We start from the raw sequence: 56,826 nt of genomic DNA, 5'->3' as shown, positions 1-56,826 counted from the left end.
CGCCGCGGACCGGCCGGGCCGGGTGGTGGCGCAGCCCCGGGTCACCACCCGTCCGCGGGCCGCCGGAAGCAGGAGATCCGCCGGGGCCCTCCGGGTGTCCGGCTCAGCGGACATACCCGAGGTCCTTCATGCCGTTCGCCAGCAGCCCGAGGGCGTGGACGGAGCGTACGGAGGGGTCCAGCTCGATGCCGGGCACCTCGAGGATCTTGTTCTCGCGGACGGCGGCCAGCTTCGAGATCACCGGGTGCTGAGCCATCGCGGCACGCTTCTCGGCGGCGCTGTCGCCGGGACGGCCGCGCTCGGACAGGTCTCCGATCACGATGAAGTCCGGGTCTCGCCGGGCGACTTCCTCCCAGGTGACCTCCGGCCAGTCCTCGCCGACGTCGTCGAAGGCGTTCTTCGCGCCGACGATCCGGCTCATCTCACTGGGCATCCCGGTCCTGCCCGCCACGTACGGCATGCCGTTGAAGACGGAGTAGAGGTGGACGACCGTCGGCCGGTCCGCGCCTTGGCCAGCCTTGGAGGCGTTCTCCCCGGCCCGGGCGACCGCCGCGCGCTGGTCGGCCGCGAGTTTCCCGGCCCGCTCCTCGGCGCCGAAGAGCTTGCCCAGGTTCTCGTAGTCGGAGAAGAGCAGCTCGAAGGGGGTCCTGCCGGCCGGGTTCTGCTGCGGGCAGTCCACGGCGCTGACGAACGTGGGGACCTTGAGGGCGTCCAGTTCCTCGCGGGTGCCGGCCCGGTCCTTGGTGTAGAGGTCGGTGGAACCGGAGACGACGAAGTCGGGTGTGGCGGCTCTCAGTTGCTCGCCGGTGGCGATCTTCGGGGCGATGACGGGGATCTTGGCGTACGCGTCCTCGTACGGCGCGGGGATCTTCGTCTTGAGGTTGGCGGTCCCCGCCATCCGGTCCTGGAGGCCGAGTTCGAGCAGGGTCTCGGTCGAGGTCTGGTCCAGGGCGACGGTCCGCTGCGGCGGCCGGGCGAAGGACACCTGTCGGCCGCAGCTGGTGACGGAAGCCGCCTTGGCGCCGTCCTGGGCCGCGGGCCCGGCGTCCGCCCGGGAACCGTCACCGGCTGCCGTGGAGCAGCCCGCGGTGGCGAGGGCGATGGTCAGGGCGATGCCGAGGCGGGCGGGATGGCGCATGGGTTCTCCGGTCTGGGAGGGAGGCGTGGGTGTTGTCGTGCACCGGGCAGGAGTGCCACGTTCGAAGAGTACTGTAATGGTATTCATTTTCATTAACGACTCCGGGGGCGGTTCGCCGAGCCGCTCCCCCACCTCCGAGGAGCACCCATACCGTGGCGACCACACCTGCGCCGACAGCGGCCAAGGCCGATGCCCCGCCCCCGCGTTCGGTCCTTCTGGACCCCGCGTTCCTGCGCCTGTGGGCGGGTACCACCGCCTCCGGCCTCGCGACCTGGGCCCTGCCCTTCGTCCTCGGGCTCGCCGTCCTGCACCGCGACCTCGGCGCCGCCGGCCTGGGCCTGGTCCTCGCCGCCCGCACCGCCGGCTTCCTCGCCGCCGTCGCCGTCGGAGGCGTACTTGCCGACCGGCACTCCCGCCGCGCGGTCGTCCTCTGGTCCGGCCTCGCGGCGGCGGTCGCCGCGCCCCTCCTCGCCGCCGGACTCGGGCGCTCGCTCGTGCTGATGACGGCCGCCGCCGCCCTCGCCGGCGCCGGACAGGGCGCCTGCCGCCCCGCGTTCCAGGCGCTCACCGCCGAGACCGTCGAACCCGCGCGCCGTCAGCAGGCCAACGCCGCCATGACCATGGCCGTACGCAGCTCCACCCTCGCCGGACCCGCCCTGACCGCCCTGCTCGCGGCCTTCCTCGACGTCGGGACGCTGCTGCTCGGCATCGGGCTGCTCTGGCTGGTCGCCGCGCTCGTCCCGGGCAAGGGCGCCGGCACCTCCGGGTCGGCCGCGGAGCCCGCCCCGCGCGCCGGTTTCCGCGCCGAATTCCTGGAGGGCATACGCGAGGCGCGGCGCCATCCCTGGTTCCTCGCCGGGCTCGGCGCCCTCGTCGCCGTCATCGCCCTCGGCTACTCCGCCACCAGCGTCGCGCTGCCCCTGATCAGCCGGGACCGCTACGGCACCGAGTGGGTGCTGGCCGCGGCCATGACCGCGTACACCCTGGGCGCGCTCGGCGGCGCCCTGGTCATCGCCCGCCGGCGGCCCCGCTCACAGGGCTGGGCCGCCTTCGCCGGGCTGGCCGTGTACGGCTTCGCGCCGCTGAGTCTGATGCTGCCCGTGCACCCGGTCGTGGTCGTCGCCGCGTACGCCGTCGCCGGGATCGGCATCGAGCTGTTCAACGTGCCCTGGTTCACGGCCACCCAGCGCGAGGTGGCCCCGGACAAGCTGGCCCGCGTCTCCTCACTGGACTTCCTCGTCTCGTACGGCCTGGCGCCCGTCGGGCTCGCGCTGATCGCACCCGCCATCGACGCCTTCGGGGTCACCGCCGTACTCGCCGCGTGCGCCGCCGCCTGCTTCCTCGTCCCGGCCGCGGCGGCGCTGGTACCCACCGCCCGCCACTTCGGGCGTACGGCCACGGCCGCGGCGGACTGACCGCCGGCGCCCACGGCGCGCCCCGCCCCGGCCGGTCCGCCCCCACCCGGCCGGGGCGCCCGTCGATGCCGGGTCTGGCAAGCTGCGCTCCATGACCGTGCAGCAACCACTCGACTTCACGCAGATCACCCGCCCCCGGGAGCTGACTGCCGAACTCCGGGAACAGCTCGTCGACTGCTGGGTACGGGTGATCAACGCCGGAGGCGCCGTCATTCCCCGGGGGCTGCCCATGCCGCCGGTGAGCGCCGGCCAGGCCGACCCGGCCCTGGGCCTGCTCGTCGGTGAGCTCGATCCGCGCCGCGCCCGGATGCTGATCGCCACGGCCGGCGGGAGGCTCGCGGGGTGGCTGATTCTGCGCCGTGACCCGCATCCCCTCGTCGCGCACTGCGGCGCTGTCAACCACGTCATGACCCACCCCGATTTCCGCGGCCGCGGCATCGGTAGCGCGCTGATGCACCGGGTCCGCGATCTCGCCCGGCAGGAGATGGGTCTGGAGCAGCTGCACATCGCCGTCCGGGCCGGGCTGGGGCTCGAGGCGTTCTACGGCCGTCTGGGCTGGCGCGAGATCGGGCGCTGGCCCGGCGGTCTGCGGGTCGCACCCGGCGACGACCGCGACGAGATCCTCATGTACCTCGCCCTCCGAGCCGCCTGAGCCGTCCGAGCCGCCTGAGTCGCCTGGGGCCGCCAAGTGCTCCGGCGCGCCTGTCGCGTTTCGGTCATCTCCCTCCATCACGCGTCCGAGCCCGATCAGCAGGGCAGGAACAGGGCCGCGAGGTAAATCGTCGTACGATCGGAGCCCGGAGGAGCAGCTGCGATGGACACCGGCCCCCTGTACCTGGAACCGCGGTTGGCACCGCGGATCGCTGCGCTGCTCGGCTCGGCCCCGTTCCTGCACATGCTCGTGGACGCCCTCGGCTCGCCCCTGAACGTCCTCGTGCCCGACCAGATGGCGCAGAACACCGAGGGCTTCCGCTCCGTCTACCGCCGCCACCGCCTCGGCGGGCACGTCTTCTTCGCCCACAAGGCCAACCGTTCCCGGTCCCTCGTCCGGCGGCTCACCACCACGGACGCCGCCGTGGACGTGGCTTCCCTCGGCGAGCTCCGCCGCGCCCTCGGCGACGGCTTCACCGCCGACCGCATCATGGCGACCGGCCCCAAGGATCCGGCGTTCCTCTGGCTCGCCGCGCGGTCGGGGGTCACCGTGAACGCCGACGGCCCCGGCGAGCTGGAGGCGCTGGCGGGCCTCGTACGACGCCATGACCTGCCTCGCCCGCGCGTCCTGCTCCGCCTCTGCGAGTTCGAGACCTCGGGACCCAGGATGCTGTCCCGAAGGAGCCGGTTCGGTACGTCCGTGAAGGCCCTCGGCCCGCTGCTGGACCTCCTCGAACGCCACCGGGACTCCCTCGATCCGGTCGGCGTCGCGTACCACCTCGACACCACGAGCCCGGACGAGAAGGCCATCGCCCTCGAAGGCTGCCTGCGCGCCATGGACGACCTGCGATTACGGGGATTCCAGCCGCGCGCCGTGGACATCGGCGGCGGCTTCGGCGTCAGCTACCTCGCGCACGCCGCCCAGTGGGACCGCTACACGAGCGAGCTCGCGGCCGCGGTGATGGGCCGCCGACCGCCCCTGACCTGGGGCGGCCACGGCTACGGCCTGCACTCCGAGGGCGGTACGCTCCGCGGCGCCCTGAGCCTGTACCCCGCCCACCGCCCGGTCGCCGGCGCCGCCTACCTCGACGCACTCCTGTCACAGCCCGCCCCCACCCTGGGCCGGCCGCTGGGCACCTTGCTGCTGGAGAGCCTCTACGACCTGTACACGGAGCCGGGCCGGGCCCTCGCCGACCAGTGCGGGCTGTCGCTGGCCCGGGTGCTGGAGGTACGGCACCGGGACACGGGCCCCGCATTCGTACGCCTCGCCATGAACGCGAACGACGTCAGCCTGGAGGACCACGGCATCCTCATGGACCCCGTGCTCGTGCCCCGCGACGGCGAGCCCGCCGGCCCGCAGGAGCCGGTCGGCGTCCACCTCATGGGCAACCTCTGCCTGGAAGCCGACCTGATCACCCGCAGAACGGTGTTCCTGCCGCGGCTGCCGAGGCCGGGAGACCTGCTCGGCTTCGCCAACACCGGCGGGTACTGCATGGACTTCAGCGGCACCCACGCACAACAGCAGCCGGTGGCCCGCAAGGTGGCCGTCCGGCAGGAAGGAGCCGCCTGGCGCTGGTGTCTGGACGAGGAGTACTGGCCGATCGAGGAGTGCCGGCCGATCACCGATTCGGGGGGACAGGCATGAGGTACGACAGCATCACCGACGCCATCGGCAACACCCCGCTGGTCCGTATCGATCCGGCCGTACACGGCCTGCGCCACATCGACCTCTACGCGAAGCTCGAAATGCTCAACCCGTTCGGCTCCGTCAAGGACCGGGCGGCCTGGAACATGGCCCGGTCCGGCCTGCCCGGCGCCCGGGAGCGCGGCGCGACGATCGTCGAGCTGTCCAGCGGAAACACGGCCAAGGCGCTGGCCGTCATCGCGGGCATGCACGGGCTGTCGTTCAAGAGCGTCACCAACCGGATGCGCATACCCGAGGTCAAGGACCTGCTCCTGCTGCTGGGCGCCGAGATCGAGGAGCTGCCGGGCCGCAGCGAATGCCTGGACCCGACGGACACCGAGGACCCGCTGACCCTCTTCCACCAGAGGCTGAACCAGTCCGGCAGTGCCCACCTGCACACCGACCAGTACTTCAACGCGCTGAACACCGAGGCCCACGAGACGGGTACGGGCCCGGAGATCGTGGCGGATCTGGACGGCCGGGCCCCGGACTGGTTCCTCGCCTGCGTCGGCACGGCGGGTTCCTCCACGGGCGTGGCCCGGGCCTTGCGCGCCCATGATCCGGCCGTACGGGTGATCGGGCTGGTGGGCGAGAAGTCGGACTTCATCCCCGGCATCCGCAACATCGACGAGGTCCACGAGGTCGGCCTCTTCGACCCGGCCACGTACGACACGATCGAGTCGGTCAGCGCCGACGACGCCATCGACGGCATGCTGACCCTGGTCCGGCGCTGCGGGATCCTCGCCGGACCCACCGGCGGCGCCGCCTACCAGGGAACGGTCCGCCATCTGAAGTCGATCGACGCAGAGTTGACGGAGACGGACCGCAGAAGCGCGGTCTTCATCGTCTGCGACCGGGTGGAGAGCTATCTCGGCTACGTCAAACAGCGCCGCCCGGAGCTGCTGGGCCGCCCGCCCGCGCGGAACTCCGTGACCTCGCTGACCGACACCGAGGTACGGGCGGCCCAGGTCATCGAGGTGGCCGACGCACAGAAGTGGCTCGCAGCCGAGCGGCCGCTGGTGATCGACCTGCGCAGCTCCTTCGCCTACGCCGCGCTGCACATCGACGGATCGGTGAACATCGTCGACGAGCTCTTCGACGAACTCGTCCGGGGTGGCATGCCGTTCAGCAAACGGCAGCCCGTCCTCCTGGCGTGCCCGGTCGGCGAGCAGTCGGCGCGCTACGCCGCCCTCCTGACCCGGATGGGCCATCCCGACGTACGCAGCCTCGCGGGAGGGATCATCGCGTGGCGGGACGCGGGCGCGCCGCTGGTGCGTGACTGACATGGCCGACGCCGACACCGACGCTCTCGAGGAGCTGCGTTCCTGGCAGCGGCCGTTGCGCGCCCAGTTCCCGATCATCGTGGCGAACCCGGGGCTGGCCTACCTGGACAGTGCGGCGACCGCGCAGAAGCCACAGGCCGTACTGGACGCCGTGCAGCACTACCTCACCACCTCCAACGCCAACGCGGGCCGCGGCTCGTACCCCTGGGCCAATGCGACGACGGCCGCGGTGGAGCGGGCCCGCGGCCGTGTCAGGGAGTTCCTGGGCGATCCCGAGCCGGACCGGTCGTCGGTGCACTTCACCAGCGGGGCCTCCGAGGGACTGCGGACCGTCGCCCTGGACTGGCTGGCGGGCCGGCTCACCGACGGGGACGAGATCGTCGTCCCGTTCGCCGACCACGAGGCGAATCTGGCGCCATGGCTGGAGGTACGGGAGCTGCTGGCCCGGCAGGGCGTACGGATCCTGGTCCGGGAGCTGCCGTACCAGGACAGCTCCGGCGACTACGACCCGGCGGCACTCGCCGCGTCGGCCGGCCCCCGCACCCGTTTCGTCGCGGCCACGCATGTGCACCACGTCTACGGCGCCGACATGAACGTGCACCGGATCCGCCAGGTGGTCGGGCCGGATGTCCCGATCTGCCTCGACGCCGCGCAGAGCGTCGGCCACCTGCCGTTCTCCGTCGCCGGACTCGACGTGGACTTCGTGGTGTTCTCCGGGCACAAGGCCCTGGCGCTGCCGGGTACCGGCGCGGTCTGGGCCCGTGGCCGGCGGGGGCCGGAGTTCCGGCCGGGCGGCTGGTCCGGCACCCCGAACACGGTCGGCATCGCAAGCCTGACGGCCGCGCTCGACTGGCTCGACGCGGCCGGCACGGACCGGATCGAGGCGTGGACGGTGGCGCTCGCGGCGCGGCTGACGGACGGCCTGAGCCGGCTGGACGCGTACGAGGTGCTCGGCTGCCGCACCAGCCTGGCGGCCGGCTCCGAGGTCCAGCGGCGCCGGAGCATCGTGGCGTTCCGGCATCGCGGGATCGCATCCCGCGATCTCGGGTTCATCCTCTACAGCCACGGGTTCATGGTCCGCTCCGACGGACACTGCCAGGCGGGCGCCGAGGTGAAGGACGGATCGGTGCGGGTGAGTCTGCACGTGTACAACACCGCTGAGGAGATCGAAGCGTTGCTCACCACCCTCGCCAATCTGCAATGATTTTCATGTGGAGTTCAGGGCCGTGAGAACGGCAGAGGCACGAGCGGACAGAAACATGAACCTGCACACGGTGGCGGCCGGCCGGTGGGTGGAACGCTGGGAGCGGCAGCAGCAGCGCTACGCGGTCGACCGCGAGGAGCGGTTCACCGTCATCTCCGACGTGGTCGAGCGCGTGACGGCGGGCTGCGCGGCTCCCCTGCTCGTCGACCTGGGATGCGGGCCGGGGTCGCTGGCCGCGCGTCTTGCGGAGCGGATGCCCGCGGCCGAGGTCGTCGGCGTCGATGCCGATCCGCTGCTGCTGGAACTGGGGCGGGCGCACCACGGAGCGGCCCTGCGCTTCGCCGAGGCCTCGATCGGGGAGCCGGGCTGGCTCGACGGGCTCGCGCTGGACCGCCCGGTGGACGCCGCCGTCTCGACGACGGCCCTGCACTACCTCGGCGAGGACACCCTGCGGCGGACGTACGAGGAGCTGGCCGAGTGCATCCGGCCCGGCGGAGTCCTCGTCAACGGCGACCATCTGGAACCGGACTCCCCCAAGGTCCACGAGCTCGCCGTCGACATCGGCCGGCGGCGCGCCGAGCGCCAGCAGGCCCTGGCGCACGAGGACTGGGAGTCGTGGTGGTCGGGAGTGCGGGCCGACCCCGAGCTGACGCCCCTCCTCGCCACCCGCGACCGGCGCGCCCACCCGCGGTGCGAGGGCAACGACCTGACCCTCACCGACCACCTCGCACTGCTGCGCGAGGCGGGCTTCGAGCACGTCGGCACGGTCTGGCAGTTCGGCAACAGCCACGTGGTGGTCGCGGTCCGCTGACCCCCGCCGGCCCCACGCGGCCGCCCCTCTCCTGCGTACGGCCCCGGGATCAGGCCACCTGACGACTCGGCCGTGGGCCCTTCGGGGCAACCGGAGCGGGGGTGCCGCGCGGCGCCGGAGCGCGCTCTGCGGGATCGGGATATCAGTGGCCGCAGGCGGCGGTCGGCGGTGATCGCCACTGTTCGGAAGGGCGGGAGCCCGGTGGCCGTCAAACCCATTCCCGAGGGATACCCGCGGGTCACGCCGTACCTCTGTATCGGCGGAGCCGCAGCCGCGATCGACTTCTACGTGTCCGTGCTCGGTGCGACCGAGCGGATGAGGATGCCGGCGCCCGACGGCAGGATCGGCCACGCCGAGCTGGGGCTGGGCAACTCGGTCATCATGCTCGCCGACGAGTACCCGGAGATCGGATTCCGCTCGCCGAAGTCGGTGGGCGGCACGCCCATCACCCTGCACGTGTACGTCGAAGACGTCGACGCCGTCTTCGCCAAGGCCCTCGCCCGCGGCGCCACGGAGGTGTCGGCGGTCAAGGACGAGTTCTACGGCGACCGCACCGGGCAGTTCGAGGACCCCTTCGGCCATCGCTGGAACATCGCCACGCACGTGGAGGACATCCCCCCGGCGGAGATGGAGAAGCGGGCCAAGGAGGCCCTGGAATCCATGCAGGACGGTGGCTGAACCGCCGGACGTGCGGACGCCGGAGAGGCTGTGGGCCTCTCCGGCGTCCGTGCGTGGGGCTGTGGGGGCTGTCGGCCCTCAGTGGGCGAGCTTCGCCTTCAGGTTCTGCAGGACCTCCTGCTTGATGTCCTGCGTGGTGACGGTGCCACCGGTGCCGGTGCCGTTCCCGCCCACGGCGGTGGCGTCGCCGGTGTTGACGGCGTCGGCGCTGGCGTTACCGCCGCGGGCGACACCGGTGGTGACCGTGCACCCGCCCTCGCAGTTGCCGACGCCGGCGTAGGCGCCGCCGCCCCGGGCGGTACCGCCGACGGTCGTGTTCTCGGCATTGGCGTTGCCGCCGACGCCGATGCCGTCGGCGCTGTCCTGGGGGAGCGTGACGGCCTGCTGCGGGGCGGCGGTCGGCGCGGCCATGGCGGTCGCCGGCAGCGCGACACCGCCGCCGATCAGCGCCACGGAAGCTCCGGCCAGGACGATACGACGGGTCCAGAAACGCTCAGACATGGGAATTCTCCATTCGGTGTCAAAAGGGTTCGCATTCCGCCCCGCGGAAAAGTCCGGGTATATCCTTCCGGCTTCGTGTTCTCCGGGGCGTTCCCCGGTGAGGGCGCACTTCAAATAAACCCTGCGGGAGCACGTGCGTCACGCCACTCGAACACGTGACTTGACGCCGAGAACCGATCTTGATAGCGGGAAGCGGCGGGAACACGCCGCGCGTCACCAGATCCTGCTCGCGGCATGATCTACACGCTAACGTCGACCTCGCATAAGCCCTGGGATCCCCGGCGTCTGCACAGCACCGGGCGTATCCGACCGGCAGCCTCAGCGCCCGCCTGCTTGGCCACAGGCGAAGACCTCGCACAAGAATCCCGGAGAATTCCGATGAACGAGCGTTCCTGGACCCGTCGTATCGTGCTGGCCGCGGCTTCCGTGGCACTGACCGGCGTCGTGGCCCTGCCGGCGACCGCGATGGCAGCACCGGCATCCCCTCAGTACGGCTACACCGGCATCACCACCGCCGCAACCGACAGTGCACCGGGCGTGTGCAGGGGGCTCTGCCACGACAGCAGCAACACCGCCGCAGGCAACGGCACCTCCGGCGTGTGCGAGGGGATCTGCCACGACAGCACCAACACGGCCGTGGGCGACGGTTCCTCCGGCGTGTGCCGGGGACTGTGCGACGGCAGCACCAATACGACCGTCGGGGCCGGCGCGTTCAACGAGTGCGTGGGCCTCTGCGACACCAGCACCAACACCGCCGTGGGCGACGGCGCCTTCAACGTGTGCAGCGGCCTGTGCCAGGACAGCGTCAACACCGCCGTGAGCGGTGAGGTCCTGAGCGGCACGTTCAACGCCACGAACTCGGTCGGGCAGGGCACGCGGGCCATGGGTGACAGCGACAAGGGCACGGGGGGTGACGCCAGCGCGGTCAGCGGCAATGCCAGTGCCGCGAACACCACGGTCGGCGGTACCGCCACCGGCGGCAACGCCAACTCCGGCGTCGGCACCTGCATCGGCAGGTGCACCATCACCACGGGTGCCGCGACGGGCGGCGCCGCCAGCGCCGACGCCCTCAACACAGGCAACGCAACGGCCGTGACCGGTGACGCGACGGCCACGGGCGGCAACGGCTGACCAGCCGGAGAAGCACGAAACAGACGCCGGAGAGGCTGTGGGCCTCTCCGGCGTCTGTGGTGTGGGGGCGATTTCCTGCCCTCAATTGCCGAGCTTCTGCTTCAGGTTCTCCTTGAGCTGCAGCTTGATGTTCTGCTTGTTCACCTGGCCGCCCGTGCCGGTGCCGTCGCCGCCGACGGCGGTGGCGTCGCCGGTGTTGACGGCGTCGGCGCTGGCGTTGCCGCCGGTGGCGTTGCCGGTCTTGATGTCGCATCCGCCCTCACAGTTGCCGACGCCGGAGTTGGCGTTGCCGCCGGTGGCCTCGCCGCCGACGGTGGTGTTCTCGGCGTTGGCGTCGCCGCCGGTACCGATGCCGTCGGCGCTGTCCTGGGGGAGGGTGATGGCCTGCTGCGGGGCCGCGGTGGGTGCGGCCATGGCGGTCGCCGGCAGTGCGATGCCACCACCGACCAGCGCCAGGGAAGCTCCGGCCAGAACGATACGACGGGTGGTGAAGAGCTCGAACATGGCAATTCTCCATTCGGAATAAGAAAAGGCTGGTAAACCGTCTCCGGGAGATCCCCGGTGAGGGCGTACTTCAAATAAACCCGACGGGAGAACATGCGTCACGCCACTCGAACACGTGGCTTGACGTCCGGAATCGATCTTGATAGAAGGCTGAGCCGCGCCCGGGTGAACTCTTCCGGCCGACTCTGTACGAAGCGGCTCCTGTCAAGTGACGAATAGCCGGGGCTATGGCCCCATCCCCTCCTCCCGGCACGGTGGAAATCGACCGTCCTGCTCAAGAGCAGGAGCGAAACCCACCATCCGGACCGGAGGCATTCATGTCCCGTCGTGCAGGGGTCTTCGTGACCCGCCGTCCACGGCTCGTCCTCTTTGCCGCGCTCGTTTTCCTCCTGCTGTCCGCCGTGTTCGGTGCAGAGGCGACCGGCCGGCTGAAGACGCAGGGGTACGACGACCCGCGATCGGAGTCGAGCCGCGCCGCCCGCGTGGCGGCCGAGCACCTGGGGGCGTCCCCCAACCTGGTCGTCGTCGCGCAGGCCCGCGGCGGTTCCGTCGACGACCCGGCAGCCCGGAGCGCGGGCGAGACCCTGACCGGACGCCTTCGTACGCAACCGCACGTGAGCGCCGTGACCTCGTACTGGACCGGCAACGCGGCGGAGCTGCGCAGCCGGGACGGCAACGCGGCCATGCTCGTCGCGCACGTGGACGGCGAGGGGGAACGGCTCGGAACGCGGGTCGAGCAGCTGAGCAAGGAGCTGACCACCCCGACGGCTGCCACCTCGGCCCTCACGGTGCACGCGGGAGGACCGGCGCTCATCGACGCCGAGCTCCAGGACCTCTCGGAGTCCGACCTGAAGCGCGCCGAGTCCGTCGTGCTGCCGGGAACCCTGATCCTGCTGGTCCTGGTGTTCGGAAGTGTGGTGGCCGCGGCTCTGCCCCTGCTGATCGGGGTGCTGGCCATCGCCGGGACGCTGCTGGTCCTGAGCGTGCTCGGCGCCGTCACCGACGTGTCCGTGTTCGCGCTGAACCTCACCACCGCGCTCGGCCTGGGGCTGGGCATCGACTACGGGCTGCTGATCGTCTCCCGGTTCCGTGAGGAGCTCGCCGACGGACACGGTCCGCGCAGCGCCGCCATACGGACCGTGCGCACCGCGGGCCACACGATCCTCTTCAGTGCCGCCACGGTCTCCGCCGCGCTCGCGACGCTGCTGGTGTTCCCGCCCTACTTCCTGCGCTCCTTCGCCTACGCGGGCATCGCCGTGGTGGCCATCGCGGCGGTGAGCGCCGTCACCGTGTTGCCGGCTCTGCTCGCGCTGCTCGGAAAGCGGGTGAACGCCTGGGCCGTGCCGTGGCGCCGCCGGGCCCACGCCGGCTCGGAGTCACGCTTCTGGCGGGGGCTGGCGCAGATCGTCGTACGCCGCCCGCTGATCGCGGCGCTGCCGGTGATCGGTCTGCTCGTGGTGCTCGCCGGGCCGTTCGCACACGCCGGTTTCGCCACCCCTGACGAGCGGGCGCTGCCCGCGAGCTCGTCCAGCCGGCAGACCGGGGACCTGGTGCGCGGTGCGTTCGACATGAACGGTCCGGGCGCGCTCACGGTCGTCATGACGGGTAAGACGTCCCCGCCCTCCCGTGAGGACTACGCCCGCCGGCTGTCCGTACTCCCCCAGGTCGCCCAGGTCGTGGGGCCCGAGGGCAGCTTCCGGCACGGTGCGAAGGCAGCGCTCTCCCGCTCCGCCGGATCCGCGGCCCGGCCCGTCGGCGACGGCCCGGCCCAGCTCTCCGTGGTACCGCAGGCGGACCCCCAGTCGCGCGCCGCCCAGCAGCTCGTGCACGCCGTCCGCGCGACTCCCGCCCCGGCGGGCACCGACGTCCTCGTCGGCGGACCGAGCGCGGTCCTGGTCGACGCCAAGGCCACCGTGGGTGACCGGCTGCCGCTGGCGCTCTCCCTGATCACCCTCACCACGTTCGTGCTCCTGCTCGGCTTCACGCGCAGCCTGCTGCTGCCGCTCAAGGCCATCGCGCTGAACGCCCTGAGCCTCGCTGCCGTCCTCGGCGCGATGGTGTGGGTCTTCCAGACGGGCCACCTCCGGCACCTGCTCCACTTCACGCCCGGACCACTCAGTACGACCATGCCGGTGCTGCTGTTCTGCATCGTCTTCGGGCTCTCGGTGGACTACGAGGTGTTCGTCCTCGCGCGCATCAAGGAGGCGCACGAGGCCGGGCAGGACAACACCGACTCGATCGTCTCGGGCATAGCCCACACGGGCGGCATCGTCACGACCGCCGGTTCCCTCCTCGCGTTCACGCTCCTGAGCTTCGGCACCTCCCAGGTCTCGCTCCTGCAGTTCTTCGGAATCGGCGCAGGCCTCGGCGTCCTCCTCGACGCCACGCTCGTGCGGGGCGTCCTCGTACCGGCGCTCATGCGCCTGGCCGGCGGCCTGAACTGGTGGGCGCCGTGGCCCATCAGGCGCAAGGTGCCGCATCCGGCGGCCCGGGCTCCCGCGGCCACGGCCGGCAGGGGTGCCCCGCGGTCCTCGCCGCCTCACCTGCCCCCACCCCCTCGCACCGCCGAATCCCACGGTGCAGACCCCGTCCCCACCGCCTTGGTCGCAGCCCGCCCGGGGCACCACGAAATGGAAGAAGACCCGTCATGACCGACATCGCCATCACCGGACTCGGCTGCCGCTTTCCCGGCGCCCCCGACATCCGCGCCTACTGGAAGCTCCTGCTGAACGGGGAACGCCAGTTCTCCGCCGTCCCGGCGGAACGCTGGAACCACGGCACCTTCCACGAGCCCGACAACCCGTCGGCCCCCCATGCCGCGTACACCGACCAGGTCGCCTTCCTGGATGCCGTGGACCGTTTCGCCGCCCCGCACTACGGGGTGCCCCCAGCCCGCGCCCGGGCGATGGACCCGCAGCACCGGCTGATGCTCGACGTCACCCGCGAGGCCCTAGACGACGCGGGGCTGGGCCGTGGCGACTTCGACCGCGAGAACACCGGCGTCTTCCTCGGCATATCGGTGTCCGACTACAAGGACCTCATGGCGGCCCCCCTCCGGGTCCTCGCCCTGGCCGACGAGTCGCCCGCAGCCGACCACCCCGGCGGCCTCGACGCTGCCAGGGAACAGGCGGAACGACTCGGCACCGTCCAGAGCTTCACGCTGCCCGGGAGCCTGCTCAACATGGCGGCGGGCACGGTCAGCCGGCAGTTCGACCTCGGCGGCCCCAGTTTCGCCGTCGACGCCGCCTGCTCCGGCTCACTGGTCGCCCTCGACCAGGCGATCGCCCACCTGGGCCGGGGCACCTGCCGCATCGCCGTCGTCGGCGGCGTGTACCTGAACCTCACCCCCGACAGCCTGGTCGGCTTCTCCAAGCTCCGCGCGCTGTCCGCGACCGGGGTGTGCCGCCCGTTCGACGAGGCGGCCGACGGCTTCGTCCTCGGCGAGGGCTCCGGCGCCGTCGTCATACGGCCGCTCGCGGACGCCCTCGCCGACGGCGACCGCGTCTACGCGGTGATCAAGGGCATAGGCTCGGCCAACGACGGCGCGTCCCCCGGACCGCTGACCCCCACCCCCGAAGGCCAGCTGCGCGCCATGCGCCGGGCCTACGACGACGCCGGGGTCGCCCCCTCGTCCGTGGGCTTCACGGAGGCCCACGGCACCGGCACCACCGTCGGAGACCGTGCCGAGGTGGAGGCGCTGCGCCGACTGCGCACCGAGTTCCCCGACGACGATCCCGCACTGTGCTACCTCGGGGCGGGCAAGGCCCTCATCGGGCACTCGCTGTCCGCGGCGGGCATCGCGGGGCTGATCAAGACGGCCCTGGTCGTCCACCACCGCACGATCGTGCCGCAGCCGGAGACCGCGCCCCATCCGGACCTGGGCATCGCCGCCGCGGGCCTGCGCTTCGCCGACACCGCGCGGCCCTTTCGGGCCACGGGCACCCCGCGGCGCGCCGCCGTCAGCTCGTTCGGTTTCGGCGGCACGAACGTCCACGTGGTTCTGGAGGAGCAGCCCGCCCCTGCCGTCGGCCACCCCGCCGAACGGACCGAAGCCGACGGACCCCAGCTCGTCCTGCTCTCGGCCGGCAACCCTGAGCTGCTGGACGAGCACATCGGCGAGTTTCTCGACGCACTCGACACGGCGGACCGCCCGCCGTTGGCGGCCGTGGCCCACACCCTGGGCGCGCGTGAGCCGCTGACCGCCCGGCTCGCGGTCGTCGCCGCCGACACCGACGCATTCGTCCGGCGGCTGCGCGACGCCCGTCGGCAGCTCGCCGACGGCGCCCGGGGCGACCTCGGCGACGGCGCCTTCGCCGCCGACGCTCCCCTGCCGCCGGCCCAGCGCCGCATCGCGTTCCTCTTCCCCGGGCAGGGCAGTCAGCGCCCGGGCATGATGCAGGACCTCTACGAGAGGTTCACCGGCTTCCGGGCCACCGTCGACGCGCTCAGCGCCGTGGCCCGGCGGAACATCGGCTTCGACCTCACCGATCTGCTGTACGGCGAGGCCTCGGCCGGCGACGGCGACGGCGACGGCGACGACCAGGAGCTCAGGCAGCGGCTCGCCGCCACCGACGTGTGTCAGCCACTGCTCGGCACCGTCCAGATCGCCGCCACCCGCCTCCTCGCCGACTGCGGCCTCGCGCCCGACCTCACCCTGGGCCACAGCGTCGGGGAGTTCGCCGCGGCCGCCGCGGCCGGAGCCCTCACCGACGAGGCCACCGTCCGGCTGCTGGGCCACCGCGGCGCAGCCCTCCGACGGGCCGAGACCGGCTCCCGGGGCGGGATGCTCGCCGTGCAGGGCGACGAGGAGACCTGCCGCCGGCTCATGACCGGCATCGGCGACGTGTGGCTCGCCTGCTTCAACCAGCCGCGGCAGATCGTGGTCAGCGGCTCGCTGCGGGGGCTCGCCATCCTGCGGCGCGCGTGCGCCGAGGCCGGGGTCGTCACGCTGCCTCTCGAGGTGTCGGGCGCCTTCCACTCGCCGCGGTTCGCCGCCGCCGACGAGGCCTTGAGCGCGTACCTCGCCGACCGGCGCCTCGCGAGCCCCGCCCTGCCGTTCGTATCGTCCGTGGACGCGGCGGTCTGCACCGACGCCGACCGGCTGCGTGAGCTGTGGTCCCGGCACGCGTCCGCGCCGGTCCGCTTCGGCGATGCCGTCCGGACCGCCTACGGCCAGGGGGCCCGCGTCTTCCTCCAGGTGACCGGCGGCAGCTCGCTGCTCACCTCGGTACGCCGCAACCTCACCGGCCACGACGACGTCCACGCCGTCGCCGCCGCAGAGGCCGCGCCGGACGGCGCACGCGGGTTCGTCCGGGCCCTCGCCCGGCTCGCGGTCCTGGGCGCCCCGGTCGACCCGCGCGCCCTGGTTCCCGAGGAAGCCCGCCGCCTGCTGGACCTGCCGGTGGCCAGGCTCGACACCCAGTCCTACTGGGTGCGGGGCAACCGCCCCGCGCCGCAGGACTCCCCCGCCGCCGTCCTCCCGCCCCAGCCCGCACCGCCTCAGGAGAGCTCGATGAATGCCCCCGCGAACAACCCGGTGAACGAACTGCTCCAGCTGGTCCGGCAGCAGGTGACGCTGCTCGGCCGCCTCACCGAGACGCTCCCCGTGCAGCACCCCGCCGCGCCGGTCACGGCCCCGGCCGCGGCCGCACCCGTACCCGTACCCACTGCCCCGGCCATCCCCGCCGATGAGGAACCTTCGCCGGCCCGGGGCATCGACGAGGTCAGCGACGCCGTGCTCGCGCACGTGGCCCGGATCAGTGCGTTCCCGGTGGGTCATCTGCGGAGCGACCAGCTGCTGATCGACGATCTCGGCTTCGACTCGCTCATGCTGACCGATCTGTTCACCTCCCTCCATCGGGAGTGGCCGCAGTGGATGTTCGACGAAAGGGCTGCCGACCGGCCGACCGCCGGGAGGATCGCCGCGCTGATCTCGGGCGGCTCCACGGACGCCGCACCGGCGGCCGTCCCCGTACAGCGCGCCGCCCACGGCGACGAAGCCCCGGCGCCGCCGCCCGCCGACCTGCCCGCGGTCGCACCGGCCGCACCGGCTGCCGCCCCGCTGCCCGAGGAGCAGACGCGGATCGAGTGCTTCCCGGAGATCGCCGCCCACGGTGAGCGTTTCGCCGCGCTCGCCCGGATGGGGCTGCCGAATCCGTACTTCCTCGTCCACGAAGGCGGCATCACGGACACGACCGTCATCGACGGCCGAGAACTCGTCTCCTTCTCCAGCTACAACTACCTGGGCATGGCCACGCACCCTCAGGTGACCGAGGCGGCCCAGGAGGCGATCGCACGCTGCGGCACGTCCGTGTCCGCGAGCCGGCTGCTGTCCGGCAGCCGTCCGCTCCACCTGGAGCTCGAGACGGAACTCGCCGACCTGCTCGGATGCGAAGCCGCGATCACCCTGGCCAATGGGCACGCCACCAATGTCACCGTGATCGGGCACCTCGTCGGCGCCGGGGACCTCGTCATCCACGACTCCCTCGCGCACGACAGCATCCTGCAGGGGTGCAAGCTCTCCGGCGCGACCCGGCGGCCGTTCCCCCACAACGACGCCGCCGCCCTCGACGCGATCCTCGGCCAGGTCCGCCACCAGTACCGGCGGGTCCTCGTCGTCATCGAGGGCGTGTACAGCATGGACGGCGACATCGCCGACCTGCCCGCCCTCGTCGAGGTCAAGCGACGGCACGGCGCGCTGCTGATGATCGACGAGGCGCACAGCATCGGGACGATCGGCGCGACCGGGCGCGGCATCGGCGAGCACTGCGGCACCGACCGCCCGGCCGTCGACCTGTGGTCGGGCACGCTGTCCAAGGCGCTGGCGAGCTGCGGCGGCTACGTCGCCGGGAGCCGCTCGGTCGTCGAGTACCTGCGCTACACCGTTCCCGGCTTCGTCTACAGCGCCGGCATGACCCCGGCCGACACCGCCGCGTCGCTGACGGCGCTGCGAATGCTGCGTGCCGAGCCGCAGCGCGTGGCGCGTCTCGCGGAGAACGCCGCGCTGTTCGTCCGCCTCGCGCGCGATGCGGGCATCGACGTCGGGGACAGCAAGGACACCCCGGTGGTCCCGTGCATCGTCGGGGACTCGATGAAGACCCTGCGACTCGCCGAGGCCATGTTCCAGCAGGGCATCAGCGTCAATCCCATCCTCCACCCGGCCGTACCCGAGGAAATGGCCCGGCTGCGCTTCTTCATCACCTGTGACCACACCTGCGACCAGATCCGTCACGCCGTGACCGCGCTGGAGTACGAGCTGCGGCACCTGCACCAGGCCATGGCCGCCTGACCCCCGCTGCCATGGACACCACCTTCCCGCCGATCACGCCGGGCCACGTGCACCGATGGGGCGGAGCCGGCCTCGTCGTGGCCCACCGCCCCGGCCGGGGGCAGGCAGCGCCTGTGTCACCGCTTCTCCCGCCGCACCTCTCACCGGCCGAACGGCGCGTGGTCCGTGCAATGCCGGCATGGCGGCAGGCCGAGTGGGTGGCCGGCCGCGTGCTCGCCAAGCGCCTGGTCCGCGAAGCCGTCGGCGCGCCGGAGGACGACGTGGAGATCCTCCCGCGTGACGACGGCAGTCCGTACGTCGTCGTCGGCGGCAGCCCCGTGCCGGCCGTGAACGTCTCCATCAGCCACACCGCCGGTCACGTCGCCGCGGCCCTCGCGCCGGAACCGGTCGGAGTCGACCTGTGCGAGACGGAATCGGCGGCCGCGGTCCGCCGTGTCGGGGACCACGCCTTCTCCCCCGCAGAACTCGCCCTCATCGGGACGGACCGGCCCGATGTCCTGGCCGGCGCCTGGGCGCTCAAGGAAGCCGCGGTCAAGGCCGACCGCAGCGGGATCTTCGGTGACGCTCCGCGCCGCGTCCGGATCACCGGTCTTGAGCCTCCCCTGCTCGGCGGACGGCGCCGCGCGATGCTGTGGCGGGCGGGAGACGCAGTCCTCGCCCTTGTCCTCGCGCACCGCGCCCCGTCACCGAGCGTCCCGCCGGCCCTCTCCTCGGGGCCGGCCGACTGCGCGCCCCTTGGCAGCACTGCGTTGGTGCTCCCAGCCCCGCCGGATCATGCTTGTCAGTGGAGCGCCTGGCCGTGCAGGGGTTGCCGTGGGACGGCGGCAGAGGAACTAGCGAGGGCGAGATGAGCGGCGATGGAGCAACTTCCCAGCTTTCCTGGTGAGCGGCCGGAGGAAACGAACGCCTCCCGCGAGTCGGCATACACGGCCACGGCCACCATCAGCGAGCAGGGCATCGTGACGGAGTGGAGTGACGAGGCCCGTCGGCTGCTGGGGTACGCGCCGTCCGAGGTCGTGGGGGTGCCCGCCGCCGAGCTGCTCGCCGACGGCCTCGGGAGCGATACGGCCCGGATCCCGGCTGCCGGCCAGGAGCGGTGGAGCGGCACCGTGGCGCTGCGGCACCGGGACGGCCGACGGGTGGAACTGGGACTGCTCGCGCACCGCCGGACGTCCACCGGCGGGACCGCCCAGTGGGTCGTGGTGTCCGCCGTCACGAGCGGGCCCGGCACGCCCTGGGGCGAACCGCTGAAGGAATGGGCGTTCACCCAGTCCCCCTGCTTCCTGGCGGTCTTCGATGCGGACCTGCGGCTGGTCCGGGCGAATGCCGGCATGGAGCGCACGCTGTCCCTCACGGAAGCCGAGATGCGCGGGCTGCGGCTGCCGGAAATCTCGCCCGACCCCGTGAGCGACGAGACCGAGCGGAGGATGCGCCTCGTCCTGGAGACCGGTGAGCCGCAGTACGTGGACTCCTTCGTCCGTTCCACGGGGGTGGGCACGGAGCACGGCTGGGCGACCTCGCTGGCCCCGTTGTGCGACCCGGACGGCCGGGTGCGCGCCGTGTCCTTGGCCGCGCACGAGAGGACCGCGAGCGAGGGGGACCGGCAGCGGATCCTGGTGCCGGACGTCGCGGACGCCCGCATCGGCACCGCCCAGGACATCACCCGCACCGTGCAGGAGGTGGCCGACGTCGCCGTCCCCCGGCTGGCCGATTTCGCGTTCGTCGACCTTCTGGACCCTCCCCCACGCGGTGACGAGCCGGCCGCCGGCCCCGCCTCGGGGCCGGTCACCGTGTGCCGTACCGCTGTACGGTCGGTCCTCGAAGGAAACCCGGAGTCCAAGATCGCGGTCGGCGGGACGACCAGCTATCCGCCGCTGTCACCGCCCGCCGAGTGTCTGGCCACAGGGCGCGGCGCCGTGTACGGGCCGACCGACCCGGCCCTCGCCCAATGGGTGGCCGAGGACGAGAGGGCCGCCGCGTGGATCAGCGAGTACGGGACCCACTCCGTGATGGTGGCCCCGCTGCGGGCCGGCGGTGTCACCCTCGGCGTGGCCGTCTTCGGGCGTCACCGGCGCAGTGACCCCTTCCAGCCGGACGACCTGCGGCTGGCCGAGGAGCTGACGACCAGGGCGGCCGTCAGCATCCACGAGGCGCGAGGATCCTCCCGGGAGCACACCACCACGATGACCCTGCAGCGCAGCCTGCTGCCGCACACGCTGCCCACCCAGGCGGCACTGGAGATCGCCTCCCGCTATCTGCCCGCAGGTACCGCGGCCGGCCTGGGCGGCGACTGGTTCGACGTGATCCAGCTGTCCGGCGCACGGGTGGCGCTGGTCGTGGGCGATGTCGTCGGCCACGGCATCCGCGCCGCCGCCACCATGGGCCGGCTGCGCACCGCGGTCCGCACCCTGGCCGACGTCGACCTGCCGCCCGACGAACTGCTCACCCACCTCGACGACCTGATCATCCACCTGTCCGCCGACGAGGCCGACGGGGGCGCCGTCGGGGAAGCCGCGGGGGGCATCGGCACCACCTGCCTGTACGTGGTCTACGACCCGGTCACCTGCCGCTGCACCGTCGCCCGGGCCGGCCACCCCCCGCCCGCCGTGGTTTCCCCGGACGGCTCCGTGTACCTCCTCGACGTCCCGGCCGGCCCGCCGCTGGGCCTGGGAGGGCTGCCCTTCGAGACCGTCGAGGTGGAGCTTCCCGAGGGCAGCACCCTCGCCCTGTACACCAACGGCCTGTTGCAAGCCCGCGAGCACGACATCGACGAGGCCCTGGACAACATGTTCGCGGCCCTCACCCGTCCCGCCACCACCCTGGAGACGGTGTGCGACCGCGTCCTGACGGCCATGCTGACCCACCGTCCCGATGACGACGTCGCCCTGCTCGTCGCCCGGACCCGGGCCCTGCATGCCGACAAGGTCGTCGTCTGGGACCTGAACTCCGACCCGGCCGTCGTCGCCCACGCCCGTCGGAGCACCACCGACCAGCTCACGGCCTGGGGGCTCGAGGAGGCCTCCTTCGTCACCGAGCTCCTGGTCAGCGAGCTGGTCACCAATGCCATCCGCTACGGCGAGCCGCCCATCCAGCTGCGGCTGATCCACGAGAACAGCACCCTGATCTGCGAGGTCTCCGACACGAGCAGTACGGCCCCGCACATGCGGCGTGCCCGGACCTTCGACGAGGGAGGGCGGGGCCTGCTGCTGGTCGCCCAGCTCGCCCAGCGCTGGGGCACCCGGCACGCCCCGATCGGCAAGACCATCTGGGCCGAGCAGTCCCTCATCGGGTTCTGAGGACGCCGGGCACCCCGTGGTGGTGCGGCATGTTCGCCGGTACGGGAAGGCGGGCCCTGTCACACGCCTGTGACAGTCGGCGGACACCGTCGTGAAGGTACGGGCGCAGGATTTTAAGCAGGACAAACCGGACATTCGATTACATGTCCACCTGCTTCCGAGGGCGCGAGCAGAGATGACCGATCCGATCCGTCGGAGGGAAATCCCATGAGCCTCACCCTCACCACCCCGCAGACCGAGACCACCGCCCTTGCCCTCGCCCCCCGCGAGCAGGAGGCACTGGGACACATCGCCGCCGGCCGCACCTACCTGCAGACGGCCCGCCACATGGGACTCTCCAAGCACACCGTCGACGCCTACCTCCGCCGCATCCGCGCCAAGCTGGGCATCAACAGCACCGCCGAACTGACCCGACTGGCCATCTCCCTCGGACTGTGACCCCCCGCAGCCACCCGCTCGTACAGAGCGCAGTTGCCTACAGCGCGCCGGACGGGCGTGCGAAGACCGGCCGGGCCCAGGCCGGAGGATCCGGTGTCTGCACCGGCTCCTCCGCTCCGGGCCCGGCCGGCCGTACGTCCGCCCCGGTCGGCGGTTCGGCGAGCCGGGGGACGCCGGTCGCGGTGGCGACGCGCAGGGCCGCGACGAACTCCAGGCAGGAGTCGTAGCGGTCCTCGGGGATCTTCGCCAGGGCCTTGGCCAGGACGTCGTCGGCGGCGGGCGGGATTCCCGGCCGCCGCTCGGTCAGGGGAGGCGGGGGGTCGTACTGGTGCGCCCACAGCAGCGCCGCATCCTCGTCGCGCTCGAAGGGCGGCCCGCCCGCGAGGGTCTCGTACACGACGCAGGCGAGGCTGTAGAGATCGCACCTGCCGTCCAGCGACCGGCCGGAGATCTGTTCCGGGGCCATGTAGCCGAGCGTGCCGAGGAACTCTCCCGTGGTGGTGATTCCGGTGGCCGACCGCGCATTCTTCGTCAGTCCGAAGTCCGTGAGGTAGACGTGTTCGGGGTGCTCGCTGTCGGTGCCCGGGGCGATCAGGATGTTGCCGGGCTTGACGTCCCGGTGCACCAGATCGTGCTCATGGGCCGCATCGAGGGCCGACGCCACCTGCGCTGCGATGCGGACGGCGGTCGCCACGGGGAGCGGACCGTCCCGGTCCAGCATGGCCCGCAGGTCCAGGCCGGAGACGTAGCGCATGGCGAGGTACAGGACGCCGTCGGTCTCACCGGCTTCGAAGATCGGCACGATGTGCGGATGGTCGATCGACGCGGCGACACGTGATTCCCGGGTGAAACGGCGCCGGAAGGTTTCGTCGCGGGCGCGCTCCGGGGCGATCAGCTTGAGCGCCACCATGCGGTCCAGGTTCAGGTCCCGCGCGCAGTAGACGACGGCCATGCCGCCGCGGCCGATCATGCGCTCGACCCGGTAACCCGCGATCTGCTTCCCGATCAGGCCGGAGGGTCGGCCTGCGTAGAGGCTCAAGTCCGATGCCGTGCCCATCAGGCACCACCCTCACCCGGCCGACCTGGCGACGGCTCGCCGTGGCGACGGGCCGCTCTCTACCTACCGGGAATTCTATCCAGCGATCCACCCGAGCGCCCGGCCTATCAAGATCGGTTCTATGCGTCAAGCCACGTGTTCGAGTGGCGTGACGCATGTTCTCCCGTCGGGTTTATTTGAAGTACGCCCTCACCGGGGATCTCCCGGAGACGGTTTACCAGCCTTTTCTTATTCCGAATGGAGAATTCTCATGTCTGAGCGCTTTTGGACCCGTCGCATCTTCCTGGCCGGAGCTTCCGTCGCACTGGTCGGTGGTGGCATCGCACTGCCGGCGACCGCCATGGCCGCACCGACCACGGCCCCGCAGCAGGCCGTCAACCTCCTCCAGGACGACAGCGCCGACGGCATCGGTACCGGCGGCGACGCCAACGCCGAGAACACCACGGTCGGCGGCGAGGCCACCGGCGGCAACGCCGACTCCGGCGTCGGCAACTGCAAGGGCAAGTGCGAGATCAAGACCGGCAACGCCACCGGCGGCAACGCCAGCGCCGACGCCGTCAACACCGGAGACGCCACCGCCGTCGGCGGCGACGGCACCGGCACGGGCGGCCAGGTGAACAAGCAGAACATCAAGCTGCAGGTCAAGCAGAACCTGAAGCAGAAGCTCGGCAATTGAGGGCGGGTAATCGCCCCCGCACCGCGGACGCCGGAGAGGCCCACAGCCTCTCCGGCGTCCGCATGTCAGGCGGGGCTCGGATAGACCCGTGACTGTTTCACGCTGCCGAATGCAAAACTCGACTCGATCGACGCTATGCCGGGGATCGCGTGGATCCGGTGGCGCACCAGGGCCTCGTACGCCTCCAGGCTCTCGATGACCACCCGGAGCAGGTAGTCGCTGCTTCCGGCCATCAGGTAGCAGTCCTGGATGTGCTCGATGACCGCGACATGCTCCTCGAAGACCCTGACCGCCTCCTTCGTATGCCGGTCCAGCCGTATCCGGACGAAGACGGTGATCGGCAGGCCGAAGGCCACCTGGTCGACCATGGCCGTGTAGCCGCGGATCAGGCCGGCCTCCTCCAGGCGCCGCACCCGGCGCAGGCAGGGCGACGGGGACAGCCGGACCCGGTCGGCGAGGTCCTGGTTGGACAGCCGTCCGTCGGCCTGCAACTCACGGATGATCTGCAGATCGACTGCGTCCATCACCACTCCTTGGCAGATTCTGCCTCAAACGTATGTCTGGGAGGCAGAACTGGCAATCGGCTGCCCCGGCAAAAGATCTAGCGTTGCTCCATGGCCGGATCTGGCCCCTGAGGCTGGAGGAGCCCCCTTGGTCACCACGAACGCCGGGCCCGCGACGACGCCCCCACCGGCCCGCGCCACAGGCCGCTTCGGGCTCTCCCCGCAGGCGCAGGGCACGGTGGCCCTGGTGGTGACCGTCCTGATCTGGGCCGCCTTCGCGCTCAGCGCCCGGGCCCTGAGCACCTCCTCCCTGCTGCCCGCCGACGCGGCGCTGCTGCGCTTCGGCGTCCCGCTCCTCGTCCTGGCGCCCGCGTTGTGGCGGCGGCGCCGGCGGATCGCCGCCGTGCGTCCGGCCGCCGCGCTCAAGATCGCCTGCGGGGCGGGAGTGCCGTTCTTCCTGGCCGCGATGTACGGCGGCTCCCTGACCTCGGCGGCGTTCGTCGGCTCGATCGTCCCCGGGATGGTCCCGCTGTTCGTCTCCGCGCTCATGGTCGCCGGCGGCCGCGGCGCGCCCCGGGGCACGCAGGCAGCGGGGCTCGGGCTGATCGCGGTCGGCGTGGTCGCGCTGGTCTGGCGGTACGTGGTCCCGCTGAACACGCAGGTGCTGGCAGGCGCCGGCATCCTGCTCGTCGCCAGCGGGCTGTGGGCCCTGTACACCGTCGGGCTGAAGGAGGTCGACCTCGATCCCGTCGGATCGATCGGCCTGCTGTGCCTTCCCTCGTTCGCCGTGATGGCCCTGCTGGTCCTGACCGGGGTGCTGCCCACCGGCCTCGCCTCGGCGGCCGGCAGCGACATCGCCCTGTTCCTGGTGGTGCAGGGGCTGGGCGTCGGCCTGTGCGCCGGCCTGCTGTACGCCTTCGCCATCCGCAGCCTCGGCGCGGAGCGCAGCTCCACCGTGGGCAGCCTCAGCCCGGTCGCCGTGGTGCTGCTCGCCATTCCCCTGCTCGACGAGTCGCCGACCGTGGCCGTGCTCGTCGGCGTCCCCCTCATCGCCGCGGGCGTCGCCCTCGCCAACCGGCGCCCCCGTACCCGTACCCGCCCCCAGCCCGAGGTTCCCGTCCATGCTTGAGCTCCTCCTGCCGCCGCCCGTCGACCCGTTGTGGGACCTGACCGAGGCGTACGGCGCCGACGCGCGGCCCGAGCGCCTGAACCTCGTCCTCGGCGTCTACCGCGACCAGACGGGCGGCACCCCGGTCATGGCGGCCGTCCGCGAGGCCGAGATACGCCTGGCGGAGCGCTCCGCGTCCAAGGAGTACCGGGGGCTCTCCGGCAACGCCGGCTTCAACCGGGCGATGCTGTCGCTGGTCCTGGGCTCCGGCGGGGCGGCCGAGCGGGCCGTGGCCGTCCAGACGGTCGCGGGCAGCGGCGCGCTGCGGCTGCTGGCCGATCTGATCTGCCGTACCCGGCCGGGCACGACGGTCTGGATCAGCGACCCCGCGTACGTCAACCACCGGCCCATCCTGGAGGCCGCCGGGCTGACCGTGCGGACGTACGGCTGGCTCGATGCCGAGGGCCGCTTCGACACGGCCGGCATGCTGCGCGACCTCGGGCAGGCGCGGCGCGACGACGTCGTCCTGCTCCAGGGCTGCTGCCACAACCCCACCGGCGTCGACCCCTCGGCGCAGGACTGGGAGGCGGTGGCCGAGCTGGCCGAGCGGGCCGGCTGGGTGCCGTTCGTGGACCTCGCGTACCACGGGCTCGGCGACGGCCTGGAGTCCGATCTGGCGGCCACACGGCTGCTCGCGGAGCGGGTGCCGGAGATGCTGGTCGCCATCAGCTGTTCGAAGAACTTCGGGCTCTACAGCGACAGGACCGGCTGCGCGGTCGTGCTCGGTGCGTCGCGCCAGTCGCTGCGGCACGTGGAGACGGCCCTGCAGAACGCGGCGCGCACCCTCTACTCGATGCCTCCGGAGCACGGCGCCGCGGTGGTGACGGCGATCCTCGAGGACGACGGGCTGCGGGCCCTGTGGCGTGCGGAGCTGGACGGGATGCGGGCCCGGATCGAGGACAACCGGACGGGCCTGACCTCCGAGCTGACCGCGCTGGGCTGGGAGGCGCAGGCCGATGTACTGGCGCGGCAGAAGGGGATGTTCTCCATGCTGCCGCTCACACCGCGTCAGATGCTGCGGCTGCGCAGCGGGTTCGCGATCTACGGGACGACCGCAGGGCGGATCAACATCGCCGGAATCCCGACGCACCGGATCCCCTGCCTCGCGCAGGGCGTCGCGGCGGTCCTCGGCGAGGGCGCCGAGTAACGGCCGCGAATCCCCAAGGGCTGTCCCGTAATCCCCGGCGATCCACCAGGGATTACGGGACAGCCCTTAGCGGCGCGCCGTGGATCCGGCGGCCGCGGACGGGTGCCACCGCGACCGTCACCCCGGTCGACGGCGGCACCCGGGCCCGGCCCCCGGCCTCCCTCACACACCTCGCACCACACCTGACATTCCATCAGGTCATCTGTCCCGGACTCTTGACTCTGCTCGCGCCAGTCGCGATTCTCATCGCACTGTCTGCGCGGGACATGACAATTCACCGGCTCTCTCCGACGGTCTGCGTCCTCGACCGCGCCATCCGCCTCCCGATGACGTGAGTGATGACCATGACCCGAGCCCCCCGCACCAGGCGCAGGCCCCTCGCGCTGCTCGCCCTGCTCTTCGCCATGGTGGCCATGGCCCTCGGCCCCGCACCCGGCGCCGCCGCCGAAGGCGAGCCCGGCTGGTGGAACCCCACCGCACGGCCCGCGCCCGACTCCCAGATCAACGTGACGGGCGAGCCCTTCAAAGGCACCGACGCCCAGGGGCAGGTACGGGGCTTCGTCGACGCCCACGACCACATCATGTCCAACGAGGGCTTCGGCGGCCGGCTCATCTGCGGCAAGGCGTTCTCCGACCTCGGGGTCGCCGACGCGCTCAAGGACTGCCCGGAGCATTACCCCGACGGCACGCTCGCGATCTTCGACTTCATCACCAAAGGCGGGGACGGCAAGCACGACCCCAACGGCTGGCCGACGTTCAAGGACTGGCCCGCCCACGACTCGCTGACCCACCAGCAGAACTACTACGCCTGGATCGAGCGGGCCTGGCGCGGCGGCCAGCGCGTCCTCGTCAACGACCTCGTCACCAACGGGGTGATCTGCTCGGTCTACTTCTTCAAGGACCGCAGCTGCGACGAGATGACCGCCATCCGCCTCGAGGCGCAGAAGACCTACGACATGCAGGCCTACATCGACAAGATGTACGGCGGCCCGGGCAAGGGCTGGTTCCGGATCGTCACGGACTCCGCGCAGGCCCGCGACGTCATCCGGCAGGGCAAGCTGGCCGTGGTCCTGGGCGTGGAGACCTCGGAGCCGTTCGGCTGCAAGCAGATCCTGGACATCTCCCAGTGCAGCAAGGAGGACATCGACCGCGGCCTCGACGAGCTGCACCGGATCGGCGTCCGCAGCATGTTCCTCTGCCACAAGTTCGACAACGCCCTGTGCGGGGTCCGCTTCGACGAGGGCGCCCTGGGCACGGCGATCAACGTGGGCCAGTTCCTGTCGACCGGCACCTTCTGGAAGACCGAGCAGTGCACCGGCCCGCAGCACGACAACCCGATCGGCCTGGCCGCTGCGCCCTCGGCGCAGAAGGAGCTGCCGGCGGGCGTGTCCGTCCCCTCGTACGCGGCCGGCGCGCAGTGCAACACCCGCGGTCTCACCGACCTCGGCGAGTACGCCGTGCGCGGCATGATGAAACGCAAGATGATGCTCGAAGTCGACCACATGAGCGTCAAGGCCGCGGGCCGGGCCTTCGACATCCTCGAGTCCGAGTCCTACCCGGGCGTGATCTCCTCGCACAGCTGGATGGACCTGGGCTGGACCGAGCGCCTCTACAAGCTCGGCGGGTTCGCCGCCCAGTACATGAACGGCGCCGAGGGGTTCAGCGCGGAGGCCGCGCGCACGGATGCGCTGCGCGACAAGTACCACGTGGGCTACGGGTACGGCACCGACATGAACGGGGTCGGCGGCTGGCCGGGCCCGCGCGGCGCCGACACCCCGAACCCGGTGAAGTACCCGTTCCGCAGCACCGACGGCGGCTCCGTCATCGACAAGCAGACCACCGGGCAGCGCACCTGGGACCTGAACACCGACGGCGCCGCGCACTACGGCCTGGTCCCCGACTGGATCGAGGACATCCGGCTCGTCGGCGGCCAGGGGGTCGTGGACGACCTCTTCAAGGGCGCCGAGTCCTACCTGCGCACCTGGGGGGCCTCCGAGCAGCACAAGGCCGGGGTGAACCTCGCCGCGGGCGCGCCCTCCTCGGCCAGCTCCGCCGAGTGGAACCCGTTCGTCAGCTACGCGCCCGGCCGGGCCGTGGACGGCAACACGAGCACCCGCTGGGCGAGCGACTGGAACGACGACCAGTGGCTCCGGATCGACCTCGGGTCCGCCGGCCTCGTCAAGCGCGTCACCCTCGACTGGGAGCGCGCGTACGGGAAGTCGTACCGGATCGAGGTCTCCACGGACGACGTCAACTGGCAGACGGTGTGGTCCACGACCTCCGGTGACGGCGGCCTGGACACCGCTCAGTTCTCCGGCGTCCCCGCCCGCTACGTCCGCGTCCACGGGACGGGGCGCGGCACGCAGTGGGGGTACTCCCTGCACGAGGTCGGCGTCTACAGCAGCTGACGGCACCGAGGCGACGGCCGGGGCCGGCCGGATCGGATCGTTCGATCCGGCCGGCCCCGGCCGTCCGCCGCAGTACGCGAAAGAAGGGAACCGAATCCGCATGGCACGGATGCCGTTGGCGCAGCGGCGCCGGCAGCTGACCGAGGCCGCGATCCGCGCGATGACCCGCGACGGCGTCCCCCGGACGACGACCCGGTCCATCGCCGCCGAGGCGGGCGTGTCGCTGAGCGTCTTCCACTACTGCTTCGACTCCAAGCAGGCGCTGCTCGAATCCGTCATCGAGACGATCACCGAGCACTACCTGACGGTGGTGAAGGAGGCGATCCGGCCCCGCACCACCCTCCGGGAGACCGTCCGGGCCGGCTTCCAGGCGTACTGGGACCACGTCTGCGCCCATCCCGCCGAGCACATGCTCACGTACGAGCTCACGCAGTACGCCCTGCGCGAGCCGGGGTTCGAGCATCTGGCCCGGCGGCAGTACGAGCTGTACTGCGCGACGTACGGCGAGCTCATCGAGCAGGTCCGGCTCGGCATGGAGTTCGAACTCCGCGTCCCCGTCCCCGTACTGGCCCGCTATCTGGCGGCGATGACGGACGGGCTGACCCTGAACTTCCTCGTGCTGGGCGACGCCGCCGCGGCGGTGGAGATCCTCGGCATGGTCACCGACCACGTCGCGGGCCTGGTCCACGCCGAGCGGCTCCTGCCGCACTCCGCCGGCGCCCCCGCCTGAGGGCCCGTCCGAGGGCCCGGCCCCGGCACGGCACCGGCGAGGGGACCGGCCCTCACCCGAGGACCGGGTGGGACTCCGGGTGGGCGTTCCACCAGGTGCGGTGGAAGGGGTTGTTGTCCACGTTGGCCAGGTACGCGCCGGCCGCCGCGCGGTAGAGGGTGTCCGCCTGTCCGGCGGAGACCGACGAGCGGTTCCAGGCCAGGCGGATGCGGCCCGTGATCGGGGTGCCGAGCAGCGGGCGCATCACCGTGCCCTCCACCGCGGGCGCCGTGGGCTGGGTGAGTGAGATGGCACGGCCCGCCGCCACCAGGTCGTGGCGCATCTTGCGGTCGGTGATCCGGTAGCGCAGGGAGGGGACGAAGCCGGCCTTCGCGCAGGCCTCGACCAGGGCTTCCGGGCCGCCGTCGTCGTCCTCCACCAGGGTCATCCACTGCTCGTCGGCCAGTTCGGCGAGGTCCAGGACCTCCCGCCCCGCCAGGGGGTGCCGGGTGGACATCCGGATGCAGAACGGCTCCTTGGGCACCAGGGTGCGGGCCAGGACTCCCTGGGGCAGTGCGACCTCGTGGTCGTTCACCTCGCCGTAGACGATGACGTCGTACCGGCCGGCGCCGAGCATCCGTACGAGCGCGGTCACCGAATGCTCCACGTCCACGGTGATCTCCCGCCCGGCGACGGTCAGGTCCGTCCGCGTGAGCAGGCCGTCGATCAGGACGAGCAGGATGCAGCCGAGCCGCAGCGGGGCGTCGCTCGCCATGGCGCGGGTCTCGGCGCCGAGGGTCTCCATCTCGGTCAGCACGCGGCGCGCCTTGGCCAGGACGAACTGGCCCAGCGCAGTGGGCTCCACCCCGTGCCGGCCGCGGACGAAGAGCTCGCCGCCCGTGACCCGTTCGATCCTGCGCAGCTGCGCGGAGAGCGCGGGCTGGGAGACCCCCAGCCGGCGGGCCGCGCCGCCGAGACTGCCGGACTCCGCGATCTGGCACACGGCTTGCAGATGCCTCAACTCCAGCTGCATTCCGGCAGCTTACGCAGCGTGACCCCACGGCACCATAACGCGGGTCTTATGCGCGCAGAGATGTCCCAATCTCGCCATGTCCACGCTCATACTCGGCGCCAACACCCAGCCGCACCCCCCACACACGATCGGAGTGGACTCTTGCAGCCCACCAGATGGATGGCTTCCGTGGCGGCCATGGCGCTGACCGCGAGCCTCGCCGGCACGCTGGCCACCGCCGCGTCAGCCTCGGCACAGGCCCAGTCCGCACCCTCCCCGCAGGCCAAGTCCGCCGAGCGCGCGGTCGCCGCCGCCGACGCGGCGGTCCGCAGCGGTCTCGACACCCTGGTCAACTCACCCCAGCAGCAGTACGACCGGCGCCTGGTCACCCCCTGGGTGCAGGACCTGTACTCCGTCTCCTACGAGCGCAGCTACCGCGGCCTGCCGGTCGTCGGCGGCGACGCGGTCGTCCTCGCCGACGGCGAAGGGCACGTCCGCGCCCTCCAGTCGGCCACGTCCACCGTGATCGACGTGGCGACCACCCCCTCCGTCACCGCGAAGGCGGCCGAGGCCGCCTCGCGCGCCGAGCTGGCGAAGGTCGACAAGGTGCAGGGCAGCCGCCTCGTCGTCAAGATCAAGGACGACAAGCCGGTCCTGGCCTGGGAGACCGTCCTCTCCGGCAACACCAGGACGGCGCCCAGCAAACTGCACGTCTTCGTCGACGCCCGCACCGGCAAGGTCGTCGACCGCCACGACGAGGTCGTGGCCGGCAGCGGCACCAGCAAGTGGAACGGCCCGAACCCGCTCACCATCTCCACCACCGCCTCGGGCGGCTCGTTCTCGCTCAGCGACCCGAACCGCCCCGGGCTGAGCTGCGCGGACTACAGCACCGGCAGCGTTTTCACGAAGTCCTCCGACTCCTGGGGCACGGGCAACGCGACGTCCAAGGAAACCGGCTGCACGGACCTCATGTTCGCCGCCCAGAAGCAGTGGGACATGCTGAGCCAGTGGCTGGGCCGCAACGGCGTCAGCGGCAACGGCCGCAGCTTCCCGGGCAAGGTGGGCCTGGGCGACCTCAACGCGTACTGGGACGGCAGCTCGGTCACCATCGGGCACAACAGCGCCAACGAGTGGATCGCCGGGATCGACGTGGTGGGCCACGAGTACGGGCACGCCATCGACTCCAACACCCCCGGCGGTACCAGCGGCCAGGAATCCGGGCTCGGCGAGGCCACCGGCGACATCTTCGGCGCGCTGACCGAGGCGTACGCGGGCGAGCCGGCCCCGTACGACACTCCGGACTACACCGTCGGCGAGATGATCAACCTCCAGGGCAACGGTCCGATCCGGAACATGTACAACCCGCCGGCGGTCAACAACGACCCGGCCTGTTACAGCTCCGCGATACCCGGCACCGAGGTGCACAAGGCCGCGGGTCCGATGAACCACTGGTTCTACCTGCTGGCCGAGGGCAGCAGCCCGGGCGGCGGCAAGCCGAACAGCCCCACCTGCAACCAGTCCGCGGTCACCGGCGTGGGCGTGCAGAACGCCGGCAAGATCTTCTACGGCGGCATGCTCCTCAAGACCAGCAGCATGTCCTACAAGAAGTACCGGACGGCGACCCTCAACTCCGCCAAGTCGCTCGACCCGACGACCTGCAACCTGTTCACCAGGACCAAGGCAGCCTGGGACGCGATCAGCGTGCCCGCCCAGTCCGGCGACCCGACCTGCACCCCGAGCGGCCAGAACGACGACTTCTCGATGGCGCTGAACCCGGCGTCGGGCACCGTCCAGCAGGGCGCGTCGGTCACCACCACCGTGGCCACGAGCACCACCACCGGCCAGGCGCAGCAGGTGACCCTCACGGCCACCGGCCTGCCGTCCGGGGTGACCGCCTCGTTCAACCCGGCCACCGTGCAGTCCGGCCAGTCCTCGACGCTGACCCTCTCCGCCACCTCCAACGCGGCGCCGGGGTCCTCCACCGTCACGGTCAAGGGCCAGGGCCCGAGCCTCGCGCACACCGTCGACTACACCCTGAACGTCGGCGGCACGCCGCCCCAGAACGACCCGCCGAACATCAACGTGGCCAGCGTCCAGGCGCACCTGGCCCAGCTGAACACCATCGCCTCGCAGAACGGCGGCAACCGCCGGGCCGGCAGTGCCGGTTACACCCAGTCCGTGGCGTATATCAAGGGCAAGCTGCAGGCGGCAGGCTTCACCGTCACCGAGCAGAACTGCACCTCCTGCACCTACCCGTCCAGCAACCTGATCGCGGACTGGCCCGGCGGACCGGCCGACCAGACCGTCATGTTCGGCGCCCACCTCGACAGCGTCTCGGCGGGCCCGGGCATCAACGACAACGGCTCGGGCTCCGCGACCCTGCTGGAGAACGCGCTCGTCCTCGCGCAGAAGAACCCCACCCTGACCAAGCACGTGCGGTTCGCCTGGTGGACCGACGAGGAGCAGGGCCTGAACGGCTCGGAGTTCTACGTGGGCCGGCTCAGCAGCGCCGAGAAGGCCGCCATCAAGGGCTACTACAACTTCGACATGGTCGGCTCGCCCAACGGCGGCTACTTCATCAACAACCTCAACTCCACCACCGCCGCGCCGCTGAAGGCGTACTGGGCCTCGCTGAACCTCGCCCCGGAGGAGAACACCGAGGGCCAGGGCCGCAGTGACGACTACTCCTTCCAGCAGGGCGGCATCCCCACCTCCGGCTACGCGGCCGGAGCCAGCGCCCGCAAGACCTCGGCGCAGGCCACGAAGTGGGGCGGCACCGCGAACGCGGCGTACGACTCCTGCTACCACAGCTCCTGCGACACGACCAACAACATCAACGCGACGGTCCTGGACCGCAGCGCCGACGGGGTCGCCTACGCGATCTGGAAGCAGGCCGTCGGCGGCGACACCCCGGCGCAGGACTTCTCGATCAGCACCTCCCCGGCCGCCGGCTCCGCCGACCCGGGCGGCAGCGTTACCTCCACGGTGAACACCACCACCGTGAGCGGCAGCCCCCAGACGCTCGCCCTGTCGCTCTCCGGCGCCCCGTCCGGCGTGACCGCGACGCTCAGCCCGACGTCCGTGCAGTCCGGCAGCTCCTCGACGCTCACCGTCCAGGTCGGCGCGGGCACCGCCCAGGGCACCTACACCCTGACCGTCACCGGCACCGGCACGGTCGGCCACAGCACCACCTACACGCTGACCGTCGGGGGCGGCCAGGGCACGTGCACCCCGCGCCAGGTCGTCGTCAACGGCGGCTTCGAGAGCGGCAGCAGCCCGTGGACCGCCACGTCCGGGGTCATCACCAACCAGTCCGGCCAGGTCTCGCACAGCGGCTCGTACATGGCGTGGCTGACCGGCTACGGGACCTCCCACACGGACAGCGCCTCGCAGTCGCTGACCCTGCCCGCCGGCTGCGCCACGGCGCGGCTCGCGTTCTACCTGCACATCGACACCGACGAGGACGAGAACGTGGTCTACGACCGGTTCACCGTCTCGGTGGGCGGCCAGACCCTGGAGACCCTGTCCAACCTGGACGCGGCCCCGGGCTACGTGCTCAAGAGCTACGACGTGTCCCGGTTCGCCGGCCAGACCGTCACCCTGAAGTTCCAGGGCGTGGAGGACCAGTCCCTCCAGACCTCCTTCGTCGTGGACGACGTCACCCTCCAGGCGAGCTGACGCCCGCCTGATCCCTCCCGAGCGGCACGTACCCCGGCTTCACGGCCGGGGGGCGTGCCGCTCGGCCGCGTCACCGGCGGGCGTCAGTAATGGCGCGGGGACATGACCTGGGGATCGGCGTCCGGGGCCTCGAGGACGCAGCGCGGGAGGCCCGGGCCGGGTGTCGCGCGGACGGACACCGGTGTCGGCGGCTCGGTCGGCAGTTCCACATGCACGGAGACGGGCCGGTCGTGGTGCGTGGTGCCGTGGCCGGTCTCCTTGCCGTCGACCAGGATCTCCACCTCGACGTGGTGGCCGGTCTCGACGGTGGCGCTGACGGAGTGCCCCGCATGATCGATGTGGAAATGATGGCGTCGTCTCATGAGATCGCCTCCGTCGGGGCACTGCGAACCATCCCCCCGTCCAGCGTAACCGCGGGTGGCACCGACGGCAGGTCGGCCAAGGCGGCGCCGGGGCGGGCAGGGTTCCCCGGAGCGTTTTGGTTTGGGGGTGGATCCTCAATACGATCCGGCGATGATCACAAGAAAATGGGTGGCGGCCGGGGCCTGCGGCCTGTTGGCCACTCTGGCGGCCGGGCTCTTCCCGGCGAATGCCGCTGCCGGCGAACCGGTGGCGAAGGAGTCCCCCAAGGTCGAGCTGGTCCTCGACGTCAGCGGCTCGATGCGGGCGACCGACATCGACGGCAAGTCCCGGATGGCCGCGGCGAAGCAGGCCTTCAACGAGGTGCTGGACGCCACGCCGGACGAGGTACAGCTCGGGATACGGACCCTGGGGGCCACCTATCCCGGTGACGACCGGCAGCTCGGCTGCAAGGACACCAAGCAGCTCTACCCGGTCGGCAAGCTCGACCGGACCGAGGCGAAGACGGCGGTGGCCACCCTGGCCCCCACCGGCTGGACGCCCATCGGGCCGGCCCTGCTGGGCGCGGCCGAGGACCTCAAGGGCGGTGACGCCACCCGGCGGATCGTGCTCATCACGGACGGCGAGGACACCTGCGCCCCGCTCGACCCGTGCGAGGTGGCGCGGGACATCGCCGCCCAGGGCATCCACCTGGTCATCGACACGCTCGGGCTCGTCCCGGACGCCAAGACGCGCAACCAGCTGATCTGCATCGCCGAGGCCACGGGCGGCACCTACACCTCGGTGCAGCACACCGCGGAGCTCTCCGGCCGCGTCAAGCAGCTGGTGGACCGCGCGGCCACCCCGGTCGTCACCCCGGTGGCGACCGAGGGCGCCAAGCAGTGCGCGGGCGCCCCGCAGCTCGGCGCGGGCCTGTACACCGACCGTGAGACCTTCGGTGAGCACCGCTGGTACCGGGTGGACGTCAAGCCCGGCCAAGAGCTGCGCGCTTCGGTGAGCATCGCCTCCGACCGGGCCGTCAACAACGACTACGGCGTCATGCTGCGTGCGACGACCGTGCACGGGCGGGAGATCGTCCGCGGCTCGGAGGCGGGCGACGGACGCACCGACATGATCTCGGCCGGTCTGCGCTATCCGAAGGCCGAGCTCGACTCCGACGCCGACGAGGACGGCACGTCGGCAACGGAGACCGTCTGCCTGCAGATCAGCAACTCCTTCTCGGCGCCCGCCTCGGTCAAGACCACGCCGGGCCTGCCCGTCGAGCTCACCATCGACCTGGTCGACGGGCCCGACGACGCCTCCGACGCGGCGGCGTTCGGCCTCGGCCGCGGCTGGTGGCTGCTCGGCGTGCTGGTGCTCGCCGGTCTCGTCGCCGGTCTGCTGTGGGGCTGGATCTCCCGCTGGCGTATCTCGGTCTGGAGGACCAACTGATGCGTACCGTACGCATACTGACCACCGCTGCCCTCGCCGTCGGCGGTGTGCTCGGCATGGCCGGCGCGGCCGCGGCGGACACCCCGTCGGCGAGCGCGAGCCCGAGCCCCGGCGGCAAGGCGTCCGGGCCGACCGAGGCGGGTACGGCGTTCCGTACCGCCACGGCGATCCGGCCCGGCCAGCGGGCCACGGCCGACGCGTCCACCGGTGACTACCTCTACTGGGTGGTCCCGCTGGACTCGGGGCAGCGGGCCACGGTGAAGGCCACGGTGAAACTGCCTCCGGCGGCGAACCGGCACGGCGCCTCGACCTGGCAGCTCGACGTCTACGACGGGCTGCGCCGCCACCAGGCGTGCACGTACGGCACGCAGCAGGCCGCGGCGGCCAAGGAAGCCGCCTCGGTCGAACTCTCCTGCACCCTGCGCACCGTCCGCCCGGGAGCCGAGCCCTGGGCCAACGACCCGCTGCCCGGCAGCTACTACGTCCGCCTGACGGTCGTCGGCGTGGCGGAGGAGGACCTCGGTCTTCCGGTACGGGCCGAGGTCGAGGCCGTCACCCGGGACACGGGAGGCGCCTACGCGGTGGACGGCGCCCTGGCGGCGCCGCTCGTACCCGGCATCGGCAAGACCGCGCAGGCGGCCTCCGGGAGTTCGGCGAAGCCGCAGCCCGCGGCCGTCGGCGAGCCGGCCGACGGCTGGTCCGGCGGCCGCTGGTCCGACCGCTGGGTCTGGACCGCGGCGGGCGGACTGCTCGGCGCCCTCGCCGGCATCTTCGGGTACTCCCTCACCCGCGGCAGGGGCCGCCCCTCCGGGGTCCCGCCCCGCGCCTGACCTCCCCGGCGGCCACGGCATCCCGCCGTGGCCGCGCGCCGGGGCCGGCTTCCGGGCCCGGGGTTCAGTAGCCGGCCTCGGCGCGGCCCGAGTCCGCCGAGATGTCCAGTCGGCCCGGCGCGGCGGGATCGTGCATTCCGGGGGCGACGTCACAGCGGCCCGTCCCCACCCGGTCCGTGACCCGGAACCGGGTGGCCGTGGGCACGGTGAGCCGGATGTGGCCCGCGCCCGCCCGGGCGGTGACCTGTTCCGGCGGGGCGGCGAAGCGGGCGACGGCCGAGCCCGCCCCGGCCCGGAGGTCGGCCTGCGGCGAGGTGAGCCCCGAGGCTTCGAGCGAGCCGGAGCCGACGCTCGCCCGCAGGGGTCCGCGCAGCGCCGTCAGCCGGAGCCGCCCGGCACCCACCTCGGCGTCGACGGCGCCGCCCAGCCCGCTGATGTCCACCGTGCCGGAACCCGCGGTCACCTTCACCGGAATGCCGGCGGGCACGGTGACGCCCAGGTCGACCGAGCAGCCGAGGCCGGATTCCACCACGGCCCCTACCGCCGGGCAGCGCGGCGTCAGCTTCAGGGTGTCGCCGAGCCAGCTCTCCTCGATCTTCGGAGTGGTCAGCGACCAGCGCACCTCGGCCCTGTACACCACCTGCCGGTCGGAGCGGGGGGAGACGCGTACGTCGGCGCCGCCCGCGTCGATCTCCACGGCGGCCACCGGCCGTTCGCCGCTGCCGCCGCCCAGCGTCCCGCTCTCGGTGGACGTGTACGCCCAGACCTGCCGGGCGGCCGGGGCGACGACGAACACGGCGCTCAGGACCGCGGCCACGAGCCACGCCACCCGCTGCGGACGCCACCCGCCTGTGTCTCCGCTCCCGCCACCGCCTCCGCTCACGAGGTCCCGTCCAGGAAGCGCAACACCGCCAGCACCCGCCGGTGGTCGCCGTCGGCCTGCGGCAGATCGAGCTTGGCGAGGATGTTGTTGATGTGCTTGGCGACCGCGCTCTCGCTGATGACGAGCTGGGCCGCGATGCCCGCGTTGGAACGCCCCTCGGCCATCAGCGAGAGCACCTCCCGCTCGCGCGGGGTGAGCCGCTCCAACGGGTCGATGCCCCCGCCGCGGCGCAGCAGCAGCTGCGAGACGACCTGCGGGTCGAGCGCGGTGCCGCCGGCCGCGACCCGCTTGAGGGCGTCGATGAACTCCTCGACGTCGGCGACCCGCTGCTTGAGCAGGTACCCGATGCCCCCGGTCCGGCTGGCCAGCAGATCGGCGGCGTAGCGCTCCTCCACGTACTGGGAGAGCAGCAGCACCGAGGTACCGGGCCACTGCCGGCGGATCATCAGGGCGGCGCGCACGCCCTCGTCGGTGAAGCCGGGCGGCATGCGGACGTCGACCAGGGCGAGGTCGGGCCGGTGTTCGGCGACGGCGGCGAGCAGGGCCTCGGCGTCCGCCGTCTCGGCGGCCACTTCGAATCCGGCCATTTCGAGGACCTTGACGAGCCCTATTCGCAGCAGCACCGAATCCTCGGCGATCACAGCCCGCACGGCAGCTCCACAGTCACGACGGTCGGGCCCCCGAGGGGGCTGTTGATCAAGATGGTTCCGTCGACCGACCCTACGCGTTTGCGCAGGCCCACCAGCCCGGTGCCGCGGGCCGGGTCCGCGCCGCCCACCCCGTCGTCGGTGACGGTGATGCGCAGCAGGTCGGCGTCCCGGCGGGCCTCCACGCGGCAGCGGGAGGCCTTGGCGTGCTTGGCGACGTTGGCGAGGGCCTCGGAGACGACGAAGTACGCGACGGCCTCGACGGTGGGACCGGGCCGCTGCGCCAGCTCCACGGTCAGTTCGACGGGCAGGGGTGCCCGGGCTGCGATCCCGGAAAGGGCCGCGTCGAGTCCCCGGTCCTCCAGGACGGCCGGATGCAGGCCGCGTACCAGGCTGTTGAGCTCCTCGATGGCCTCCTTGGCCTCGCGGTGGGCCTCGTCGATCACGGCCTTCGCCTCGGGCGGCAGGTCGGTGAGCGTGGCGCGGGCGATGCCGAGGTTCATGGCGAGGGCGACCAGCCGCTGCTGGGCACCGTCGTGCAAGTCCCGTTCGATCCGGCGGCGTTCGAGGTCGGCGGCGTCGAGGACACCGGCCCGGCTCTCGGCGAGGTCCTCCACGCGGCGCTCCAACTCCCTGGCCCGGTTGGGTCCGAGGAGGGCGGCCGCGGCGAAGGCGTCGAGCCGGGCCAGGGCGGCGGCCAGCCAGGGGGTGGCCAGCAGCAGCAGAGCGCCGAGCACGGTGACGACGTCGTAGCCCTGGGTCCAGCCCAGGCCGCGGTCCCCGACGGGCAGCAGCCACGACCAGGCGTACACGCTCGCCCCGGCAACCCCGCACGCCCAGGCGAGGACGATCAGGGCCCCGCCGGCCCCGGCGAGCGGGCTGACGAGCAGGTGGTACCCGTACTGCCGCCAGGTCGACTCGGAGCGCAGCCGTTCGAGCAGCCCGCGCGGGCGCAGCGGCCGGTGCGCATATCCGACGGCGGGTATCTCCAGCTCCACCAGCTCCCGGAACCGGCTGCGTTGCAGCAGGGTGAGCAGCGGACTCAGGAGCAGCATCACGAGCAGTGCGGCCGCCGCGCGGCCCGGCGCCACGACCATGCACGTGAACACGGACACGGCCGGCAGGGCCGTCGGGATCCCGGCGACGGTGAAAGCGGTGCTGCGCCAGGCCCACGCCGACCAGGGAGCGTGGGCGGCGATCCAGCTGGTGGTACGCCGCAGCGCCCCGGAAAGTCCCATGCCCCTACGGTAATCGCACTGGTCAGAGCTGTTCCATCACCCTGGTGCCCGCCCGGTGGTGCAGCCAGTGCCACCCCCGGTCCGGACGGTGCCGCTACTGATTTCGATCCTCCGCGCGACCAGAGTGGTCGCCGTACCCCCGGGGGACGGACCGCCGGGGCCGGAAGGAGCTCCACCGCCATGACCCTCGTCGCCCCCCGCTTCCAGGCCCGCCCCGCTCCCCGGCTGGCCACGCTGCTCAGCGGCGCCGGAGTGGCGCTCCTGCCCTGGATGGTGGTGCTGGCGAAGACGCTGCCGCAGACCGCGGAGGTCTCCAACTGGTCCACCGCCTGGATCGGGCTGGACGCCATGATGGCTGCCGGACTGAGCGGTACGGGTCTGCTGCTCAGGCGGCACGATCCCCGCGCGGCGCCCCTGGCCGCGGCGACGGCCGCGCTGCTGGTGATGGACGCCTGGTTCGACGTGACGACCTCGGCTCCGGGCGGCGCCCGGGCGACGGCCCTGGCCCTGGCGGTGTGCGCGGAACTGCCGCTCGCGGCGGCGTGCGCGGCGCTGGCGGCCCGCCGCCCGCACCACGGCTAGCTGGGCCAGGGCCGCGCCTGGACCGGGTGGCCGTCGTCGTCGGTCGGTTCCTTCTGCGTGGAGAACCGGGAGACGAACACGTCGAAGAGGCCGTCCGGGCGCCGGGTCAGTGTGGCCCCGTCCTGCCAGACCCCGTTGTCCGCCCACCACTGACTGCCGTACGGGTCGCCCTGGTTCTGGTGGATGTTGTGCATGCCGAGCCCCTCGTCGAAGGGCTCGCCGAAGATCAGGACCGGCCGGCCGGGGACGAGGATCGGCTCCAGCGCCTCGGAAGCCTCCAGGTGGGAGCCGGAGATCCAGGGCCGGGGCGGGTTCAGCCGGTCCAGGATCCGCTGATACCACTGCGGCGGGTGTCCGCCGAGGAGACAGCCGGGGCGGTCCGCGAGCGCCGGGTGCCGTACGTAGTCGAGCGCGCCCGATCCGGACGTCCGGGCGAGGTCGTGGTAGCCGGGTGCGGGCGAGGCGACCGGATCGAGGACCGAGGCGTGCAGGGTGAAGACCTTCCACTGCACGCCGGTCGTGGACTGCTTGCTGTCCACGTCGACGGCGCACGCATAGCGGCCCGCGGGCGTGTCGACCTCCAGGTGGACGTGGAACCAGCGGCCCTGGTCGTCGGGCCGGTCGCGGAAGTGGCGGTGCAGGGTTCCGGACAGCACTCCGTAGTTTTCGAGCGGCATGCCGCCAGTGAACCACCCGCCCCGCCCGGCGACGGGCGCCCCCGGGCGTGTCCGCGCCGTCCCGGCGCCCATGGGGAACACTTGACGGAACGTTGACCGCCTCCGGAGCGAGCCGTACCGGACCCGGTGGCTACGGTCCCTCCCATGCCCCTACCTCCTCCCCTCCCGGTCCTCCCGTACCGCAAGCCGACCCGCGGGCGCGACTACTGGGTACTGGACGACGTACTGCCGGATCCGGACGCCGTACGGGAGCGCTGCCTGGCCAAGGACGACTGGACCGAGGGCTATCCGCACAAGCCCGAGAGCTGGCCGGGGCTGCGGGCCATGCCGGGTCTCGATCCCGATGAACTGGCCCTGGTGGAACGGCTGGTGCGGAAGTCGACCGGCGCCCCGAGGATCTGGGCCGAACGGCCGGCCGGCGGCGGCACGTTCAACCACAACTGCGTCCAGGTCGTCGGCGAGGGCGAATCCGAGCCGCGCCCGCACACCGATTCGCGGACCCTCTGCCGCTATGCCGCCGTGCTCTACCTCAACCCGAAGGTCCCGAAGGACTGCGGGACGAGCTTCTACCGCCAGAGCCTGCCCGGCGGCGCCCTCGGCGGCAACCAGGTGATCGCACCGCACAACAACCTGGTCGACGCGCTGGGCACCCGCTTCGTGTCCCCCGACTCCTTCACCGAGGACGTACGGGTCCCCCACCGCGCCAACCGGCTGCTGCTCTACTCCGCGAACCTGATCCACAGCGCCACCGGGTACTTCGGGCAGACCCTGGAGGAGAAGCGGATGACGGCCGTCTTCTTCTGGAAGGCCTGAGGGGTCTGCGGCGGCGGGCAAGGTGTGACGGAAGTCTGACGGACTGCCGCCAGGCCTGGTGCGGGGGCGCCGGCGGTGGTCGAATCGGCCCGTGAGCCCAGCACCTGCACCTGCACCCGTACCCGCACCACCCCCACCCGACCCCGACGGTCAGGGCGCGCCGGTCGGCCGCCGCCTGGTCCTCGGCATGGTCGGGCTCGGCGCGGCCGGACTGGTCGGCGCCCCGTACCTCCAGGGCGGTTTCGAGACCCTCCTCGGCGCGGCCGCAGACAAGGACCCCACCGGCCTCACCGGCCTGCTGCCGAACGGCGGCGGGTTCCGCTACTACTCGGTGGCCGCCTCCGTCCCCCGACGCGGCCCCGAGAACTACCGGCTCACCGTCGACGGCCTGGTCGACCGCCCCATGGCGTACACCCTCGACGCACTGCAGCAGCTCCCGCAGACCCGGGTCGTACGGGACGTCCAGTGCGTCACCGGCTGGCGGGTTCCCGGCACCCCCTTCGAGGGGGTGCCGCTGGCGCGACTGCTCGACGCCGCCGGGGTGCGTCCCGAGGCCCGGGCGATCCGCTTCAGCTGCTTCGACGGCACGTACACCGAGAGCCTCACGCTCCCCCAGGCCCGCCGGGACGACGTCATGGTGGCGCTGCGCATGCAGGACAAGCCCCTGGCCCACTCCCACGGCGGTCCGGTCCGGCTGTACGTCGCCCCCATGTACTTCTACAAATCGGCGAAGTGGCTCTCCGGCATCACCCTCACCCGTGACGTCGAACCCGGGTACTGGGAGCGCCTCGGCTACGACGTCGATGCCTGGGTCGGCCGGTCGAACGGACGCGACGATGCCCCGACCGTCTGATCCGGTGCGGCAGCGCACCGAGCGGGTCTTCCGGTTCAGCCGCGCCGAGCGGTGGATCCACCGGGCCACCGCTGCGCTGATGGGCCTGTGCATCGCCTCGGCGGCCTGCCTGTACCTGCCGCCGCTCGCCGAACTCGTCGGCCGCCGCCATCTCATCGTGACCGTGCACGTCTGGTCCGGGCTGCTGCTCGTCGTGCCGTTCCTGCTGGGGCTCGCCTCGCGGGCCTTCCGGGCGGATCTGCGGCGCCTGGGCCGGTTCGGGCCGCACGACCGGGTCTGGCTGCGGGCCGCCCTGCGGCGCGACCGGACGACTGCGCGGCCCGCCGGGAAGTTCAACGCCGGGCAGAAGGTGTACGCGGGCTGGCTGGCCGGGGCGGTGCTGGTGATGGCGGGCACCGGCGTGCTCATGTGGTGGACCGGCCTCGTCCCGGTCGTCCGGCGCACGGCCGCCACCTTCGTCCACGACTGGCTGGCCCTCGCCGTCGGCCTCGTACTCGCCGCGCACATCGGCAAGGCCCTGGCCGATCCCGAGGCCCGGCGCGGGCTGCGTACGGGGTCCGTCGGCCGCGCCTGGGCCGAGCGCGAACACCCGCTGTGGCAGCCCGGACACCCCGACGACTGAGACGACTGAAAGGAGCCGGCCGACACGGATCGCGCGTCGGCCGGCCCGGCCTCAGCCGCCGTCGCGGACCGCGACGATGCCGTTGAAGACGCCGACGTACGCGGTGCCGTCGGGGCCGAGGGTGATCGGCGCCCAGTTGTTGTCGTACAGGGGCCCGGTGCCGGTCAGCTGGCGCCAGCGGCGTTCGCCGGTGCGGAAGTCCACCGCCGTCAGGTACCAGGCGTCGATCCCCCAGGCGTTGGGCTCCTTCTCGTAGAAGTAGAGCAGCCCGTTCGCGGTGGACAGCTTCGGGACGACGGAGGGCGCGCGGATGCCGCTCTGCCACACCGTGTCGCAGCCGCTTCCGTCGGCGCGGACGTCGATCCGGCTGACACCGCCGACGACCGACTTGCCGAGCAGCAGGCTGGTGAGGTTCTCATAGCCGTAGTTGTTCTCGACGACGATGCTGTTGCCCCAGGTGATCAGGGAGTTGTCGGTGGTCGAGGCTCCGCTGCCGAACACCGGGACCTTGCAGACCAGCCGCCGGTCGGCCGGCACGTCCGCGCCCCGCCGGTAGACCAGGACGTTCATCCGGTCGTCGGCGTTGTCGGTGATGGCGACGTAGCCGTTGCCGAAGAGGTCCGGGGTGGTGCCCGAACCCTGGTTCACGGAGCCGGGTTTGGTCCCCGTACCGCGGTCGTAGGTCTGGCGCCACTGCACTTCGGGGGTGCCGTCGGCGGCGGCGCGGAAGCTGTAGAGCGCGTGGTCGGAGACGATCGACACACCGTCCTCGGCGACCGAGAAGGAGTTCTGGATCTCCTCGCCCGGGAGCCGGATCGAGCGGATCTGCGAGGTCTGCTGGTCCACGGTGCCCACGCGACCCTGCCGCGTGACCCACCAGATGCGGCCGTTCCAGTCGGGCATCACGGAGGTGACGGGGTCGCAGGTGCCGCTGGGCCGCAGGTTGGTCCAGGTGACGCAGTCGTGCGGGACCTGGCCGGTGAGGTCCCAGTCGTCGTCGACGGCGAAGGTCCAGCTGCCGTCCGGCTGCTGCGTATGCGAGAGGCGCAGGATGTGCTGGCGGGAGTCGGCCAGGACGGCCCGGTCCTCGTTGTCCAGGTAGAAGTAGGCGCCGCCCGAGGTGTCCTTGAAGATCTTCGAGAAGTCGAGGGAGGTGATCGCCTCGACCGTCGAGGAACGCTGCGGAAGCTGGTGTTCCGCGAGTGTGGCCAGTGTACGGGGATCGAGGAGCTTGACCTTGAAGCCGGAGAAGGTGCCGCACACCGTGACCAGCCTGCCGCCCGCGTCGAAGGTGGCGGTGGCGCACTCGCCGCCCAGGGCCGCGATCTTCTCGCTGCTCACCCGCGGGTTCCGGCCGAGCGGCCCGGACCAGGGGGAGGTTGCGCTGCCCCCGGCGTCGGAGTGCATGCCGCTGCGGCCGTTGGGCGCGAGGAAGGGGTGCTGGGGCGGGGCCTCGCCGGGCAGCGGGACTGCCGCCGCGGGGGCGCCGTCGTAGTGGCTGACCAGGCGGTGGCCGGGGGCCTGGGGTATCGCCTCGGCCTGCGCCGGGGAGATCCCGTACATCGCCGTGAACACGATGAGGGCGGGGACCACGGCGCAGTTCAGCGCTCTTCGGAACATCCGGACTTCCTCCGTTCTCTTCAGTTTTATTGACAGTGCGTATGACATCGCGCCGCCGCCAGACGCTAGATCGCACCGCATGAGGAGTCCATGGAAGAGCCGGATGATTCACGAAGGCGCAACAGTCGATCAAGCCGGACCGGCCGCCGCCGCCCGCCGGCTTACGGGCGCAGGCCGGAGACGACTTGGGCGGTGGCCGACAGGCCGTCGTGGATGGTTGCCGCCATGCTGCTGCTCGCGAGGTAGAAGCCGAGCAGCGCGCAGACGAGGGCATGGGAGAACTTGAGGCCGCCACTGCGCATGAAGATCCACGCGAGGACGAGGAGCAGCACGACCACGGAGAGCGAAATCACCATCGATACCTCCTTAGGCGGCGCCATCGTGGCGCAGGAGGGGGTGCCTTCGGGCGAAACCCGTGTCCGCCGTACGGGTGTTGACCGTCCGTGACGGGCGATCGGTGCTTGACGATCTCTTCCCGGCGGGTCGTACGGTCGCACCGGCGGGGCGACGGGCCGACGCGACGACGCCGGTCGACGGCGAGACACCGCCGAGCGCGGCCCGGGCGCGCGCGGGTATTGCCGCGCCCCCCACGCCCGTGCCATATATGTCTAGACCTTTACGAGGAAGCGGATGCCGAGGAGGGCCCCCCGTGCGACGCACCGCCCCCCTGCTCGCCCTCTGCCTGGCCGCCGCCGGGCTCGCCGCCTGCACGGCGGCCGACACCACGCCCCCGGCGGCCCCTGCCGGGATCACCGCGCAGGCCGGCAGCGCCACCTCCGTGCACGTCATGTGGCAGGCGGCGTCCCCGGCCGACGGGGTGACCAACTACCAGGTGTTCCAGGCGGGCCGGCTGGTGCGCGAACTCCCGGCCGACAAGACGATGGTGGACATCACCGGCCTCACCCCGCAGACCGCCTACGCCTTCACCGTCCGGGCCCGGGACGCCGCCGGCAACGCCTCCGCCCCGAGCGCGTCCGCCGAAGCCGCCACCCCGGCGGCCAAGGCCGAGGACCGCCAGGCCCCCACCGCCCCCGCCCGCACCACGGGCCGGGCCGACGGGCCCCGGGCCGCCACCCTGTCCTGGGCTGCCGCGACCGACGACACCGGCGTGACCGCGTACGACGTCTACCAGGGCGGCATCCGGATCCACACGGCCGGCCCCGCCGAGACCGCGACCACCCTGACCGGCCTCCAGCCGGACACCGTCTACACCTTCACCGTCCGCGCCCGCGACGGCGCGGACAACTCCTCCCCCGACGGCCCGGCGGTGGACGTGACCACCCCGCCGTCCGCCGGCCAGGGCCCGGGCACCGCACCCGCCGGGTTCACCGCGACCGCCTCGCCCGGCTCCGTCACGCTGACCTGGACCGCCCCGGACACCGGCCGCCCGACCGGCGAGTACGAACTCCACGTCAACGGACGGCCCGTCACCGTCATCCAGTTCGGCGCGGGCGCGATTCCCCCCTCCGGGGCCGCCCGGGTGGAGCACCGGCTCACCGTGACCGAGCCCGCCGGCACGCAGTGGACGCTCAAGCTGCGCGCCCGGCTGCCCGACGGCAACTGGGGGGCGTTCTCCGCGGAACGGCGCATCGTACTCGTGGCATGAGGCGGGCGGCCGATGTCCCGGCAACGTGACAGCAATACGGACCGAACGGCACGACCGGACAAAAAGATCGCGCACAATACATCCGTGTTCGGTGAGTACGCGTTCAACAGAAAAGAGCCGGATTCCGCGGAGGCCGACGGCGATCCCGAGCCGGCTCGCGGCGCCCTGCCGGGGAACCTGCCGCCCGACCCGGCGGGCTTCATCGGCCGGGAGGACGAACTCGCCGCACTTCACTGCCTTTTGCGCTCCCGCAGGCTGACCACCCTCACCGGGGTGGGCGGCGTCGGCAAGTCACGGCTCGCCTTGCGGGCCGCCACCGACCCCGAACAGGACCGGCCCGACGGGGTCTGGTGGGTGGACCTCTCGCCGCTGCGTGACCCCGGCCTGCTCACCATGACCGTCGCCCACGCCGTCGGCCTGGCCGACCACTCCGCCCGCCCCCTCGTCGAGGAGCTGTGCGCGTGGGTGGCCGACAAGGAGCTGCTCCTCGTCCTCGACACCTGCGAGCACATGGTGGCCGAGTGCCGCCATCTCGTGGGCGAACTCCTCCAGTCCGCACCCGGACTGACGGTGCTGGTCACCTCCCGGGAGCCGCTCGGCAGCCCCTGCGAGAAGGTCGTCGAGGTCTGCCCGCTGCCCTGCGAGGGACCCGACAGCGACGCCCTCGCCCTGTTCCGCGCCCGCGCCGTGGCCGCGACCCCGCAGGCCGCGGCCGCCTTCGAGGACCCCGGACGGGCCGAGCTCGCGGCCGAGGTCTGCCGGCGCCTCGACGGGATCCCGCTGGCCCTTGAACTCGCCGGCGCCCGGCTGAGGCTGTGGACGCTGGAGCAGATGGCGCAGCGCCTCGGCGCCCGCTTCGCCGTGCTGTCCGACACCCGGCCCGTGCTCCAGCCCCGGCACCGGACGATGCGGACCGCGATCGGCTGGAGCCACGAGCTGTGCGAGCCGCTGGAACGGCTGCTGTGGGCCCGGCTGTCCGTCTTCACCGGGGACTTCGACGTCGCCGCGGCCCGGGCGGTGTGCTCGGGCGGCCCGCTGCCCGCCTCCCGGGTGGAGCGGGTGCTGGCGGGGCTGGTCGCGAAGTCCGTCGTGCGGCGCAGCCAGGAGCGCGGCGCGGGCGCCCGCTACCGGATGCTGGACACGATCCGCGAGTACGGCCACGACTGGCTGACGGAGCTCGGCGAGGTGCAGACGGTCGCCGACCGGCACGCGCACTGGTACGCGGCGCTCTCCCAGGCGGCCGACCGGGGCTGGCTGAGCCCGGACCAGGTGGACTGGTACCGCAGGATGACCGCCGAGCACGCGCAGCTGCGGACGGCGCTGGAGCACCTCCTCGGCGCCGATCCGGCGGCAGCGCTCGAGATGGCCGGGGCCCTGTGGTTCTTCTGGTTCTCGTGCGGGCACGTCCACGAGGGCCGGGGCTTCCTGGAACGGGCGCTGGAAACGGCCCCGGGCACGGGGGCCGCGTACGCCCAGGCCGTGTGGGCCCTCGGGCTGACCGCCCTGCTCCAGGGGGACATGGACGCGGCCCGGCAGCTGGGCGCGGAGTGCACCCGTGCGGCGGCCCGGCTGGCGGATCCCGAGCCGGAGCTGCGCGCGGCCTATCTGCACGCGGTGTCGGTGCTGATGCCCGGGGATCCCGTACGGGCGCTGGAGCTGGCGGGGCCGCGGGCGCGGGCCGGCCACGGCGGCCGGACCAGCGGTCCGGGCTGGCTCCTGTGCCGGCTGGCCACCAGCTACGCCCTGTGCGACCTGGAACGCTTCGACGAGGCCGCCGAGGAGGCGCGGCGGCTGCGCGAGGCGTGCGCGGAGCTGGGCGAGCGCTGGCTGCGGGCGTACGCGGACTACGTGCTGGCGGTCTCGGCGCTCGGGCTCGGCCACCACGGGGAGGCGGCGCGCCACGTACGGGCGATGCTCTCGGGCAAGCGGCTGCTCGGCGACCGGTTCGGGATAGCTCTCGGCCTGGACATGCTCGCGGCGGCGGTGGCGGCCCTGGGCGACGGGGAACTCGCGGCGCGGCTGCTGGGCACCGGGCACGCCTGGTGGCGCACGGTCGGCCGGCCGCAGATGGGCTCACCCTCGCTGACGGCCCTGCGGGACCGGGGCGAGCGGCAGGCCCGCGCGGCGATCGGCGACGAGGCCTACGAGGCCGCGTTCCTGGGTGGAACTACGGCGTCCACCGGCTGAACTCCAGCCGGTGGGGCCGCGTAACGTCGGAGCTCCCGTCAGTACGGGAGGGGTCTGCCCGACGGTGTGCGCAGGTCCAGGTCTCGGGGTGCGGGCTTGGGGACGGGCTTGCGGATCAGCTGCTGGCGCATGCGGCCTCCTCGCTCAGACCAGGGCCGGGCGGCGGGGTTCCACCGCGCGGCCGTCGGGGAGCAGCTCACCGGTATCGTCGAAGATCACCAGGCCGTTGCAGAGCAGACTCCAACCCTGTTCGGGGTGGAAGGCCACGGTGCGGGCGGCGTCGTGATCGGCGCTGTCGGCGGACGGGCAGGGGGGCTGGTGGGAGCACATGGCGCACCTCCTCGCAAAGTGGGGCGGGAGGGCCGGTGGTCACCCGGTCGAATCCGCGATCCACGGTGGCGGTGAGTATTGCTGATCGCCGCCCCCGGACGGAACCCATTTCAAGGGTCCAGTTCAGGGTGTGTATGCCCGCTCACCATGCGCTCATGCCCGGTATCCGGATCGTTCACCCGACGCCCCTTGGCGGGCGCCGCCGACGCGGCCCGCAGGGGTGTTCAGGGCGGGCGCGGGCGTGGCCGGGATCACGTTCGGCGCGGGCCCTCGCCCGGCTGCCGCCGGGCCGCCGCGGGCTAGGGTGCCGGTGATCACCGACCGCCCGGTGATCGCCACGAGACCCCGCGAGACCCGAGGAGAGATCCGTGGCCACTCCGCCACCGCAGCACGGCGCCGGCCCGTACCACCCGTACGGCCCGCAGCAGGGCGTCCCCCACTCCCCGTACGGCGTGCCGCCGCAGGCGGTCCCGTACGGCCACCAGCTGGTGCCGCAGGCCCCGTACGGCTGCCGCGTGTGCGGGGCCCAGCCGGCCGTGCAGGCCACCGTGCGCGGGCACCAGGGCATGCTGGTGCTGATGCGCTTCCTGCGTCAGGAGGGGCCGTTCTGCCGCGACTGCGGGCTCGCCACCTACCGCAGGATGTCCGCGGACACGCTGTGGCAGGGCTGGTGGGGCCCGCTGTCGGTGTTCATCACACCCGTCACCGTGCTGCTGAACCTCGGCGCGCGGGCGCGCTTCGTCAGGCTCGCTCCCCCGGTCGGCGGCATCCTGCCCTCACTGAGCCCCGGCAAGCCGCTGTGGCGCCGCCCGCCGGCGCTGGTCTTCCTCGCGGCGACCGTGCTCATCGCCTTCACACCGCCCCTCCTCGTGCTGCTGGGCCTGATGGCCGGGGACGACGAGCTGCCGACCGGCCCGGCCATCGGGACGTGCGTGCGCGACGCGGACAAGCTGCGCAACGAGAAGCTGGTTCCGGAAGCCTGCGGTTCCCCGCTGGCCAAGTACCTGGTCACCAAGCAGCGGGGCACCGGCGGCGCGGACTGCGCGGACGGCGACCTGATCAGCGTCCCCGACAAGTGGGTCGAGGGCGCCCACTCGCTGTGCCTCACGCCCGTGCACTGACGGACTCATGCGTGAGGCACGGCGGCCGGCTAGCGGATCGGCATCTGCGAGATCGTGCGGGCGATCACCAGCCGCTGGATCTCGCTGGTGCCCTCGAAGATCGTGTAAATCGCGCTGTCGCGGTGCATGCGCTCCACCGGGTACTCGCGGGTGAAGCCGTTGCCGCCGAGGATCTGGACCGCCTGGGCGGTGACCTTCTTGGCGACCTCGCTCGCGAACAGCTTCGACATCGAGCCCTCCGCCGAGGTGAAGGGCTTGCCCGCGACCGCCATCCAGGAGGCCCGCCACACCAGCAGCCGGGCCGCGTCGATGGAGGTCCGCATGTCGGCGAGCTGGAAGGCCACGCCCTGGTTGTCGATGATCGGGCGGCCGAACTGCGTACGGGTCTTGGCGTAGTCGAGGGCGACCTCGTACGCGGCGCGCGCGGTGCCGACGGCCATGGCGCCGACCGCCGGGCGGGAGGCCTCGAAGGTGGCCATGGCCGCGTTCTTCACGCGCTCGCCGCCGCCCGCCTTGGCCCGCTCGCGGGCCCGCGCAAGGCGCTCGTCCAGCTTGTCCTTGCCGCCGAGCAGGCAGGAGCCGGGCACGCGTACGTCCTCCAGGACCACCTCGGCGGTGTGCGAGGCGCGGATGCCGTGCTTCTTGAACTTCTGGCCCTGGGACAGGCCCGGGGTGTTCGGCGGCACGATGAAGGAGGCGTGGCCCTTCGAGCCGAGCTCCGGGTCGACGACCGCGACGACGATGTGGACGTTGGCGATGCCGCCGTTGGTCGCCCACGTCTTGGTGCCGTTGAGCACCCACTCGTCCTTGGCCTGGTCGTAGACCGCCCGGGTCCGCATCGAGCCGACGTCGGATCCGGCGTCCGGCTCGGAGGAGCAGAAGGCGGCGACCTTCACGTCGTCCGGAGTGCCGTACATCTGCGGGATCCAGGTGCCGATCTGCTCCTCGGTGCCGTTCGCGACGACGCCGATGGCGGCGAGCCCGGTGCCCACGATCGACAGGGCGATGCCCGCGTCACCCCAGAACAGTTCTTCCATGGCCATCGGGATGCCGAGGCCGGTAGGGTCGAAGAACTGCTGGGCGTAGAAGTCGAGCGAGTAGATGCCGACCTTCGCGGCCTCCTGGATGACGGGCCACGGAGTCTCTTCGCGCTCGTCCCATTCCGCGGCTGCGGGCCGGATCACGTCGGCTGCGAAGCCGTGGATCCAGTCCTGTACCTGCTTCTGGTCGTCATTGAGCTCCATGGTGAACTCCGCCATGTCCCCTCCAGCTGTGCATCCACCAGTGCGTTACTAGCGGTAACCCTTACGGTGGCCACAGTCTGTTACCGGCGAGTAGCGACTGTCAAGCAGAGTCGTCCGCGGTACAGCCGATTCCTTCGCGAGGGTGTGCGGGGTGTTACGTTGCGTGGGCGTCACGCACCATCGCAAGGGCGGGGAGAGAAACACGTCATGGAGACCACTCAGCAGGCCGGCGAACCGGGAGCGGCCGAGCGCCGCAGGCGGGAGCTGCTCGAAGCGGCCGACCGGGTCGTCCTCCGGGACGGCCCCAAGGCTTCCATGAACGCCATCGCGGCGGAGGCCGGCATCACCAAGCCGATCCTCTACCGGCACTTCGGCGACAAGGCCGGGCTCTACCAGGCCCTCGCCGTACGGCACACCGACGCCCTGCTCGACTCGCTGCGGGCCGCGCTCGACGCCCCGGCCGAGCGCCGCAGCCGGGTGGAGTCCACCCTCGACACCTATCTCACGGCCATCGAGGCCCGCCCGCAGGTGTACCGGTTCCTGATGCACCCGGCCGAGGACTCGCACGCCGCCGAGCGCGGCTTCGACGTGGGCCTGCACTCGGCTCCGCTGCTGCGCCGGCTCGGCGAGGAACTCGCCGACGTGATCGGCGAGCGCGTGGACCTCGGCCCCGGCGGCGAACGCCTGGCCCGGATCTGGGGCCACGGCATCGTCGGCATGATGCACGCCGCCGGCGACTGGTGGCTCGGCGAACGCCCGTGTGACCGCGCGGAGTTGGTCACCGGACTCACCGACCTGCTGTGGGGCCGGCTGGCCACGGCCGGCAACCGCCTGGACGGCCCGGGCTTCTAGGGAGCGAGCGGGGTCCCCGGCCGGGGACCCCGGTTCAGTTCTGCGCGGCCGCCGCAGGTCGCGCGCCCCACGGCGCCTTGCGGATCGCCCGCCGCAGCCGCCGGGCGCGCAGCCCGGTGACACGGTCCGCATAGACCGTGCCGTCGAGGTGGTCGCACTCGTGCTGCAGGCAGCGGGCGAAGAACCCGGTGCCGGTGATCCGTACGGGCGCGCCGTCGGAGGTGACCCCTTCGACGACCGCACGGTCGTACCGGACGGTGCCCGCCTCCAGGCCCGGCAGCGACAGGCAGCCCTCCGGGCCGCGGTACTCGTCCCCGTCGGCCTCCACCAGCCGCGGGTTGACGATGTGCCCGACGTGGCGCACGTCCTCGTCATCGGGGCAGTCGTACACGAACACCCGCTGTCCGAGGCCGATCTGGTTCGCGGCGAGGCCGACGCCCTCGGCGGCGTACATCGTCGCGAACATGTCCTCGATGAGCCGGTCGAGGGCCGGGCCGAATTCGGTGACCTCGGCGCAGGCCGAGTGGAGCACCGGATCGCCCAGGAGGCTCATGGTGCGGACGAGGCCGGTGGTACCGGGAATGGGGCGCTGTCGCATGGCCGTAAGGGTACGACGGGCGAATATATGAGGAGATCTGCGGCGCCCTGGGGGCGCCGCGGTCAAGGCCCCGGCCGGTACTGGATAGGCTGGGGCCGACCGACGCAAGGAGGACAAGGGACGATGGCAGGCAACACAGAGCCGCTTTCGCCGCGGGCCAAGCTGGCCGTGACGGCGGGCAAGGCCGCGGCGGCGGTGTCGCGGGCCGCGGGACGCGGAAGCGGATCGGTGATCGGTGGCAAGGTCGCACTCAAACTCGACCCCGATCTTCTCGGAGCGCTCGCGCAGCATCTCGACGTCGTCCTCGTCTCCGCGACGAACGGCAAGACCACGACGACCCGGCTGATCGCCGAGGCCCTGCGAGCCAGCGGTCCGGTCGTCTCCAACGCCCTCGGCGCCAACATGCCGGCCGGCATCACCTCCGCCCTCGCGGGCGGCTCGGACGCCAAGTACGGCGTCATCGAGGTGGACGAGAAGTACCTCGCCGGGGTGGCCCGGGACGTCACCCCCAAGGTGATCGCCCTGCTGAACCTCTCCCGCGACCAGCTGGACCGCGCCGCCGAGACCCGCATGCTCGCGGAGAAGTGGCGCGAGGGGCTCCAGGGCTCCAAGGCCGTCATCGTCGCGAACTGTGACGACCCGCTCATCGTGTGGTCGGCCTCCTCCTCGCAGAACGTGGTGTGGGTCGCCGCCGGCCAGGAGTGGAAGGACGACGCCTGGTCGTGCCCCTCCTGCGGTGGAGTCATGCAGCGCCCCGGCGACGACTGGTTCTGCGGCGAGTGCGGCTTCCGGCGCCCCACCCCGAGCTGGGTGCTGTCCGGGGACCACGTGCTGGACCCGCACGGCTCCGCCTGGCCGATCCACCTCCAGCTGCCCGGCCGCGCCAACAAGGCGAACGCCGCCACCTCGGCCGCCGTGGCCGCCGTCTTCGGCGTCCCGCCGCAGGTCGCGCTGGAGCGGATGTACCAGGTCCAGGCCGTCGCCGGCCGCTACGACGTGGTCAACTTCCAGGGCCGTGAGCTGCGCCTGCTGCTCGCCAAGAACCCGGCGGGCTGGCTCGAAACGTTTTCGCTGATCGACCCGCCGCCGACCCCGGTGATCCTTTCGGTGAACGCGCGCGGCGCCGACGGCACCGACACCTCCTGGCTGTGGGACGTGGACTACCCGCGCCTGGCCGGCCACCCGATCTTCGTGATCGGCGACCGCAAGCTGGACCTGGCCGTCCGCCTCGAGGTCGCGGGCCTGGACTTCCGGGTGTGCGAGACCCTCGACGAGGCCGTGCAGCTGGCGCCGCCCGGGCAGATCGAGCTGATCGCCAACTACACCGCCTTCCAGGACGTGCGCCGCCGCGTCGGCAACTAGTACTCATACCTCCAGAGGACACAAGAGCATGAGCGACAACAGCCTGCGTCTGGTGTGGGTCTACCCCGACCTGCTGAGCACGTACGGAGACCAGGGCAACGCCCTCGTGGTGGAGCGCCGGGCGCGCCAGCGCGGCCTGGACGTGCAGCGCGTGGACGTGCGCAGCGACCAGCCCATCCCCACCTCGGGCGACATCTACCTGATCGGCGGCGGTGAGGACCGGCCGCAGCGGCTCGCCGCGGAGCGTCTGCTCCGCGACGGCGGTCTGGAGCGGGCCGTCTCGAACGGGGCGATCGTCTTCTCCGTCTGCGCCGGCTACCAGATCCTCGGCAACGAGTTCGTCAACGACATGGGCGAGCGCCAGGAGGGCCTGGGCCTGCTCGACGTGGTCACCGTGCGCGGCGACGGCGAGCGGTGCGTCGGCGACGTCCTCGCCGACATCGACCCGCGCCTGAACCTGCCGCAGCTGACGGGCTTCGAGAACCACCAGGGCGTCACGCACCTCGGCCCGACCGCGAAGCCCTTCGCCCGCACCCGCCTGGGCCGCGGCAACGGCACGGGCGACGGCACCGAGGGCGCGTACAACGACACGGTCTTCGGCACCTACATGCACGGCCCCGTGATGGCCCGCAACCCGCAGATCGCGGACCTGCTGCTGAAGCTGGCCCTCGACGTGAACGCGCTGCCGCCCATCGACGACCGGTGGTACGAGGCGCTGCGCGCCGAGCGCATCGCCTCCGCGACGCAGCCCGCGTAGCGCCGCGCGGGCCGCTCATCGGGGCGGCCCCGCAATCATGTGTTCGGCCCGGTTTTCCCTTGGGGGAACCGGGCCGACGTGGTTTCGTATGACGAGTACGACCAGCATGTGGAGGATGGTTCAGTCCACCTCTCCACCGCTTGTAGGGTGGCCGTAGTTCCAACCGGACGACGTGGTCCGGTCGTCGGCCCACGTTGCAAAGGTCTGTTCCTGCCATGCGCATTGGTGTGCTCACTTCCGGTGGCGACTGCCCCGGTCTCAACGCCGTCATCCGCTCCGTCGTGCACCGCGCCGTCGTCGACCACGGCGATGAAGTCATCGGCTTCCACGACGGCTGGAAGGGCCTGCTGGAGGCGGACTACCGCAAGCTCGACCTCGACGCCGTCGGCGGCATCCTCGCCCGCGGCGGCACCATCCTCGGCTCCTCCCGGGTACAGCCCGCGCACCTGCGCGACGGCGTCGAGCGGGCCCGCGGGCACGTCGCAGACCTCGGCCTGGACGCCATCATCCCGATCGGCGGCGAGGGCACCCTGAAGGCCGCGCACCTGCTCTCGCAGGCCGGTCTGCCGATCGTCGGCGTCCCGAAGACCATCGACAACGACATCGCCTCGACGGACGTCACCTTCGGCTTCGACACCGCCGTCGGAGTCGCCACCGAGGCCCTGGACCGGCTGAAGACAACCGCCGAGTCCCACCAGCGCGTGATGGTCGTGGAGGTCATGGGCCGCCACACCGGCTGGATCGCCCTGCACTCGGGCATGGCGGCCGGCGCGCACGCGATCGTGGTTCCGGAGCGCCCCTTCGACATCGACGAGCTGACGGCGATCGTCGGCGAGCGCTTCTCCGCGGGCAAGCGGTTCGCGATCGTCGTGGTCGCCGAGGGCGCCAAGCCGCGCGCCGGCTCCATGGACTTCCAGGAGGGCGGCACCGACCAGTACGGCCACGAGCGCTTCGCCGGCATCGGCAACCTGCTCGCGGTCGAGCTGGAGCGGCGGCTGGGCAAGGAGGCCCGCCCGGTCATCCTGGGCCACGTCCAGCGCGGCGGTACGCCCACCGCGTACGACCGGGTCCTGGCCACCCGCTTCGGCTGGCACGCGGTCGAGGCGGCGCACCGCGGCGAGTTCGGGATGCTGACCGCCCTGCGCGGCACCGAGATCGAGATGGTCCCGCTCGCCGACGCCGTGCAGACCCTCAAGACGGTCCCGGCGGAGCGGTACGACGAGGCGCAGAACGTTCTGTGATGTTTCCCCCCTTTTACGCCAATACCCCGTAGTGCCCGCCCCCGGACGAGTTCGTGTCCGGGGGCGGCACTACTGTGGTGGGGCACCACAGGTCAAGGGAGTGGACAGATGGATCACAGCGGTCACGGCATGGACATGCACATGGACATGGACCTGCCGCCGTTTACTCTCGGGCGCGGGCTGGAGTTCTCCTTCGACGCCTTCTTCCTGATCGGCTCGCTCGTGGGCCTCGGCCTGTACCTGTGGGGTGTGGTGCGGCTGCGCCGGCGCGGGGACGCCTGGCCGCTGGGCCGGACCATCGCCTTCACCGCCGGCGTGCTGAGCATCGCCCTCATGATGTGCACCAAGCTGAACGACTACGGCATGGTCATGTTCAGCGTGCACATGGTCCAGCACATGGTCATCAGCATGCTCTCGCCGATCCTGCTGCTGCTGGGCGCACCGGTGACGCTGGCGCTGCGCGCGCTGCCGCCCGCCGCCCGCGGCCGCAAGGGACCGCGCGAGCTGCTGCTGATGCTGCTGCACAGCCGCTACATGAAGGTGATCACCCACCCGGTGTTCACCATCCCGATGTTCATCGCGAGCCTCTACG

General features: G+C 72.1%; 50 protein-coding genes (2 of these 50 only partly in view). 33 read left to right on the top strand and 17 right to left on the bottom strand.

The annotated features are described in order from the left end of the window. Positions 1-114, bottom strand: the 5' portion of a protein-coding gene (locus tag OHT74_RS32380) for a FecCD family ABC transporter permease (RefSeq protein WP_328622114.1). Its footprint begins 1,002 nt before the window's first position; 114 of the gene's 1,116 nt are visible here — the first part of the coding sequence; the start codon lies at positions 112-114; its stop codon lies off the left edge, out of view. After that, on the bottom strand, positions 104-1,138 hold the full coding sequence (locus tag OHT74_RS32375) for an ABC transporter substrate-binding protein (protein ID WP_328622113.1): 1,035 nt from the start codon (positions 1,136-1,138) through the stop codon (positions 104-106). The genes OHT74_RS32380 and OHT74_RS32375 overlap by 11 nt, the downstream gene beginning before the upstream one ends. A 152-nt stretch (positions 1,139-1,290) precedes the next feature. Here OHT74_RS32375 and OHT74_RS32370 point away from each other — a divergent pair, with 152 nt between their 5' ends. The 7 genes from OHT74_RS32370 (at position 1,291) to OHT74_RS32340 (ending at position 8,864) form a co-directional block, all read left to right on the top strand. Further along, the gene (locus tag OHT74_RS32370) at positions 1,291-2,553 is read left to right on the top strand and encodes an MFS transporter (protein ID WP_328622112.1); all 1,263 of its coding nucleotides are present in this window, start codon (positions 1,291-1,293) and stop codon (positions 2,551-2,553) included. Positions 2,554-2,644: 91 nt separating this feature from the next. Further along, the gene (locus tag OHT74_RS32365; protein WP_328622111.1) at positions 2,645-3,205 is read left to right on the top strand and encodes a GNAT family N-acetyltransferase; all 561 of its coding nucleotides are present in this window, start codon (positions 2,645-2,647) and stop codon (positions 3,203-3,205) included. 162 nt (positions 3,206-3,367) lie between these two features. Continuing rightward, entirely contained in the window at positions 3,368-4,849 is a 1,482-nt protein-coding gene (locus tag OHT74_RS32360; RefSeq protein WP_328622110.1) for a Y4yA family PLP-dependent enzyme, read from the top strand. After that, positions 4,846-6,171 (top strand): pyridoxal-phosphate dependent enzyme, encoded by a 1,326-nt coding sequence (locus OHT74_RS32355; protein WP_328622109.1) that lies wholly within the window; start codon positions 4,846-4,848, stop codon positions 6,169-6,171. The genes OHT74_RS32360 and OHT74_RS32355 overlap by 4 nt, the downstream gene beginning before the upstream one ends. Before the next feature lies 1 nt (position 6,172). Next, complete coding sequence (locus tag OHT74_RS32350; RefSeq protein WP_328622108.1) at positions 6,173-7,375, top strand: aminotransferase class V-fold PLP-dependent enzyme; 1,203 nt, start codon at positions 6,173-6,175, stop codon at positions 7,373-7,375. A 55-nt stretch (positions 7,376-7,430) separates the two neighbouring features. Beyond that, on the top strand, positions 7,431-8,186 hold the full coding sequence (locus tag OHT74_RS32345; RefSeq protein ID WP_328622107.1) for a class I SAM-dependent methyltransferase: 756 nt from the start codon (positions 7,431-7,433) through the stop codon (positions 8,184-8,186). Between the two features lie 201 nt (positions 8,187-8,387). After that, positions 8,388-8,864 carry a VOC family protein gene (locus tag OHT74_RS32340; RefSeq protein WP_266669325.1) on the top strand — a complete coding sequence of 159 codons (477 nt, stop codon included), beginning with the start codon at positions 8,388-8,390 and terminating at the stop codon, positions 8,862-8,864. A gap of 78 nt (positions 8,865-8,942) precedes the next feature. Here the strand turns inward: OHT74_RS32340 and OHT74_RS32335 are convergent, their stop codons facing one another. Then, a complete protein-coding gene (locus tag OHT74_RS32335; RefSeq protein ID WP_266669324.1) occupies positions 8,943-9,365 on the bottom strand; it encodes a hypothetical protein in 423 nt (140 codons plus the stop codon). A 378-nt stretch (positions 9,366-9,743) separates the two neighbouring features. On the opposite strand from OHT74_RS32335, the gene OHT74_RS32330 reads away from it, so the two are divergent. Next, complete coding sequence (locus OHT74_RS32330) at positions 9,744-10,496, top strand: hypothetical protein (RefSeq protein ID WP_266669322.1); 753 nt, start codon at positions 9,744-9,746, stop codon at positions 10,494-10,496. An 81-nt stretch (positions 10,497-10,577) separates the two neighbouring features. On the opposite strand, the gene OHT74_RS32325 is transcribed toward OHT74_RS32330, so the two are convergent. Further along, positions 10,578-11,000: a hypothetical protein gene (locus OHT74_RS32325; RefSeq protein ID WP_328622106.1), complete on the bottom strand. Its 423-nt coding sequence runs from the start codon at positions 10,998-11,000 to the stop codon at positions 10,578-10,580. 317 nt (positions 11,001-11,317) lie between these two features. Here OHT74_RS32325 and OHT74_RS32320 point away from each other — a divergent pair, with 317 nt between their 5' ends. From OHT74_RS32320 to OHT74_RS32300, 5 genes are all read left to right on the top strand, one after another. Continuing rightward, positions 11,318-13,651 (top strand): MMPL family transporter, encoded by a 2,334-nt coding sequence (locus tag OHT74_RS32320; RefSeq protein WP_328622105.1) that lies wholly within the window; start codon positions 11,318-11,320, stop codon positions 13,649-13,651. Further along, entirely contained in the window at positions 13,648-18,288 is a 4,641-nt protein-coding gene (locus OHT74_RS32315) for a type I polyketide synthase (protein WP_328622104.1), read from the top strand. Before OHT74_RS32320 ends, OHT74_RS32315 begins: the two co-directional genes overlap by 4 nt. 11 nt (positions 18,289-18,299) lie before the next feature. Continuing rightward, positions 18,300-19,139, top strand: a complete 840-nt coding sequence (locus OHT74_RS32310; protein ID WP_328622103.1) for a 4'-phosphopantetheinyl transferase family protein — start codon at positions 18,300-18,302, stop codon at positions 19,137-19,139. Positions 19,140-19,145: 6 nt separating this feature from the next. Next, a complete protein-coding gene (locus OHT74_RS32305) occupies positions 19,146-21,584 on the top strand; it encodes a SpoIIE family protein phosphatase (RefSeq protein ID WP_328622102.1) in 2,439 nt (812 codons plus the stop codon). Positions 21,585-21,791: 207 nt separating this feature from the next. Beyond that, entirely contained in the window at positions 21,792-22,022 is a 231-nt protein-coding gene (locus OHT74_RS32300) for a response regulator transcription factor (protein ID WP_266669313.1), read from the top strand. A 37-nt stretch (positions 22,023-22,059) separates the two neighbouring features. On the opposite strand, the gene OHT74_RS32295 is transcribed toward OHT74_RS32300, so the two are convergent. Continuing rightward, a complete protein-coding gene (locus tag OHT74_RS32295) occupies positions 22,060-23,079 on the bottom strand; it encodes a serine/threonine-protein kinase (protein WP_266669311.1) in 1,020 nt (339 codons plus the stop codon). A 250-nt stretch (positions 23,080-23,329) separates the two neighbouring features. Between OHT74_RS32295 and OHT74_RS32290 the strand changes: the two genes are divergently transcribed. Beyond that, positions 23,330-23,755, top strand: coding sequence for a hypothetical protein (locus tag OHT74_RS32290; RefSeq protein ID WP_328622101.1), 426 nt, complete (start codon positions 23,330-23,332; stop codon positions 23,753-23,755). A gap of 65 nt (positions 23,756-23,820) precedes the next feature. Here the strand turns inward: OHT74_RS32290 and OHT74_RS32285 are convergent, their stop codons facing one another. Further along, positions 23,821-24,279: an Lrp/AsnC family transcriptional regulator gene (locus OHT74_RS32285; RefSeq protein ID WP_323139609.1), complete on the bottom strand. Its 459-nt coding sequence runs from the start codon at positions 24,277-24,279 to the stop codon at positions 23,821-23,823. A gap of 127 nt (positions 24,280-24,406) precedes the next feature. On the opposite strand from OHT74_RS32285, the gene OHT74_RS32280 reads away from it, so the two are divergent. The 4 genes from OHT74_RS32280 to OHT74_RS32265 all read left to right on the top strand — a co-directional run bounded on the left by OHT74_RS32280 (position 24,407) and on the right by OHT74_RS32265 (position 29,711). Next, a complete protein-coding gene (locus OHT74_RS32280; RefSeq protein ID WP_266669305.1) occupies positions 24,407-25,387 on the top strand; it encodes an EamA family transporter in 981 nt (326 codons plus the stop codon). After that, positions 25,380-26,573 carry an amino acid aminotransferase gene (locus tag OHT74_RS32275; RefSeq protein WP_328622100.1) on the top strand — a complete coding sequence of 398 codons (1,194 nt, stop codon included), beginning with the start codon at positions 25,380-25,382 and terminating at the stop codon, positions 26,571-26,573. The genes OHT74_RS32280 and OHT74_RS32275 overlap by 8 nt, the downstream gene beginning before the upstream one ends. A 404-nt stretch (positions 26,574-26,977) precedes the next feature. Then, positions 26,978-28,981 (top strand): galactose-binding domain-containing protein, encoded by a 2,004-nt coding sequence (locus OHT74_RS32270; RefSeq protein ID WP_443047742.1) that lies wholly within the window; start codon positions 26,978-26,980, stop codon positions 28,979-28,981. A gap of 100 nt (positions 28,982-29,081) precedes the next feature. Continuing rightward, the gene (locus OHT74_RS32265) at positions 29,082-29,711 is read left to right on the top strand and encodes a TetR/AcrR family transcriptional regulator (RefSeq protein ID WP_266669301.1); all 630 of its coding nucleotides are present in this window, start codon (positions 29,082-29,084) and stop codon (positions 29,709-29,711) included. 52 nt (positions 29,712-29,763) lie between these two features. Here the strand turns inward: OHT74_RS32265 and OHT74_RS32260 are convergent, their stop codons facing one another. Then, complete coding sequence (locus tag OHT74_RS32260; protein ID WP_266669299.1) at positions 29,764-30,723, bottom strand: LysR family transcriptional regulator; 960 nt, start codon at positions 30,721-30,723, stop codon at positions 29,764-29,766. 159 nt (positions 30,724-30,882) lie between these two features. Here OHT74_RS32260 and OHT74_RS32255 point away from each other — a divergent pair, with 159 nt between their 5' ends. Next, positions 30,883-34,380 (top strand): M28 family peptidase, encoded by a 3,498-nt coding sequence (locus tag OHT74_RS32255; protein ID WP_328623437.1) that lies wholly within the window; start codon positions 30,883-30,885, stop codon positions 34,378-34,380. A gap of 83 nt (positions 34,381-34,463) precedes the next feature. On the opposite strand, the gene OHT74_RS32250 is transcribed toward OHT74_RS32255, so the two are convergent. Then, on the bottom strand, positions 34,464-34,742 hold the full coding sequence (locus OHT74_RS32250) for a hypothetical protein (RefSeq protein ID WP_266669297.1): 279 nt from the start codon (positions 34,740-34,742) through the stop codon (positions 34,464-34,466). A 151-nt stretch (positions 34,743-34,893) separates the two neighbouring features. Between OHT74_RS32250 and OHT74_RS32245 the strand changes: the two genes are divergently transcribed. Together OHT74_RS32245 and OHT74_RS32240 are read left to right on the top strand one after the other, a co-directional pair. Further along, the gene (locus tag OHT74_RS32245; protein ID WP_328622099.1) at positions 34,894-36,171 is read left to right on the top strand and encodes a VWA domain-containing protein; all 1,278 of its coding nucleotides are present in this window, start codon (positions 34,894-34,896) and stop codon (positions 36,169-36,171) included. Then, the gene (locus tag OHT74_RS32240; RefSeq protein ID WP_328622098.1) at positions 36,171-37,001 is read left to right on the top strand and encodes a hypothetical protein; all 831 of its coding nucleotides are present in this window, start codon (positions 36,171-36,173) and stop codon (positions 36,999-37,001) included. Before OHT74_RS32245 ends, OHT74_RS32240 begins: the two co-directional genes overlap by 1 nt. A gap of 64 nt (positions 37,002-37,065) precedes the next feature. Here the strand turns inward: OHT74_RS32240 and OHT74_RS32235 are convergent, their stop codons facing one another. From OHT74_RS32235 to OHT74_RS32225, 3 genes are all read right to left on the bottom strand, one after another. Further along, the gene (locus OHT74_RS32235; protein WP_328622097.1) at positions 37,066-37,818 is read right to left on the bottom strand and encodes a hypothetical protein; all 753 of its coding nucleotides are present in this window, start codon (positions 37,816-37,818) and stop codon (positions 37,066-37,068) included. Between the two features lie 62 nt (positions 37,819-37,880). Then, positions 37,881-38,534, bottom strand: coding sequence for a response regulator (locus OHT74_RS32230; protein WP_266669289.1), 654 nt, complete (start codon positions 38,532-38,534; stop codon positions 37,881-37,883). After that, positions 38,522-39,769, bottom strand: coding sequence for a sensor histidine kinase (locus OHT74_RS32225; RefSeq protein ID WP_328622096.1), 1,248 nt, complete (start codon positions 39,767-39,769; stop codon positions 38,522-38,524). The genes OHT74_RS32230 and OHT74_RS32225 overlap by 13 nt, the downstream gene beginning before the upstream one ends. 180 nt (positions 39,770-39,949) lie before the next feature. Here OHT74_RS32225 and OHT74_RS32220 point away from each other — a divergent pair, with 180 nt between their 5' ends. After that, entirely contained in the window at positions 39,950-40,351 is a 402-nt protein-coding gene (locus OHT74_RS32220; RefSeq protein WP_267000844.1) for an LPXTG cell wall anchor domain-containing protein, read from the top strand. Here the strand turns inward: OHT74_RS32220 and OHT74_RS32215 are convergent. Continuing rightward, the gene (locus OHT74_RS32215) at positions 40,348-41,028 is read right to left on the bottom strand and encodes a DUF2278 family protein (RefSeq protein ID WP_328622095.1); all 681 of its coding nucleotides are present in this window, start codon (positions 41,026-41,028) and stop codon (positions 40,348-40,350) included. The genes OHT74_RS32220 and OHT74_RS32215 overlap by 4 nt on opposite strands. Positions 41,029-41,172: 144 nt before the next feature. Between OHT74_RS32215 and OHT74_RS32210 the strand changes: the two genes are divergently transcribed. The 3 genes from OHT74_RS32210 to OHT74_RS32200 all read left to right on the top strand — a co-directional run bounded on the left by OHT74_RS32210 (position 41,173) and on the right by OHT74_RS32200 (position 43,316). Continuing rightward, positions 41,173-41,841, top strand: a complete 669-nt coding sequence (locus tag OHT74_RS32210) for a DUF6445 family protein (RefSeq protein WP_328622094.1) — start codon at positions 41,173-41,175, stop codon at positions 41,839-41,841. A gap of 187 nt (positions 41,842-42,028) precedes the next feature. After that, complete coding sequence (locus OHT74_RS32205) at positions 42,029-42,694, top strand: molybdopterin-dependent oxidoreductase (protein WP_266673231.1); 666 nt, start codon at positions 42,029-42,031, stop codon at positions 42,692-42,694. Further along, on the top strand, positions 42,678-43,316 hold the full coding sequence (locus tag OHT74_RS32200; RefSeq protein WP_328622093.1) for a cytochrome b/b6 domain-containing protein: 639 nt from the start codon (positions 42,678-42,680) through the stop codon (positions 43,314-43,316). Before OHT74_RS32205 ends, OHT74_RS32200 begins: the two co-directional genes overlap by 17 nt. Positions 43,317-43,367: 51 nt before the next feature. Here the strand turns inward: OHT74_RS32200 and OHT74_RS32195 are convergent, their stop codons facing one another. Both OHT74_RS32195 and OHT74_RS32190 read right to left on the bottom strand, forming a co-directional pair. After that, positions 43,368-44,936: a hypothetical protein gene (locus OHT74_RS32195; RefSeq protein WP_443047604.1), complete on the bottom strand. Its 1,569-nt coding sequence runs from the start codon at positions 44,934-44,936 to the stop codon at positions 43,368-43,370. A 161-nt stretch (positions 44,937-45,097) separates the two neighbouring features. Continuing rightward, a complete protein-coding gene (locus tag OHT74_RS32190; RefSeq protein WP_053790200.1) occupies positions 45,098-45,292 on the bottom strand; it encodes a hypothetical protein in 195 nt (64 codons plus the stop codon). A gap of 293 nt (positions 45,293-45,585) precedes the next feature. Here OHT74_RS32190 and OHT74_RS32185 point away from each other — a divergent pair, with 293 nt between their 5' ends. Both OHT74_RS32185 and OHT74_RS32180 read left to right on the top strand, forming a co-directional pair. Beyond that, positions 45,586-46,542, top strand: a complete 957-nt coding sequence (locus tag OHT74_RS32185; RefSeq protein ID WP_328622092.1) for a fibronectin type III domain-containing protein — start codon at positions 45,586-45,588, stop codon at positions 46,540-46,542. Between the two features lie 84 nt (positions 46,543-46,626). Beyond that, on the top strand, positions 46,627-48,729 hold the full coding sequence (locus OHT74_RS32180) for an ATP-binding protein (RefSeq protein WP_328622091.1): 2,103 nt from the start codon (positions 46,627-46,629) through the stop codon (positions 48,727-48,729). A 144-nt stretch (positions 48,730-48,873) separates the two neighbouring features. On the opposite strand, the gene OHT74_RS32175 is transcribed toward OHT74_RS32180, so the two are convergent. Beyond that, a complete protein-coding gene (locus OHT74_RS32175) occupies positions 48,874-49,059 on the bottom strand; it encodes a DUF5999 family protein (RefSeq protein WP_030300124.1) in 186 nt (61 codons plus the stop codon). 368 nt (positions 49,060-49,427) lie between these two features. Between OHT74_RS32175 and OHT74_RS32170 the strand changes: the two genes are divergently transcribed. Continuing rightward, entirely contained in the window at positions 49,428-50,180 is a 753-nt protein-coding gene (locus tag OHT74_RS32170) for a hypothetical protein (protein ID WP_328622090.1), read from the top strand. Positions 50,181-50,209: 29 nt separating this feature from the next. On the opposite strand, the gene OHT74_RS32165 is transcribed toward OHT74_RS32170, so the two are convergent. After that, complete coding sequence (locus OHT74_RS32165; protein WP_266669272.1) at positions 50,210-51,439, bottom strand: acyl-CoA dehydrogenase family protein; 1,230 nt, start codon at positions 51,437-51,439, stop codon at positions 50,210-50,212. Between the two features lie 192 nt (positions 51,440-51,631). Here OHT74_RS32165 and OHT74_RS32160 point away from each other — a divergent pair, with 192 nt between their 5' ends. Beyond that, positions 51,632-52,276, top strand: coding sequence for a TetR family transcriptional regulator (locus tag OHT74_RS32160; RefSeq protein WP_266669270.1), 645 nt, complete (start codon positions 51,632-51,634; stop codon positions 52,274-52,276). Between the two features lie 34 nt (positions 52,277-52,310). Here OHT74_RS32160 and def read toward each other — a convergent pair whose 3' ends face one another. Next, positions 52,311-52,874 carry a peptide deformylase gene (gene def, locus OHT74_RS32155; protein ID WP_328622089.1) on the bottom strand — a complete coding sequence of 188 codons (564 nt, stop codon included), beginning with the start codon at positions 52,872-52,874 and terminating at the stop codon, positions 52,311-52,313. Between the two features lie 123 nt (positions 52,875-52,997). Here def and OHT74_RS32150 point away from each other — a divergent pair, with 123 nt between their 5' ends. From OHT74_RS32150 to OHT74_RS32135, 4 genes are all read left to right on the top strand, one after another. Then, positions 52,998-54,236 carry a MurT ligase domain-containing protein gene (locus OHT74_RS32150; protein WP_266669266.1) on the top strand — a complete coding sequence of 413 codons (1,239 nt, stop codon included), beginning with the start codon at positions 52,998-53,000 and terminating at the stop codon, positions 54,234-54,236. Positions 54,237-54,264: 28 nt separating this feature from the next. Then, positions 54,265-54,993 carry a type 1 glutamine amidotransferase gene (locus tag OHT74_RS32145; RefSeq protein WP_266669264.1) on the top strand — a complete coding sequence of 243 codons (729 nt, stop codon included), beginning with the start codon at positions 54,265-54,267 and terminating at the stop codon, positions 54,991-54,993. 215 nt (positions 54,994-55,208) lie between these two features. Then, complete coding sequence (locus tag OHT74_RS32140; protein WP_328622088.1) at positions 55,209-56,234, top strand: 6-phosphofructokinase; 1,026 nt, start codon at positions 55,209-55,211, stop codon at positions 56,232-56,234. Positions 56,235-56,342: 108 nt separating this feature from the next. Continuing rightward, positions 56,343-56,826, top strand: partial view of a cytochrome c oxidase assembly protein gene (locus tag OHT74_RS32135; protein ID WP_328622087.1) — the 5' portion only. The gene runs 479 nt beyond the window's last position; 484 of the gene's 963 nt are visible here — the first part of the coding sequence; it begins with the start codon at positions 56,343-56,345; the stop codon falls past the right edge of the window.

Source organism: Streptomyces sp. NBC_00354 (assembly GCF_036106915.1).
In the GTDB taxonomy this organism is placed as follows: Bacteria; Actinomycetota; Actinomycetes; order Streptomycetales; family Streptomycetaceae; genus Streptomyces.
The sequence above is the reverse complement of the archived record's forward strand: the minus strand, read 5'-3'. Positions and strand labels throughout refer to the sequence as shown.

Bases quoted from the DNA above. Each gene is read 5' to 3' on its own strand.
- OHT74_RS32375 (WP_328622113.1), bottom strand. From the start codon at position 1,138: ATGCGCCATCCCGCCCGCCTCGGCATCGCCCTGACCATCGCCCTCGCC.
- OHT74_RS32365 (WP_328622111.1), top strand. From the start codon at position 2,645: ATGACCGTGCAGCAACCACTCGACTTCACGCAGATCACCCGCCCCCGG.
- OHT74_RS32360 (WP_328622110.1), top strand. From the start codon at position 3,368: ATGGACACCGGCCCCCTGTACCTGGAACCGCGGTTGGCACCGCGGATC.
- OHT74_RS32355 (WP_328622109.1), top strand. From the start codon at position 4,846: ATGAGGTACGACAGCATCACCGACGCCATCGGCAACACCCCGCTGGTC.
- OHT74_RS32350 (WP_328622108.1), top strand. From the start codon at position 6,173: ATGGCCGACGCCGACACCGACGCTCTCGAGGAGCTGCGTTCCTGGCAG.
- OHT74_RS32345 (WP_328622107.1), top strand. From the start codon at position 7,431: ATGAACCTGCACACGGTGGCGGCCGGCCGGTGGGTGGAACGCTGGGAG.
- OHT74_RS32335 (WP_266669324.1), bottom strand. From the start codon at position 9,365: ATGTCTGAGCGTTTCTGGACCCGTCGTATCGTCCTGGCCGGAGCTTCC.
- OHT74_RS32330 (WP_266669322.1), top strand. From the start codon at position 9,744: ATGAACGAGCGTTCCTGGACCCGTCGTATCGTGCTGGCCGCGGCTTCC.
- OHT74_RS32325 (WP_328622106.1), bottom strand. From the start codon at position 11,000: ATGTTCGAGCTCTTCACCACCCGTCGTATCGTTCTGGCCGGAGCTTCC.
- OHT74_RS32320 (WP_328622105.1), top strand. From the start codon at position 11,318: ATGTCCCGTCGTGCAGGGGTCTTCGTGACCCGCCGTCCACGGCTCGTC.
- OHT74_RS32315 (WP_328622104.1), top strand. From the start codon at position 13,648: ATGACCGACATCGCCATCACCGGACTCGGCTGCCGCTTTCCCGGCGCC.
- OHT74_RS32310 (WP_328622103.1), top strand. From the start codon at position 18,300: ATGGACACCACCTTCCCGCCGATCACGCCGGGCCACGTGCACCGATGG.
- OHT74_RS32305 (WP_328622102.1), top strand. From the start codon at position 19,146: ATGGAGCAACTTCCCAGCTTTCCTGGTGAGCGGCCGGAGGAAACGAAC.
- OHT74_RS32300 (WP_266669313.1), top strand. From the start codon at position 21,792: ATGAGCCTCACCCTCACCACCCCGCAGACCGAGACCACCGCCCTTGCC.
- OHT74_RS32295 (WP_266669311.1), bottom strand. From the start codon at position 23,079: ATGGGCACGGCATCGGACTTGAGCCTCTACGCAGGCCGACCCTCCGGC.
- OHT74_RS32290 (WP_328622101.1), top strand. From the start codon at position 23,330: ATGTCTGAGCGCTTTTGGACCCGTCGCATCTTCCTGGCCGGAGCTTCC.
- OHT74_RS32285 (WP_323139609.1), bottom strand. From the start codon at position 24,279: ATGGACGCAGTCGATCTGCAGATCATCCGTGAGTTGCAGGCCGACGGA.
- OHT74_RS32275 (WP_328622100.1), top strand. From the start codon at position 25,380: ATGCTTGAGCTCCTCCTGCCGCCGCCCGTCGACCCGTTGTGGGACCTG.
- OHT74_RS32270 (WP_443047742.1), top strand. From the start codon at position 26,978: ATGGTGGCCATGGCCCTCGGCCCCGCACCCGGCGCCGCCGCCGAAGGC.
- OHT74_RS32265 (WP_266669301.1), top strand. From the start codon at position 29,082: ATGGCACGGATGCCGTTGGCGCAGCGGCGCCGGCAGCTGACCGAGGCC.
- OHT74_RS32260 (WP_266669299.1), bottom strand. From the start codon at position 30,723: ATGCAGCTGGAGTTGAGGCATCTGCAAGCCGTGTGCCAGATCGCGGAG.
- OHT74_RS32255 (WP_328623437.1), top strand. From the start codon at position 30,883: ATGGCTTCCGTGGCGGCCATGGCGCTGACCGCGAGCCTCGCCGGCACG.
- OHT74_RS32250 (WP_266669297.1), bottom strand. From the start codon at position 34,742: ATGAGACGACGCCATCATTTCCACATCGATCATGCGGGGCACTCCGTC.
- OHT74_RS32245 (WP_328622099.1), top strand. From the start codon at position 34,894: ATGATCACAAGAAAATGGGTGGCGGCCGGGGCCTGCGGCCTGTTGGCC.
- OHT74_RS32240 (WP_328622098.1), top strand. From the start codon at position 36,171: ATGCGTACCGTACGCATACTGACCACCGCTGCCCTCGCCGTCGGCGGT.
- OHT74_RS32225 (WP_328622096.1), bottom strand. From the start codon at position 39,769: ATGGGACTTTCCGGGGCGCTGCGGCGTACCACCAGCTGGATCGCCGCC.
- OHT74_RS32220 (WP_267000844.1), top strand. From the start codon at position 39,950: ATGACCCTCGTCGCCCCCCGCTTCCAGGCCCGCCCCGCTCCCCGGCTG.
- OHT74_RS32215 (WP_328622095.1), bottom strand. From the start codon at position 41,028: ATGCCGCTCGAAAACTACGGAGTGCTGTCCGGAACCCTGCACCGCCAC.
- OHT74_RS32210 (WP_328622094.1), top strand. From the start codon at position 41,173: ATGCCCCTACCTCCTCCCCTCCCGGTCCTCCCGTACCGCAAGCCGACC.
- OHT74_RS32205 (WP_266673231.1), top strand. From the start codon at position 42,029: ATGGTCGGGCTCGGCGCGGCCGGACTGGTCGGCGCCCCGTACCTCCAG.
- OHT74_RS32200 (WP_328622093.1), top strand. From the start codon at position 42,678: ATGCCCCGACCGTCTGATCCGGTGCGGCAGCGCACCGAGCGGGTCTTC.
- OHT74_RS32195 (WP_443047604.1), bottom strand. From the start codon at position 44,936: ATGTTCCGAAGAGCGCTGAACTGCGCCGTGGTCCCCGCCCTCATCGTG.
- OHT74_RS32190 (WP_053790200.1), bottom strand. From the start codon at position 45,292: ATGGTGATTTCGCTCTCCGTGGTCGTGCTGCTCCTCGTCCTCGCGTGG.
- OHT74_RS32175 (WP_030300124.1), bottom strand. From the start codon at position 49,059: ATGTGCTCCCACCAGCCCCCCTGCCCGTCCGCCGACAGCGCCGATCAC.
- OHT74_RS32165 (WP_266669272.1), bottom strand. From the start codon at position 51,439: ATGGCGGAGTTCACCATGGAGCTCAATGACGACCAGAAGCAGGTACAG.
- OHT74_RS32160 (WP_266669270.1), top strand. From the start codon at position 51,632: ATGGAGACCACTCAGCAGGCCGGCGAACCGGGAGCGGCCGAGCGCCGC.
- def (WP_328622089.1), bottom strand. From the start codon at position 52,874: ATGCGACAGCGCCCCATTCCCGGTACCACCGGCCTCGTCCGCACCATG.
- OHT74_RS32150 (WP_266669266.1), top strand. From the start codon at position 52,998: ATGGCAGGCAACACAGAGCCGCTTTCGCCGCGGGCCAAGCTGGCCGTG.
- OHT74_RS32145 (WP_266669264.1), top strand. From the start codon at position 54,265: ATGAGCGACAACAGCCTGCGTCTGGTGTGGGTCTACCCCGACCTGCTG.
- OHT74_RS32140 (WP_328622088.1), top strand. From the start codon at position 55,209: ATGCGCATTGGTGTGCTCACTTCCGGTGGCGACTGCCCCGGTCTCAAC.